Source organism: Bacteroidota bacterium, assembly GCA_036522515.1.
In the GTDB taxonomy this organism is placed as follows: Bacteria; Bacteroidota; Ignavibacteria; order UBA10030; family SZUA-254; genus VBOC01.
Map to the genome: position 1 here is coordinate 346,029 of DATDFQ010000056.1, position 53,701 is coordinate 399,729.

The 53,701-nt window shown below is 59.7% G+C and carries 50 protein-coding genes (1 of these 50 running past the window's edge); 25 read left to right on the top strand and 25 right to left on the bottom strand.

Going from position 1 to position 53,701, the window contains the following annotated elements:
* On the top strand, positions 1-680 hold the final stretch of the coding sequence (locus VI215_12055) for a PAS domain S-box protein (protein HEY6193046.1). 3,214 nt of this gene lie to the left of the window's left edge; 680 of the gene's 3,894 nt are visible here — the last part of the coding sequence; its start codon lies off the left edge, out of view; the stop codon is at positions 678-680.
* 11 nt (positions 681-691) lie between these two features.
* Here the strand turns inward: VI215_12055 and VI215_12060 are convergent, their stop codons facing one another.
* The 12 genes from VI215_12060 to VI215_12115 form a co-directional block, all read right to left on the bottom strand.
* The gene (locus tag VI215_12060; protein HEY6193047.1) at positions 692-1,336 is read right to left on the bottom strand and encodes a RecX family transcriptional regulator; all 645 of its coding nucleotides are present in this window, start codon (positions 1,334-1,336) and stop codon (positions 692-694) included.
* Positions 1,337-1,360: 24 nt separating this feature from the next.
* Positions 1,361-2,452, bottom strand: a complete 1,092-nt coding sequence (gene recA / locus VI215_12065) for a recombinase RecA (GenBank protein ID HEY6193048.1) — start codon at positions 2,450-2,452, stop codon at positions 1,361-1,363.
* A gap of 53 nt (positions 2,453-2,505) precedes the next feature.
* Positions 2,506-2,913, bottom strand: coding sequence for a response regulator (locus VI215_12070; protein HEY6193049.1), 408 nt, complete (start codon positions 2,911-2,913; stop codon positions 2,506-2,508).
* 19 nt (positions 2,914-2,932) lie between these two features.
* Positions 2,933-3,499 carry an RNA 2',3'-cyclic phosphodiesterase gene (gene thpR, locus VI215_12075; GenBank protein ID HEY6193050.1) on the bottom strand — a complete coding sequence of 189 codons (567 nt, stop codon included), beginning with the start codon at positions 3,497-3,499 and terminating at the stop codon, positions 2,933-2,935.
* Between the two features lie 5 nt (positions 3,500-3,504).
* Entirely contained in the window at positions 3,505-4,746 is a 1,242-nt protein-coding gene (locus tag VI215_12080; protein ID HEY6193051.1) for a competence/damage-inducible protein A, read from the bottom strand.
* Positions 4,743-5,240, bottom strand: a complete 498-nt coding sequence (locus VI215_12085) for a phosphatidylglycerophosphatase A (GenBank protein ID HEY6193052.1) — start codon at positions 5,238-5,240, stop codon at positions 4,743-4,745. The genes VI215_12080 and VI215_12085 overlap by 4 nt, the downstream gene beginning before the upstream one ends.
* Positions 5,209-5,820: a CDP-alcohol phosphatidyltransferase family protein gene (locus VI215_12090; protein HEY6193053.1), complete on the bottom strand. Its 612-nt coding sequence runs from the start codon at positions 5,818-5,820 to the stop codon at positions 5,209-5,211. The genes VI215_12085 and VI215_12090 overlap by 32 nt, the downstream gene beginning before the upstream one ends.
* A gap of 22 nt (positions 5,821-5,842) precedes the next feature.
* On the bottom strand, positions 5,843-6,034 hold the full coding sequence (gene rpmB, locus VI215_12095) for a 50S ribosomal protein L28 (protein HEY6193054.1): 192 nt from the start codon (positions 6,032-6,034) through the stop codon (positions 5,843-5,845).
* A gap of 163 nt (positions 6,035-6,197) precedes the next feature.
* On the bottom strand, positions 6,198-7,367 hold the full coding sequence (locus VI215_12100; protein ID HEY6193055.1) for an ABC transporter permease: 1,170 nt from the start codon (positions 7,365-7,367) through the stop codon (positions 6,198-6,200).
* 5 nt (positions 7,368-7,372) lie between these two features.
* Positions 7,373-8,533 (bottom strand): FtsX-like permease family protein, encoded by a 1,161-nt coding sequence (locus VI215_12105; protein ID HEY6193056.1) that lies wholly within the window; start codon positions 8,531-8,533, stop codon positions 7,373-7,375.
* A complete protein-coding gene (locus tag VI215_12110; protein HEY6193057.1) occupies positions 8,533-9,201 on the bottom strand; it encodes an ABC transporter ATP-binding protein in 669 nt (222 codons plus the stop codon). Before VI215_12110 ends, VI215_12105 begins: the two co-directional genes overlap by 1 nt.
* A gap of 40 nt (positions 9,202-9,241) precedes the next feature.
* The gene (locus VI215_12115; protein ID HEY6193058.1) at positions 9,242-10,420 is read right to left on the bottom strand and encodes an efflux RND transporter periplasmic adaptor subunit; all 1,179 of its coding nucleotides are present in this window, start codon (positions 10,418-10,420) and stop codon (positions 9,242-9,244) included.
* A 132-nt stretch (positions 10,421-10,552) separates the two neighbouring features.
* Here VI215_12115 and tsaD point away from each other — a divergent pair, with 132 nt between their 5' ends.
* The 4 genes from tsaD (at position 10,553) to VI215_12135 (ending at position 16,318) form a co-directional block, all read left to right on the top strand.
* Positions 10,553-11,590 (top strand): tRNA (adenosine(37)-N6)-threonylcarbamoyltransferase complex transferase subunit TsaD, encoded by a 1,038-nt coding sequence (gene tsaD, locus VI215_12120; protein HEY6193059.1) that lies wholly within the window; start codon positions 10,553-10,555, stop codon positions 11,588-11,590.
* A gap of 19 nt (positions 11,591-11,609) precedes the next feature.
* On the top strand, positions 11,610-13,583 hold the full coding sequence (locus VI215_12125; GenBank protein ID HEY6193060.1) for a tetratricopeptide repeat protein: 1,974 nt from the start codon (positions 11,610-11,612) through the stop codon (positions 13,581-13,583).
* Positions 13,580-14,596: an endolytic transglycosylase MltG gene (mltG, locus tag VI215_12130; GenBank protein ID HEY6193061.1), complete on the top strand. Its 1,017-nt coding sequence runs from the start codon at positions 13,580-13,582 to the stop codon at positions 14,594-14,596. The genes VI215_12125 and mltG overlap by 4 nt, the downstream gene beginning before the upstream one ends.
* Before the next feature lie 69 nt (positions 14,597-14,665).
* Complete coding sequence (locus tag VI215_12135; protein HEY6193062.1) at positions 14,666-16,318, top strand: Ig-like domain-containing protein; 1,653 nt, start codon at positions 14,666-14,668, stop codon at positions 16,316-16,318.
* Positions 16,319-16,475: 157 nt separating this feature from the next.
* Here the strand turns inward: VI215_12135 and VI215_12140 are convergent, their stop codons facing one another.
* Genes VI215_12140 through deoC form a run of 3 tightly spaced genes read right to left on the bottom strand, consistent with a single transcriptional unit; the run spans position 16,476 to position 18,258 of the window.
* Positions 16,476-17,063 (bottom strand): SPOR domain-containing protein, encoded by a 588-nt coding sequence (locus VI215_12140; protein HEY6193063.1) that lies wholly within the window; start codon positions 17,061-17,063, stop codon positions 16,476-16,478.
* A complete protein-coding gene (locus tag VI215_12145) occupies positions 17,032-17,508 on the bottom strand; it encodes an SPOR domain-containing protein (protein HEY6193064.1) in 477 nt (158 codons plus the stop codon). The genes VI215_12140 and VI215_12145 overlap by 32 nt, the downstream gene beginning before the upstream one ends.
* Before the next feature lie 24 nt (positions 17,509-17,532).
* A complete protein-coding gene (gene deoC / locus VI215_12150) occupies positions 17,533-18,258 on the bottom strand; it encodes a deoxyribose-phosphate aldolase (GenBank protein HEY6193065.1) in 726 nt (241 codons plus the stop codon).
* 426 nt (positions 18,259-18,684) lie between these two features.
* Between deoC and porQ the strand changes: the two genes are divergently transcribed.
* Entirely contained in the window at positions 18,685-19,629 is a 945-nt protein-coding gene (porQ, locus tag VI215_12155; GenBank protein HEY6193066.1) for a type IX secretion system protein PorQ, read from the top strand.
* Between the two features lie 10 nt (positions 19,630-19,639).
* Here porQ and VI215_12160 read toward each other — a convergent pair whose 3' ends face one another.
* From VI215_12160 to amrA, 9 genes are all read right to left on the bottom strand, one after another.
* A complete protein-coding gene (locus VI215_12160; protein ID HEY6193067.1) occupies positions 19,640-20,779 on the bottom strand; it encodes a hypothetical protein in 1,140 nt (379 codons plus the stop codon).
* A 65-nt stretch (positions 20,780-20,844) separates the two neighbouring features.
* Positions 20,845-21,516 carry an OmpA family protein gene (locus tag VI215_12165; GenBank protein HEY6193068.1) on the bottom strand — a complete coding sequence of 224 codons (672 nt, stop codon included), beginning with the start codon at positions 21,514-21,516 and terminating at the stop codon, positions 20,845-20,847.
* Between the two features lie 46 nt (positions 21,517-21,562).
* Positions 21,563-23,035, bottom strand: a complete 1,473-nt coding sequence (locus tag VI215_12170) for a glycine--tRNA ligase (protein ID HEY6193069.1) — start codon at positions 23,033-23,035, stop codon at positions 21,563-21,565.
* Between the two features lie 55 nt (positions 23,036-23,090).
* The gene (locus VI215_12175) at positions 23,091-23,654 is read right to left on the bottom strand and encodes a hypothetical protein (GenBank protein HEY6193070.1); all 564 of its coding nucleotides are present in this window, start codon (positions 23,652-23,654) and stop codon (positions 23,091-23,093) included.
* Positions 23,651-24,436: an enoyl-CoA hydratase-related protein gene (locus tag VI215_12180; protein ID HEY6193071.1), complete on the bottom strand. Its 786-nt coding sequence runs from the start codon at positions 24,434-24,436 to the stop codon at positions 23,651-23,653. The genes VI215_12175 and VI215_12180 overlap by 4 nt, the downstream gene beginning before the upstream one ends.
* Positions 24,437-24,465: 29 nt before the next feature.
* Complete coding sequence (locus VI215_12185) at positions 24,466-25,533, bottom strand: glucose-1-phosphate thymidylyltransferase (protein HEY6193072.1); 1,068 nt, start codon at positions 25,531-25,533, stop codon at positions 24,466-24,468.
* Complete coding sequence (locus VI215_12190) at positions 25,530-26,486, bottom strand: Rossmann-like and DUF2520 domain-containing protein (GenBank protein ID HEY6193073.1); 957 nt, start codon at positions 26,484-26,486, stop codon at positions 25,530-25,532. The genes VI215_12185 and VI215_12190 overlap by 4 nt, the downstream gene beginning before the upstream one ends.
* Before the next feature lie 6 nt (positions 26,487-26,492).
* Entirely contained in the window at positions 26,493-27,326 is an 834-nt protein-coding gene (amrB, locus tag VI215_12195) for an AmmeMemoRadiSam system protein B (protein HEY6193074.1), read from the bottom strand.
* Between the two features lie 27 nt (positions 27,327-27,353).
* The gene (gene amrA / locus VI215_12200; protein ID HEY6193075.1) at positions 27,354-27,941 is read right to left on the bottom strand and encodes an AmmeMemoRadiSam system protein A; all 588 of its coding nucleotides are present in this window, start codon (positions 27,939-27,941) and stop codon (positions 27,354-27,356) included.
* A 279-nt stretch (positions 27,942-28,220) separates the two neighbouring features.
* Here amrA and VI215_12205 point away from each other — a divergent pair, with 279 nt between their 5' ends.
* From VI215_12205 to VI215_12225, 5 genes are all read left to right on the top strand, one after another.
* Positions 28,221-30,404, top strand: a complete 2,184-nt coding sequence (locus tag VI215_12205; protein ID HEY6193076.1) for a bifunctional (p)ppGpp synthetase/guanosine-3',5'-bis(diphosphate) 3'-pyrophosphohydrolase — start codon at positions 28,221-28,223, stop codon at positions 30,402-30,404.
* A 13-nt stretch (positions 30,405-30,417) separates the two neighbouring features.
* Complete coding sequence (locus tag VI215_12210) at positions 30,418-30,765, top strand: HU family DNA-binding protein (protein HEY6193077.1); 348 nt, start codon at positions 30,418-30,420, stop codon at positions 30,763-30,765.
* A 12-nt stretch (positions 30,766-30,777) separates the two neighbouring features.
* Positions 30,778-31,197 (top strand): Holliday junction resolvase RuvX, encoded by a 420-nt coding sequence (ruvX, locus tag VI215_12215; GenBank protein ID HEY6193078.1) that lies wholly within the window; start codon positions 30,778-30,780, stop codon positions 31,195-31,197.
* Between the two features lie 12 nt (positions 31,198-31,209).
* Positions 31,210-31,875, top strand: a complete 666-nt coding sequence (locus VI215_12220; protein ID HEY6193079.1) for an ATP-binding protein — start codon at positions 31,210-31,212, stop codon at positions 31,873-31,875.
* A 582-nt stretch (positions 31,876-32,457) separates the two neighbouring features.
* A complete protein-coding gene (locus VI215_12225; protein HEY6193080.1) occupies positions 32,458-35,382 on the top strand; it encodes a PAS domain S-box protein in 2,925 nt (974 codons plus the stop codon).
* A 3-nt stretch (positions 35,383-35,385) separates the two neighbouring features.
* On the opposite strand, the gene VI215_12230 is transcribed toward VI215_12225, so the two are convergent.
* A complete protein-coding gene (locus tag VI215_12230; GenBank protein HEY6193081.1) occupies positions 35,386-35,922 on the bottom strand; it encodes an RNA methyltransferase in 537 nt (178 codons plus the stop codon).
* Positions 35,923-36,026: 104 nt separating this feature from the next.
* On the opposite strand from VI215_12230, the gene cmk reads away from it, so the two are divergent.
* The 14 genes from cmk to VI215_12300 form a co-directional block, all read left to right on the top strand.
* The gene (cmk, locus tag VI215_12235) at positions 36,027-36,707 is read left to right on the top strand and encodes a (d)CMP kinase (protein HEY6193082.1); all 681 of its coding nucleotides are present in this window, start codon (positions 36,027-36,029) and stop codon (positions 36,705-36,707) included.
* Positions 36,704-37,606 carry a 4-hydroxy-3-methylbut-2-enyl diphosphate reductase gene (locus VI215_12240; protein ID HEY6193083.1) on the top strand — a complete coding sequence of 301 codons (903 nt, stop codon included), beginning with the start codon at positions 36,704-36,706 and terminating at the stop codon, positions 37,604-37,606. The genes cmk and VI215_12240 overlap by 4 nt, the downstream gene beginning before the upstream one ends.
* Before the next feature lie 147 nt (positions 37,607-37,753).
* Complete coding sequence (gene rpsA / locus VI215_12245) at positions 37,754-39,610, top strand: 30S ribosomal protein S1 (protein HEY6193084.1); 1,857 nt, start codon at positions 37,754-37,756, stop codon at positions 39,608-39,610.
* 98 nt (positions 39,611-39,708) lie between these two features.
* Positions 39,709-41,034, top strand: a complete 1,326-nt coding sequence (gene mtaB, locus VI215_12250; protein HEY6193085.1) for a tRNA (N(6)-L-threonylcarbamoyladenosine(37)-C(2))-methylthiotransferase MtaB — start codon at positions 39,709-39,711, stop codon at positions 41,032-41,034.
* Positions 41,031-41,792: a hypothetical protein gene (locus tag VI215_12255; GenBank protein ID HEY6193086.1), complete on the top strand. Its 762-nt coding sequence runs from the start codon at positions 41,031-41,033 to the stop codon at positions 41,790-41,792. Before mtaB ends, VI215_12255 begins: the two co-directional genes overlap by 4 nt.
* Before the next feature lie 85 nt (positions 41,793-41,877).
* Positions 41,878-42,651, top strand: coding sequence for a tRNA pseudouridine(38-40) synthase TruA (gene truA / locus VI215_12260; GenBank protein HEY6193087.1), 774 nt, complete (start codon positions 41,878-41,880; stop codon positions 42,649-42,651).
* Positions 42,652-42,680: 29 nt separating this feature from the next.
* The gene (locus VI215_12265) at positions 42,681-44,003 is read left to right on the top strand and encodes a hemolysin family protein (protein ID HEY6193088.1); all 1,323 of its coding nucleotides are present in this window, start codon (positions 42,681-42,683) and stop codon (positions 44,001-44,003) included.
* A gap of 3 nt (positions 44,004-44,006) precedes the next feature.
* Positions 44,007-44,948 carry a glycosyltransferase family 2 protein gene (locus tag VI215_12270; protein ID HEY6193089.1) on the top strand — a complete coding sequence of 314 codons (942 nt, stop codon included), beginning with the start codon at positions 44,007-44,009 and terminating at the stop codon, positions 44,946-44,948.
* Positions 44,945-45,955 carry a glycosyltransferase gene (locus tag VI215_12275; GenBank protein ID HEY6193090.1) on the top strand — a complete coding sequence of 337 codons (1,011 nt, stop codon included), beginning with the start codon at positions 44,945-44,947 and terminating at the stop codon, positions 45,953-45,955. The genes VI215_12270 and VI215_12275 overlap by 4 nt, the downstream gene beginning before the upstream one ends.
* Positions 45,956-45,963: 8 nt before the next feature.
* Entirely contained in the window at positions 45,964-46,677 is a 714-nt protein-coding gene (locus VI215_12280) for a DUF2064 domain-containing protein (GenBank protein HEY6193091.1), read from the top strand.
* Positions 46,678-46,690: 13 nt separating this feature from the next.
* Positions 46,691-47,281 (top strand): nicotinate-nucleotide adenylyltransferase, encoded by a 591-nt coding sequence (gene nadD, locus VI215_12285; GenBank protein HEY6193092.1) that lies wholly within the window; start codon positions 46,691-46,693, stop codon positions 47,279-47,281.
* A 387-nt stretch (positions 47,282-47,668) separates the two neighbouring features.
* The gene (locus VI215_12290; protein ID HEY6193093.1) at positions 47,669-51,304 is read left to right on the top strand and encodes a S8 family serine peptidase; all 3,636 of its coding nucleotides are present in this window, start codon (positions 47,669-47,671) and stop codon (positions 51,302-51,304) included.
* A gap of 11 nt (positions 51,305-51,315) precedes the next feature.
* The gene (locus VI215_12295) at positions 51,316-51,918 is read left to right on the top strand and encodes a hypothetical protein (protein HEY6193094.1); all 603 of its coding nucleotides are present in this window, start codon (positions 51,316-51,318) and stop codon (positions 51,916-51,918) included.
* Positions 51,919-52,994: 1,076 nt separating this feature from the next.
* Positions 52,995-53,701, top strand: a 707-nt coding sequence (locus VI215_12300) for a hypothetical protein (protein ID HEY6193095.1), incomplete at its 3' end; no start/stop codon positions are given.

A 53,701-nucleotide genomic window follows, 5' to 3' on the forward strand; every position in this document is an offset into this window, starting at 1 on the left:
CCCTCAGCTTTTCCTCCCTCGCCTCGCACCAGTTGCGCACGCCGCTCACGATCCTGCGGAGCCAGCTGGAAAACGCCCTTCGACCGGACCTCTCCGCCGCATCGCTCCGGAAAACCCTGAGTTCAACATACGACGAAATCCTCCACCTGAGCCACGTCGTCGATGTCCTCCTCAGCCTGAGCAGAATGCAGGCGGGGACCGCCAGGCCTGCTGTTCAGGAAATCGATTTCTACCACCTGTTGAAGGAGTTCCACCGCGAATCCCTCCTCCTGGCCCGTGAAAAGAAAATCTCTGTCGTGTTCGAAAAAGGGCCCCGCGCTTCGATCCACGCGGACCCCGAGCAGATTCGCCAGGTCCTCCTCAATCTGCTCGATAACGCGATCAAATATACTCCCGTCAGGGGCCGGATCGGATTCATGTACACGGTCGGGGAGAGCGAACTTCTCTTTCAAATCGAGAATTCCGGCGATGGGATCGGCCCCGGAACCCTGCCGCATATCTTTGATCCGTTCAGGAGCGGGGAATCGGAGAAGAGCGCGGAGCAGGGGACGGGGCTCGGACTCGCTCTCGCGAAGTGGATTGTGGAAAGCCATCGGGGAACGATCGAGGCGCGAAGCATCCCCGGAGAGAAGACGACGTTCTCGATCCGGCTGCCGGTGGGGACGCCCTCGCGGGAGTGACGCGAAGCCGGCTAGGGCGCGTCTTCGCCGAACAGCCTGTTCATCACCGCCGTGATGGTCTGCCAGTCGAATCCCCTGCGGCCGAGGAACTGTGCCGCCCGGTTTCGTTGCCGGTCGGTCGGGCTTTGTTTCCGGGAAGAGCGGTACCGTTTGAGAAGTTTGGAAGCCGCCTCGAAGGCAACCGCCTCCTCCTCGTCCTGCGCCGCAGCGTCGAGTACCTCCCGTATCACCTGTTCGGGGACGCCCTTCCGCCGGAGCTCCAGCTGCAAGAGAATGCGGCCGAGCGCCCTTCGCATGCGCGCGTCGTGAACGAATGCCCGCGCGAAACGCCTGTCGTCAAGCATCCGGAGCTGGCGCAACTGTTCGATGACGGATTCGACGGTGGCGGGATGGAATTCATGTTCGAGGAGGTCGGTCCTGAGCTCGGCTTCGCTCCGGAGTCGCCCGCTGAGCAGCTTCAGCGCGCGGTTTCTGGCAAGACTTGATTCCTGCGAAGCCCGGATCCCGTCCAGCTCCTCCCCGGTGAGAGAATCACCCTTCCGGAGGCCGGACCGGAGCAACACCTCCTCGTTCAGGCCGAACGCGAATTCACCGTCGATAAACAGGTCCACCCGGCGGCGGTCCCGTTTCCGGCGCTCGATGTTCGTCACGATCATGAGCGGGCGATCGTCCCCCGGTGGTCAGACCTTTGCGGGCTTTTTCAGCGACGACTCCAGCTTCGGGGGGGGCGCTTCGGTTTTTACGTGCTTCGCCTGCCCGTCCTCTTCGATCAAGCCGAGCTTCCTCCGCATCACCTGGTCGATCTCTCTGGCAACCTTCTCGTTTTCCTGCAGATACCGCTTCACCGCGTCCCGCCCCTGGCCGATCCGTTCGGGTCCGTAAGCGAACCATGATCCGCTTTTGGTGATCACGTTCTGGTCGACCGCGATGTCAATGAGGTCTCCGAGCCTGGAGATCCCCTCGTTGTAGAGGATGTCGAATTGCGCCTCCCTGAACGGGGGGGCGACCTTGTTCTTCACCACTTTGACCTTCACCCGGTTGCCGACGACGTTCTGGCCGTCTTTGATCGCCTCGATGCGGCGGACGTCGAGGCGGAGCGAGGCATAAAACTTCAGGGCATTGCCGCCGGTCGTGGTTTCCGGATTTCCGAACATGATGCCGATCTTCTGGCGGAGCTGGTTCGTAAAGATCACGGTAGTTTTCGATTTGCTGATCGCCGCAGTGAGCTTCCGCAGGGCCTGCGACATCAGGCGAGCCTGGACGCCCATCGTGGGGTCGCCCATCTCTCCCTCGATTTCCGCGCGGGGAGTGAGCGCCGCGACCGAATCGACGACGACCACGTCGAGCGCTCCGCTGCGGACGAGGGTCTCCACGATTTCCAGCGCCTGCTCGCCGTATTCGGGCTGGGAGAGCATCAGGTTGTTCACGTCGACGCCGAGTTTCTTCGCGTAGCCGAGGTCCAGCGCGTGCTCGGTATCGATAAACGCCGCGATCCCGTGTTTCCTCTGCGCTTCGGCGATCACGTGGAGGCAGATCGTCGTTTTGCCGGACGCCTCGGGACCGAAAATCTCCACGACCCGGCCCCGCGGAATCCCGCCGATGCCGGTGGCGGCGTCGAGTGATATGGAACCGGTCGAAATGAATTCAATTTTTGCGATCGGCCCCTCGCCGAGCTTCATGATCGCGCCTTTGCCGTGCTGCTTCTCGATCTGTTCGATCGCGATCCGCAGCGCCTGCAGCCGGGACTCCCTGTTCGTTGTTTCTTCCACGATGAATACCTCCTTAGGGGTGAGTGGGTGATTGAGGCATCTGTTTGCGGCAGTCCTTACGGGGCGTGGTGCTTGAATCGTGTCAATAATTTCAGGACGATCGACTCGACCTGCTCGGTGTCGATCGGTTTTTCCACGTAATCGTCCGCGCCGATTTCCTTTGCGGTCCGCCGGGCGTCGTAGTCGTCGATCGAGGACATAAACACGTAGGGGACATCGCGGTAGCGGGGATCGCTCCGGATTTTTTCAAAAAGGTCGAATCCGTTCATCGTTGGCATTCGCACGTCGCTGAGGATGAGATCGGGTTTCTTTTTCCTGATTTTCCTCAACGCCGACTCGCCGCTGTCCGCGGTCACCACCTCGAACGGGGCGTTCTCAACCGCAGACTTGATCATGCTCAGCCACGGCGCCTCGTCGTCAATGAACAGAACGGTCTTGGTCTTGCCTCTGGATCGTTCGACCATACGTGTCAAGAGAATGCTGTTATGAGTGCAGGTGAAGTGACGTTAAGGCTGAGTACTCCCCTCCCTGAGGTCTCAACACGCTCTTCATAACCAGAATTTCGGAGATAGTTTCCTTCCGCGGTTCAAAGGTAAGCTTTTCCAGCTTGGGAGTCAAGTTGCGCAGGCCCCGCGGCCCGCGCACACGGCCAAGAGTGATGTGCGGGCGGAAGGGACGGTCCTCGATTGGAAACCCGAAGGAAGCCAGGGCCCTGTCGAGCGAGCTCTTGAGGCTTGCGAGCGATCCGTCGTCGTTCCGGCATCCGATCCAGATCACCTTCGGGTGGCGCCGGTCGGGGAAGGCGCCGATCCCCTCGTACGTGACCTCGAACGGACGGAATTCGCGGCAGGCAGAGCCCGTCGCCGCCAGGACGCCCGGGAGGATGGATTCATCGACCGCTCCCAGGAACTTGACAGTGGTGTGGGATTTTTCCGGCGATTCCCATCGGACGTCGGCATCCGCCTCCGCGAGCGCCTCCTGGAGGGCGATCATCGCATCCCGGACCGGGGAAGGCGTGTCGAAGGCGATGAACGTGCGGATCGATCCCATCCCGACTACCCGATACCGAGCAACCCTCTTCGGACACGGTCGAGCGCTTCCTGGGCCGCGCGTTCCTTGACGATGAGCCGCTCGGTGCCGAAGCGGAACTCGGCCGCGGACGTCGTGGCCGCGTCGGAATAGCCGATCCAGACGAGGCCGACCGGTTTTTCGGGGGAGCCTCCGTCCGGACCCGCGATCCCCGTGGTCGAAATCCCGATATCGGCGCCCGCGCGTGTCCGGACACCGCTTGCCATCGCTTCCGCCACTTCCCGGCTGACCGCGCCATGCTGTTCGATCAACCCGGGTGGGACGCCAAGGAGGTCGGTTTTTGAAACGTTGCTGTAAGCAACCACGACGCGGTCAAGATATCCGGACGCCCCCGGAACGTCGGTCAGCTTGTGGCCGATCAGGCCGCCCGTGCACGATTCGGCGACCGCGATTTTCAATCGACGCTCGCGGAGCATTTTTCCGACAACCTCTTCCAGGTCCTCCTCTCCGGTCCCGTAGACGTAGGAGCCGGCCTTCACGCGGATATGGGATTCTATCCTTCCGATCCTTTCTTCCGCGGCACGGCGGTCCGCGTCGACGACCGTGATCCGCATTCGAACACCCGAAGGGGAGGGAAGAAACGCGAGCCGGGCGCGGTCGAGGAAATCGCCGGTCGGGCCCAGCCGCGCCGCCAGCACCGTTTCTGAAATCCCGATCGTCTTGAGAGTCCGGTGGAGGATGAACGTTCCGCCCCCCTTCGATTTGAAATGGGGGACCACGAAATCGTCCATCATGAATTCCATTTCGTGGGGAACGCCGGGCAGAACGATGAAGAATTTGTTCTCCCGTTCAAAGAGCTCCCCCGGGGCTGTCCCGTGATTGTTCGGAATGACGACCGCGCCGCGCGGCACAAGGCTTTGCTCCTCGGAAGCCGCAGACCAGGCATAGTTGCGCTCCTTCAGAAAATTCTCGATCGACTTCCTGGCATCCGGATCGGAAACGAGATCGGTATGGAAGAAGCGGCAGACCGCTTTTTTCGTAACGTCGTCGTGCGTCGGCCCGAGCCCTCCGGTCACCACGACAACATCGAACGCGGGAAAGGCCTCCTCGAACGCCTTCACGATTTCCTCCTCCTCATCGGCCACGGTCAGCATCCGAACGACCTCTATCCCCGCGCCGTTGAGCTTTCGGGCGATGCTCGACGCGTTGGTGTTGACGACCTGCCCGATGAGCAGCTCGTCCCCGATTGTCAGGATGATGGACTTCATGAGAGCGCGGGAAGAAGGTAGAGCGCGAGCCTCGCCGCGACGTTCGCATAGAGGGCCGCGGCCACGTCGTCGAGCATGATTCCCCACCCGTGCTGGAGCGCCTCCAGGCGGCGGGCGGGCGGGGGCTTCACGATATCGAAGAGCCGGAAGAGGAGAAACGAGAGGCCCGCGATCCAGATCCCCTTGGGGAGAAAGAGGAGGGAGATCCACATGCCGACCACCTCGTCCACGACGACGACCGGCGGATCTTCCCCGAGTTCCTCCTCCATCCGGGCCGAAGCGAAGACGCCGATGAAGAACATCGCCACCGCGGCGGAGCACATCAGGACCGGTTGTTCGAACCCGGGGATCAGGTAGAAAGCGAGCCCGACGAGACTCCCCGCGGTTCCCGGCGCGACGGGAGAATACCCGGAGAAGAGCCCGGTGGCGATCATGCGGACGGGAAGGGAGGGCGGTGTCCTCTCAGGAACCTGCGGGACCGAAGTATCGGGCATAAAGTTCGCGCAGGAATTTTCGGTTGTCGAACAGGTAGACGATGCCCGTTCCGATGGCTGAGAACGCCACGACAAGCATCATGCCGAAGAGCACCTGCCTGTTCATGAGCGTTTCGATGAGCCCGTTGAAGTTCCGCCGGACGAATTCGACCTGGCTCGCGACATAGACAATGAGAATATAGTAAATGATGGCAAACTCCCCGAACGTCTTCGCCTGGGCGGTCTTCGAAGTGACGATCGGCTGATTCCGCCATTCTGCGTAGCTGCGCAGCGAGGTGATGATAAGGTCCCGGGCGATGATGACCCAGACCATCCAGGCGTCGACGAGCTTGAGCCATACGAAGGCAAAGAGCGCCGCTCCGGCGAGGATCTTGTCGGCGAGAGGGTCGAGAAATTTTCCCCAGCGTGTGACGTAGCCATACCGCCGTGCGACCCACCCGTCATACCAATCGGTGAGCGCGGCGATGATGTACGTTGCGAGGGCGAGTTCTTTGAGGAACGGCGAGTCGGAAAAAAGGAGGACAACGAAGAGGGGAGTGAGGACGATCCGGAGAATCGTGAGCGAATTCGGGATGGACATCAGCTCTTGATCGCGGGCAGAGCTACGCGGCTTTCTTCACCTTGCCTTGCTTGATACAGGTCGCGCACACGCGCATACGGTGGGTCCGGCCGTCGATCTGGGCGCGAACGCTGTGCAGATTTGGCAGCCAGCGGCGCCTCGTTTTGTTGTGGGCGTGGCTGACGTTGTTCCCGCTGATGGGTCTCTTTCCGCAGATCTCACATACTTTCGCCATAATTTCCTCAAAGTTTAAAGGTGTTCCGACCGGGGTAGATTCAATATAACTAAAAGTGCCTTCTCCTCCAAAACTATTTTCTGAAGGTCGCGCCTACCGATACCTCGACTGTTTCGTTCCGGTAGCCGCAGCCTTCAGGCTGCGGTCCTTGCGTTGGGTTCGGTCACGACGCCCTCAGGGCGTTCACGATGTTCAGCCGGGAGGCTCGCACCGCCGGGAAAAATCCGCCGATGATCCCCATGATAAGGGCAAACATGAGGGTGTACTTGATCACCGGGGGAGAAAGCGTGAACCCGAACGCGAGTTCCACGAACGTGCCGAAGTTGAGCGTCGAGATGACGAACAATTGGAGGAATGAGGCCGCGAAGAGGCCCACCGCGGCCCCCAGGAGGGAAATCACGACTCCCTCGGCGAGGAACGCCGTGAGAATGCTCCCGCGCCGGAATCCGATCGCCCGCATCGTGCCGATCTCGACCGTCCGGTTCGCGACCGCGGCGTACATCGTGATCACCGCGCCGATAACGGCGCCGAATCCGAACACGATGGTGATTCCGATCCCGAGCCACCGGATGAACGCCGACATGAACTCCGATTGCTTCGCATAGTAATCCTTTTCGCGGTCGACCTCAAGATAGTTCAACCGGGGGTCTCCCTCGATGGTTTTCTTCAAAGAAGTGAAGCCCTCCCGGTCCTTCAGACGAAATGTGATGGACGAGAAGACCGGCCTGCCGAAGGCGGGCAGCATGATTTCAACATCCCCCCAGATCTCGGAGCTGAATCCCGTTCCGTGCCCGTCGAACACTCCGACGATCGTCCACTGTCCGCCCCCGAACTTCAGCTTCTCTCCGACCGTACATCCCTTGAAGCGCTGGGCGATATTCGATCCCACGATGATCTCCGAGGTCCCGAAGGTGAACATGCGCCCCTCGGTCATGGTGACCTGCGGGCGAAGGGGCATCGATGCCGGGGTGATGCCCCGGACCGTCACGTTCCCCATGTCGCCGCCGGCGATTTTCATGAGGTTGATGATGACGAAGACCTCGTTCGTCGCGATCGGCTTCCCTCCGGCATCGAGCGCGACCTCGGGCTGGAGCTCCACGTTCCGTGCCGCATCCCTGTCGATCTGGCTCTGCAACTCCGACTGAGCCGCCCTCCTGATGACGATCACGTTGTCGTCCGAGCCGGTCGCGATCAGAGTCTTCTCGAGCCCGTACGCGAGCATCAGCACGGCCGCAAAGACGAACGTCACGAGCGTGATGCCTCCGATCGTCAGGATCGTGGTGAGCCGCCGCGTCCAGAGGCTCCTGAGTATGTAGGTGAACGGCACTTTCATTGGCGTCAGGCGATTTGCCGCAGGCCGTCGACAATTTTCATGCGCGACGTGCGGCGGATGGGAAACGCCGCGGCAACGGTCCCCGCGGCGACCGCCGAGAGAAAGGCGAAGAGAACCGTGCCCGGCTCGACGATGAACACCGGGAACATCCCGGTGGGTGCGACCTGCTGGATCAACGAACAGAGGGGAAACGTGACCGCGAGCCCGACTCCTCCTCCCACCAGGGAAATCAGGAGGGATTCCCCCGCGATCAGCTGGGTGAGATTCCTCGAGGAAAACCCGAGCGTCCTCATGACGGCATATTCGCGGATCCGTTCACGGGCCGTCATCGCCATCGTATTCGAGAGGACGAGGAGGATGATGCCGATAATCACGAACGAGACCACGTTGATCGCGCTCAAAATCGCCCCCGACATTGAAACGAAGCTTTGTTGAAATTCCTTTTCGGTTTGCGTCTTGGTCTCCGCGGGAGAATTGGCGAAGAGGTTGTCCACGGCGAGCGCGATCTTCGCCCGGTCGTTCGGATTCTCGATCTGAAGGATGTACCATCCGACGTGACCGTCCCGTCCGGGTTCGTTCACCTTGAGCTGCTCGTCGAGGTAATGCCAGTTGAAGAGCATCTGCGTCTCATCGGCGGTCCGGTCCCTTCCGCGGTAGATCCCCACCACCTGCATCTGCCACTTGCCGGGATAAATGTCGCCTTCGATATTCATGACGTCTCCCGGCTTCAGCTTATACTGGTTCGCGATCTTGATCCCGACGACGCAGCCGTTGCGCTGGCGCTTGAGCGCCTCCTTGACCGAATCCGACACCAGGAACTCCGGGGTGACGTCCCAGAAGGTCTCCGGATCGATCGCGAGGCGGGGGAAAAACTGATACTGGTCGATATAGATGCCCGAGAACCAGTTCGCAAACGAAACTTTTTTCACTCCCGCGACCTTCGTTATCTGATCGCGGTAGGAAAGGGGGAGCGGAAAAATGAACGAGACGGAGTGGACGGTCACCATGCGGTTCGCCTGCGACGATTCGACGCCCGAATTCCACGAGGTGATGACCGTTCTCAAAGTCCCGAAGGCCAGGACGGCGATTGCGATGCCGGCAACCGTCAGCGAAGTGCGGAGCTTGTGCCGCAGCGTGTTCCTGAGGATCAGCTTGAGGAGGTACATTACGACAATTCTCCCTTGTCGAGATGCCTGACTTTGTGCGCCCGTTCCGCGGCTCGCGGGTCGTGCGTCACCATCACGATCGTTTTCTTGAATTCGGCGTTCAGGCGTTCGAGGAGCTTCAGGATTTCGTCCGCGGAGCCCTTGTCGAGGTCGCCGGTCGGTTCGTCCGCCACCAGAAGGGTCGGGTCGGTCACGATCGCGCGCGCGATGGCCACCCGCTGCTCCTGGCCGCCCGAGAGTTGCTTCGGGTAATGGTCCATCCGCTCTTCCAGGCCGACCACCTTCAACGCGAACCCGACATGTTCCTTCCGCTCCTTCTTCGAAAGGTTTGAAAGGAGGAGCGGGAGCTCCACATTCTCGAAGGCGGTGAGAACCGGCAGGAGGTTATAGAATTGAAAAATGAACCCGACGTGCCGCGCCCGCCATCCGGCGAGTGCGGTTTCCTTCAGGTTCGTGATGTCGGTGCCGGAAACGCTGATGGATCCCTTCGAGGGTTTGTCGATCCCGGCGATCAGGTTCAGGAGCGTCGTCTTGCCGGAACCCGATGGTCCCATCAGTCCGAGGAATTCCCCCTCGGGAATTTCGAAGGAAATATCGCTGAGAACAGGGACCTCATACGAGTCACGCCAGTACGATTTTGACACATTTTGAACGGAGACGATGGCCATGTGAGCTCAGATTAACGTTTGATGATGAATAATGGAACTGCTATTCTTTGACCTTCACCTTGCTTCCTGACTGAAGGTCGGGCGGCGGTTTCAGGACGACCCTGTCGCCGGGGGAGAGCCCCTTTCCCACTTCGACCATCCGGCCGAACGGATCTCCGAGTTCCACCGGCTCCGCGGTCACTGCGTCGTCCCTGACAAGGAACACAATTTTCTTTCCGTCCCTCACCGCGATCGCATCGGCGTCGACAGCAAGCCTCGGTTTCGAAGAGAGGGAGTCGCCGGTCCCTTTTGCGAGAAAATGGACCTTGGCCCCCATCTCCGGAAGGACCCGTTTATCGCGCTCAAGGAAGCGGATCTTCGTGAGCACGGTCGCTTTCGCCCGGTCGGCGGTCGGAACGATTTTGTCCACCATCCCCCGGTACCGCTTGTCGGGGTAGGCGTCGAGGGCGATTTCACACGGCTGCTCCTGCGCGATCCGCTCGATGTTGGACTCGGAGACGTCCGCCTCGACTTCCAGCGAAGACATGTCGGCGAGCGTCACGACCGCCACCTTGGAGCTGGCGCCTGCCGCGAACGGGGCGACCACTTCGCCGACGTCGGCATTCTTCGTGAGGATCGTTCCGTCGAACGGCGCGCGGATCATCGTATTCTCGAATTGCACCTGCGCCCACTTCAGGGCGGCGTCTTTCGATTGGATGGTCGCCACGACCCTGTCGTAGCGCGCCAGCGCCCCGTCGTATTCGGCCTGCGAGATCAGTCCGCGGGCCAGCAGCGCCTTGGCGCGGTCGAGCGAACGGGAGGCGTCCGCGCGGTCGGCCCGGGCCAGTTCCAGGTCCGCCTTTGCCTGGGCCAGTGCGGCCTCGACGTCGGCGCTTTCGATCCTGGCGATAATGTCCCCCTTTTTGACACGGTCTCCTTCATGATATCCGAGAAAGACGATGCGGCCGGTGGCCTTTGAGGCGATCGAGGCCTTCTGTTGTGCCACGACGTAGCCGCTGGCGGTGAGGATCTCATTCGACTGGGAGGGCGAAACGAAGGCGACCGTCGTCACGTCCACGAGGACGGCGCCGCCCACCGAGCTGCGGATGAAAATGAATGCGACGAGTCCGAGGAAGAGCGCCCCGGCAAGATAGAGGATAAGCCCGCTCCTGGACCGCGGGGGTTCCCCGGTTTCGCGCCGGATTTTAAGTTTTGAGAGGTCTTCCTGTGCCGTTTGCAAAACTCTGTACGAGAAAGTGAAGAGTGGAATGAATTGGGGCGGTGGCGGAAAGATAGAAAAATCGGAAATGGTTTGCAAGTGGAGCTCTCCCGCTTGAATATCAGGCTAAGTTTTTGCTTATTTTAGCGAACAATGTATATCCTGGGGATTGAGACATCATGTGACGAGACATCTGCGGCCGTCCTGCAGGACGGTGTGGTGCGATCGAACGTGATCTCCTCGCAACTTATCCACAGCCAGTATGGCGGAGTCGTCCCGGAGCTTGCATCGAGGGCCCACCAACGGCTGATCGTCCCCGTCGTGGACGATGCCCTCAGGATCGCCGGAATCCGGAAGAATCAGCTCGATGCCGTGGCAGTCACCTACGGCCCCGGCCTGATGGGGGCGCTCCTGGTGGGCCTCAGCTTCGCCAAGGCTCTTGCCTACGGTCTCCGGATCCCGCTCATTGGCGTGAATCACATGGAGGCGCATATCTATTCGAATTTCATCGGCGATCCCAAGCCGGAATTTCCCTTTCTCTGTCTGATTGTCTCCGGAGGACACACGCAGCTTGTCCTCATCCGGCAGCCGCTCGAACATGAACTGCTCGGGGAAACGCTCGATGACGCCGCGGGAGAGGCGTATGACAAGGTGGCGAAAATGCTGGGGCTCGGGTTCCCCGGGGGCCCGGCAGTCGATAAGCTCGCCCGGGAGGGGGATCCCCATTTTGTCGAGTTTCCGCGCTCCCTCCTGGGGGACGACAGCCTGGATTTCAGTTTCAGCGGGGTGAAAACCGCGATGCTCTACTGGCTACGGGATAACGGACATCTTCACCCGGGAAACCATGCGCCTGGAAGCGTCAAGCCTCCCGCCCCGGTGGCAGACCGGATACCTGACCTCTGCGCGAGTTTTCAATCCTCCATCATGGACGTGCTCGTCGAAAAGCTCCGGCGGGCGGTGGTCAGTACCGGCGTGGGGAACGTCGGCATCGCAGGCGGAGTCTCCGCGAATTCAGAGCTCAGGCGGCGGGCTGAAGCCCTGGCGCGAGAGAGAGGGTTCCGGCTCTTCATCCCCCGGCTGGAATATTGCACGGACAATGGCGCGATGATCGCAATGGCGGGAACTCTCCGGTTCATGAAAGGCATCACAGCCGGTTTGGAGCTGAACGCCGTCCCGAACCTGTCCCTCTGATGGGGCGCAGGGGACTCCTGTGATCGATCGCGTGAGCGCGAGTCCTTCAGGCGATCGTCTCGTGGCGCGCGCGTTGCCTGTGATACTTGCCGGAGGGGGAGCCATGTGCGTCTATGCGGCATGGAACGCCTTCCGGGTGAACGGGGCGTTCGGTTTCCCTCTCGACGATCCCTGGATTCACCTGCAGTTCGCAAGGAACCTGCACGATTATGGGGTGTTCTCATACTATAAGAATGAGATGGCGACCTCGGGATCGACTTCCCCGCTTTATACCGCGCTGCTCGCGCTTGGCTTTTTCATCATCCCGAACGAATTCGCCCTGAGTTACACATTCGGGATCGTTTTCCTGCTCCTCTCCGCCTTTGTTCTCTTTAAACTCGCGCGGCTCCTTCTCGGGAGCCAGCTCGCGGCCGTCGGAGCGGCGCTCCTCCTCCTCTTCGAGCCCCGGTTGGAATGGGTTGCCCTTTCAGGAATGGAAACGACGCTCTTCGTACTGGCGATCCTTTCTGCCTGGTACTTCTACGCTACCCGGAACAGGCTCGCCCTCGGCCTTTGCGCCGGACTGGCGATATGGGTCCGCCCGGATGCGGTCATTTTCCTGGCGGCGCTCTCCATTGATGTCCTCTACCGGCGATCCCTCTCCCGACCCGCGGCGTCCGGCAGGAAAACGGCGCCGGTTGCGCCACAAGGATCGGCCTGGCTCCTCCGGCCAGTCCTGATCGCGGCTCTCCTCGCGTGCGCCTACATCGCGTTCAATCTCTGGCTGTCCGGGTCGATCTTTCCGAACACCTATGCGGCGAAGTTGAAGAAGTACTCGGGGGGCACCGAACATTTTCTGGCCGAGGTATGGACATTCATAACCGCCGGGCACCTCGTCCTGTTTTCGCTCTTCATGGCCATCGGGACTCTCTCGGTCGTCCGGTCCGTTGCCGGGCGAAAGGAGGAGGGTCTTCTCCTCGCTCTCCTCTGGCCCGCAGGGATGATTCTTGCCTACTGGAAGAACCTGCCCTACCTCTACCAGGAGGGAAGGTACGTGATGCCGATTCTCCCCTTCATCATACTCCTGGGCCTCAGGGGAGTGTCAACATCACTCCTGGTGGCCGGGAAGGCTGTCAGGAGCCTCACACGGCGGAGAGTCATGTCCCTCGCCACGGCGGGGCTCATCGCTCTTTTCTGGATACAGTTTGCCTCGGCGTCATGGGAGATGAAGGAGAGGTACGCGGACTCGTGCAGATACATCGGCGAACGGCAGGTGCGAACCGCGATGTGGATCCGCGAGCATCTCCCCGAAACCGCATGTGTCGCGACCCACGATATCGGGGCCATAGGGTTCTATTCCGGCCGGAGGGTGGTCGATATGGTCGGCCTCGTCTCCCCCGAAATGATCGACAATATCGGAAGCCTCGACAAACTGATGCGCTTCCTGATCCGCAGGAAGGTCACGCACCTTGCGGTGCTGCGGAACTGGTTTGAGGTGGTCAACGAAAACCCGCTGTTCCAAACGGATGAACTCTCTCCGGAAATTATGGAGGTGTTTCCATTCGATCCCGCCCGCACACACTTCACCCCCGGAGTCGTGGGCGAGATGACCGGGAGCGCTGAATATTACCTCTCGAAAGGCGACCCGCGCAGCGCGCGGTCCATCCTCGAGCAATCGCTGAGAAGCGATCCCCGTTCTTCGAGGACGCATTATCTGCTGGGCCGGGCGTATCTCGAGCTGGGCGACCCGGAGAAAGCCGACTGGGAGATCAGGGAAGCCCTCCGGTTGCATCCCCGGTTTTGGGATGCGCGCTCCGCGAGCGCGGAGATCTCGGTGAAGCGAAACCGGCCGGAGCAAGCGGTCGCGATCCTCGAAGAATTACTCCGTGAGAACCCCCGCTATGCCGCGGGTTACAGGATGCTCGCCGGAGTGTACGGTTCGGTGCTCGGCGATACACTCAAGTCGAGGCAATACCTCGATCAGTACGACAGTATGATGAAGGGGGCGAAGTGACCAAGTGGATTCTCCGCGCCCTGGTTCTTCTCCTGGTCGGCGGGATCGTTCTCATCTATGAAATCCTCTGGGGGCCGAACTCGTTCGGGAGCGACCGGTTTGTCATCGTCTCCAAGGGGGAGAGCTTTGTTCAGATCCTCGACTCGTTCGACCGCGAAGGCATCATCCGGAGCAGGCTTCTCTTCGACGCGGCGGGCCGGTTGCTCGGCCTCACGACAAAAATGCAGATCGGAAAGTACCGGTTCAGGAGCGGGATGTCGAACACCGAGATGCTGGAGGATCTGCGTTTCGGAAAAACCATCGAACCGATCACGGTCACCATTCCCGAAGGGTTGAAATCGTCCCGCCAGGCCCGGATTTTTGCGCGGAGTCTGGGGATCGATTCCCTCCGGTTCATGACGCTTGTCTATGATTCGACGTTCGCCCACTCGCTCGGGGTTCTCTCGCCCTCCCTGGAAGGCTACCTGATGCCCGATACCTACAAGCTCTACTGGCAGATGGACGAAGAAGAGATCATCAAGGACGAAGTCGCCCAGTTCTGGAGGTTCATGAACGACACGCTCCTGGCGCACGCCGATTCGAGCGGGAGGTCGCTCAATGACATCCTCGCCATGGCCTCGATCGTCGACGCCGAAACGAAAATCGATTCCGAGCGGGCAGTCGTCGCCGGGGTCTACTATAACCGCCTTGAAAAGAAGATGAGGCTCGAGGCGGATCCGACCATCCAGTTCATTCTGGAAGACGGGCCGCGCCGCCTGAAGTTCAGCGACCTGTACCGCGAATCGGCCTACAACACGTACCGGCATACCGGCCTCACCCCCGGACCGATCAATAATCCGGGAAGGGCCTCGATCCGCGCGGCGCTCTACCCCGTCAGGCACAAGTTTTTATTTTTCGTCGCCAACGGGATGGGGGGGCACACGTTCACCCGGAGCTACAACCAGCACCGCCGGGCCGCCCAGCGCTTCCGGAAGTTCCGCGAAGAGCAGCAGGTCCTGAAAGAGGAGGATTAGAAGACGCCCGTCCGAACCGTTCCGTCGCCCGCCCAGGCGCTGCTGCATGCTCTTCTCTGCGGCATCATCCTGACGACCTCATTCTTTTGCGCCGGCCAGGTCGCACCCTCGGGCGGCCCGCCCGATACCACCCCCCCGGTGATTGTAAGCTCCTACCCGTCGCACGGAGCGCTCGGTTACCGGGACAACCGGCTGAACCTTGTGTTCAACAAGTATGTGGATCACTCGAGCGTGGAAGGATCGCTTTTCATTTCGCCGTCGGTCGGCGAACTGAACATCGCGTGGAGCGGGACGGAAGTGGAAATCCGGTTCTCGGATTCCCTGCGGCCGAACACCACCTATATCCTCACGGTCGGCACCGACGCGGTCGACACCAGAAAGAACAGGATGGCGAGCGCGTTCGCTCTTCCCTTTTCGACCGGCGAACATCTCGACTCCGCGAGCGTGTCGGGGAAAGTGTTCGACACGGCTCCGGGCGGTATCATGATCTTCGCCTACATCCTGGGGGGCCAACGGGGCGATACGCTCAACCCCACCCATACGAAGCCGGATTATGAGACCCAGACGGGGAAGGACGGGTCGTTTGTTCTGACGAACCTAGCCCTGGGGAGCTATCGGGTGATCGCGGTCCGCGACGAATACAGGAATCTCCTCTACGACCGCCAGACGGACGAGTTCGGGATGGCGACCTCGGATCTTCTGCTCGACAGCGCGAGGATGAAGATCGCGGGGATCCAATTCCGGATGACGAAGGAAGACACCACCCGCCCCTTTCTCTCAAGCGCGAGACCGCTCGACCGCTCGCACCTGCTTCTCCGCTTCAGCGAGGCGATGGACACCACAGGCGTCCGTGGGAGCTCGATTTCCATTCTCGATACCGCAACACACGAGAGTCTTCCGGTCCGGGATTTTTCGTTCGTGGACGGCTCGCTCCTTGCCGCCCAGGCTGTCACTGCGGACCAGGAGAGCAGCAAAACCTACCGTGCGGCATTATCGGGGATGAAGGACTTGCATGGAAACCCCCTGAATTCCCTTGCGGGAACGGGAGTCTTCACGGGTTCGCCTCTCGCCGACACGTCGAAGCCGGCGATAAAGCTGAGAGAGATTGAGGAGGGGGGAAGGAACGTTCCGGTGGAGGACAGCGTCGAAATCTTCTTCAGCGAGGCGATTCATCCCGCGGGCTTCGAGCACGCGTTCCAGTTGAGGGATACGTCAAACAAGCCTGTCGCCGGAAGCTTCAGGTGGTGGAGTTCGGCGCAGGTATCGTTCATCCCTGCGCGCGCTCTCAGCCTGTCAACGAGCTACCTCGTGAAAGTCGCGCTCGATTCGGTGAAGGATTTTTCAGGAAACCGGGCGGCGGATACCGTCTGGACGAGAAGGTTTCAGACTCTCGAGGAAAAAGCGGTGGGGAGCATCAAAGGGAAGGTGGTGGACGATTCCGCCGGAGCCGCGGGAACGATTTACATTGTCGCCTCCAATATCGCCTCCAGGGATGTGAAACCGATGAACGAAGCCCTCTCTTCTCCGGGCGCGTTCGTCTTTGAGCGGGTTCTCGAGGGGAAGTACACGATCGCGGGCTTCAGGGATTCGAACGGCGACGGAGGGTATTCGTTCGGGATGCCGTTTCCCTATCGTCCCTCGGAACGGTTCGACGTCTTTCCCGACACTCTGAAGGTAAGGGCACGATGGCCGCTGGAGGGGGTCGTCCTCCGCTTCCGCTAGCCCGCCGGTGATACCTCACTTTGGCGGCTTCCCTCCCCAGCTCGTCATGCTGACATGCTTTAGGTCAGCATCTTCCAACTCTTTTTGAATGATCCCGACCTGAAACATGTCGGGATGACGGCAAAAGATGAAAAAGCCACGCTCCGAACCCGCCGGGTTACTGGCGGTGATGTTCGATCTGTTTCTCCGGCTCAATGTTCAACTCGGGCGGCTTCGGAGGGAGATTCTTCAGGATGTTGTCCGGAACGATCCATGCCTGGTTGAAGCCGAGACCTCCCAGCCGTTTCAGCAGCCGGGCTGCGGAGGCCCGGTCCTCGTAATTGCCCACCCGCACCTTGTAGTAGGGAGAATCGAAGACAAGATAGGTCCATTCGTCCGGAAAACGGCTTTCCACGCTGTCCCTCACCTGAACCGCTTCGTCGATATCCTGCGTCAGCAACACCTGCACCCTGAATCCGGGGATTGTCTCCGGCACCGCGGTTGTGATAACGTTTGCGGCTTCGACAGCCGAGCGCTGCGTGATCTCCGCCTGTTTTACCACTTTGATATCGGCATCGTAGTCGGCGGGGTTGAACGACTTTTCGAACCGCTGGAGAAACCCGGCGTCGGACGGGATGCGCTCGGTCTTCGGTTCAACGGCCCTGGTGCCGGAACAATTCCAGAGCGAAATTGTTCCGAGGAGGAGAATTCCCGTCAGGACGATGAACGGGCGGTCACTTCTGGGGAATGTCTGTGGTCCACGCATCCTTGTAATCGCCGGGGTATTTTTGGAGCATCTCGTCGCGGAACTTCCGCGCGTCGTCTTTCGTCGCAAAACTCCCGACAAGCACCTTGTACAGGTAGCTCGTCCGGTCGTAATAGGTGTTGACGCTCACCGAGAACCGCTCCCGCGCGAGCGCGGCGACGCGATCGGCGTTATCCTGTTTCTGATAGGCCCCGACCTGAACCGCGAAGCCGGACGCCTGGCCGGAGGGGGAGGATGGTTCGTAGGCGGGCCTGCTCGTATTGTCGACTTTTACGTCGAACGTATCGCTCTTGGCGGGGCCGCCGGCCGGATTCTGACCGGAGGGGCTTTGAACCGTCGAAGAGCCGCCCTTCTCAGCCGAGCTTTCCTTCGATCCGGAGCATCCCCCGGCGAGGAGCAGTGCGACGAGAGCCCAGAGAACGAGCGATGGCTTGAACACATTCATGGTAACCTCGGATTGTGATGAACGTTAATATGATTGAGCCGCTTTCACCGCGGGAGCCTCTTTGCTCTCGCCGTTCCCGCCCACGATCTTCACGCTCGCGCTTGCGCCGATGCGGTCGGCTCCGCTTGCGACGAGTGCGAGGGCCTCTTCCCGGGTCCGCACTCCTCCGGAGGCTTTCACTCCCATCGCGGATCCGACGACATGCCGCATAAGCGCGATATCGCCGACGGTGGCTCCCCCTTTCGCGAAACCCGTCGAAGTCTTCACAAAATCCGCCCCCGCACGCTTCGCCAGAATACACGCCTTTATTTTCTCTTCGTCCGTAAGGAGGGAGGTCTCAAGAATCACCTTGGTAAGAGCCCGGTAGCGCCGGGCGGTGGTGACGACCCCGAAGATGTCATTTTCCACGTAATCGTATTCGCCGGATTTGAGCATCCCGACATTCACCACCATGTCGAGCTCTGTCGCCCCGTCGCGGAGCGCCTGTTCCCCCTCGAATGCCTTTCCCGCGGAGGTGATGGCGCCGAGGGGAAACCCGATCACCGTGCAGACCTTCACGGGCGTATCCCGGAGCAGCTTTGCGCAGAGTGAGACATAGCAGGGGTTGATGCAGACGCTTGCAAAATTGTATTTCTTCGCCTCCCGGCAGAGCACGGTGACCTGCTCTTTTGTGGCTTCGGGTTTGAGAAGGGTGTGGTCGATCATCCGGGCCAGTTCCGTTTCGATCCCGCCGGCGGCCTCGATCCCCATGCCTGCGCTGACACGAGCGGCCCCGGTGTGGACGATGGTCTTGACGCCTTCCCTGTTGTGGATGACGCAGAGGCCGTCGCTGCAGATACCGTCCTTACAGCACGATTTCCCGCCGGAGCTTTCGTGAAGGATCGATTCGACGAGCCGTTCAACCTCGCCTGGCAGCATCATTCCCTTCGGACAAATTGAGAAAATCCCACTATTCAGCTTCAATATACAACTTTATGAAAAAGAAACAAGCCCGCGTATTTTGTCATCCTGAGCGAAGCGAAGGATCTCGCAGGTCGGAAAGACGAGATCCTTCGGTCGCTACGCTCCCTCAGGATGACACGTTGGGTGAAATCGAGACACGACTGGTGCTTCTTGTATCTCTCGGGGCATTTTCTTAGATTCCCTTCGGTTTGACACCCATAACCTGAACCTTCCATGCGAATCTGCACCCGGACTCTATTTTTTCTCCCGGCGCTCGTCTTGTTGTGCGGCCCGGAGGTTCGCGCACAGGATAATAGCGCGTACAACTTTCTCCAGCTCGATGTCGGCGCGCGCGCCGCGGCGCTAGGCGGCGGTCCGGTGGTGATGGTCGATGATCCGAACGCCATCTTTTACAACCCCGCCGCGCTCGGGACGCTGACCCAGCGCAGAGTCTCCTTCGGTTTTTTCAAGCACCTTCTCGATATTAATGCGGGGCACGCCAGCTTCGGGACGGAAATTCCCAACCTGGGGTTTGTGGGCGCGGGGATCGTCTATATCAATTACGGCGAGTTTAACCGCACCGGCGAAGAGGGGGAGGATTTAGGGACATTCCATGCGGGCGAGCTCGCGGTGACCGCGGGCTATGCAGGGGCATTGCGGCCGGGGCTCGAGTATGGAGTGAACGCAAAATTCATCTACTCGTCGATCGCAGAGGCGCACTCTTCCGCCGCGGCTGTCGATCTGGGGTTGCAGTATGTGGCGATCCCCGACAGAATCACGCTCGGGATAAGCCTGCTCAACCTGGGGACCCAGCTCAATCCTTACGTCAACACACGGGAAGATCTCCCGCTCAACCTGCGCGTCGGGGCCGAGATCTACCCGGAACACCTCCCGGCGGCTCTCCTACTGAGCCTGGACCGGCTCAACGAGAAACAGGACTCCTTCGGTGAGAGGTTCAGGGCCTTCTCGGTGGGGCTCGACCTGCTTCCCGGGCCGAACGTCCACCTCCGGATCGGGTACAATAACGGACAGAGGCAGGATTTGAAAGTCCTTTCGAGTTCGGGGCTGGCGGGGTTTTCGATCGGAGGGGGGATCAACACGGACATGTACAGCGTCGATTATGCCTACTCGTCGCTCGGCCAGATCGGCGCCGTGCACCGGATCAGCATAACGTTCTGACCGGCGCGGCTCAGAATTTCTTGTAGGGGGTTTTCAGGTACCGCCCGGCCTGCTCGTGGGCGCCCTGGTAGTCGTCGAGCGCAAGCACCTTCCGGTACTGCTTCACCGCAAGATCCCGCTTCATCTGCAGGTCGTAAATCATCCCGATTTTCAGATTCACTCCCACCATGAAACCGGTCGGATCCTTATCGAGGAGCCGTGAAAGCTCGTCGCACCGGTAGAAGTGCTCGAGGGAGGCGGGATAGTTTGCCGTGTTCATCTCCTGCACGCCCAGATAATAGCGCGCCTCCCGTTCGAGGAGCCGGTCGTATCCGCGGTTCTTGTGCTCGACTCTCTCCAGGATCTCCCTGAAGGCAGTTGCACACGCTTCCCAGTTTCCGAGCGAGGCATAGCAGCGCCCGACATACTTGTGAAAGATCGGGTTGTTCGGGAACCGCGCGTGGAGTCTTAACGAAAGGGGGAGGGCCTGGTCCGGTTTTTTCTCGTAATTCTGCAAGACCTGCAGGAGAAAATAGGTCGCTTCAATGCTCGCGTACGTCCCGTTGGAGGCCGTCCTCGCGAGCTCTTTCAGGCCTTTCTTCTTGTTGCCTTCCGGAAAAAAAATCATGAAGGGTTTCACGAAAGGGTAAAGGTCGGGGATGATAGCGGCATAATAATGGTACAGACCCATGCCGAGGAGGACGTCGTTGTTCTCCGGCGCCAGTTTGTACGCCTCCTCCACGATGGGAAGGGCCGCGCGGCCGTCGCTCGCCGCCTTGAGCCAATCCTCCCGGTTGCCGTGCAACCTTCCCCGAAATCCGAGCGCTCCCCCTTTGAAAAAGAGCGCCGCTGTGTCGTGTTCGTTCTTATCGAGCCGCTTGTCGCACAGATCGATCACCCGGTCCAGTTCGGAAAGGAAGCGGTCGTCGTAGGCCGTGTTCTCAATGTCCGTGACGATTCTCCACCAGTCGACCATCGCGAGGAAAAAATAACCCGCCGGATGATCAGGCATCCGGCGGGCGATGTATTGAAACTCGGTCTTTGCGCTGTCGAACGAGAGATTGTAGACCTCCTCGATCCCCCGGTGAATGCGCGCTTCGGTTGCGGAATCGCCGATCCATTGGGCCGGCGAGGCGACGACAGAGAGCGCCGCAAGGAGCCCGATGCACATGCCCCTCGGTACTTTAAGGGACGGCCGGACGGATCCCGCTCTCAGAAGCTCCGGACTACGCGAAATCACTCGAGCTGGTTGTTCGCCGCGGCTTCCTTCAGCTTGTCGTTGGCGAAGATCGCCACTTCGACCCGCCGGTTCTGCTGCCGCCCTTCGGCGGTCGTATTCGAGGCGACCGGTGCGGTTTCACCGAAGCCCCTCGTCGTAATCCGGGACCCGGCGACGGAAAGGCCCTTCAGGTAGTCGGCGACCGACTGGGCCCGGCGCTCGGACAGGCGCTGATTGTAATCGGCTGTACCGGTCGAGTCGGTGTGGCCGTCGACCAGGATGTTCGTGTCGGGGTACTTGTTCAGGATCTTCGCGAGACTGGAGATGTTCGATTCTGCGGTGGGTTGAAGATCGGATGCGTTCGTCTTGAAGAGAATCCCGGAATCGAACGTGATCTTGATTCCCTCGCCGACCCGCTCAATCTTTGCGTTCTTGATGTCATTTCTCATCTCCTCGGCCTGCTTGTCCATATAATGACCGATCAGCACGCCTGCGGTGCCTCCGACCGCGGCCCCGATGATGACCCCGGCGGCAGTATTCCCCGCCGCGTGTCCGATGATCCCGCCGATAATTCCCCCGGCAGCAGCTCCTATTCCACCCCCCTTGACGGTGTTGCTCGCCCCGCAGCCCATCATGAGAAGGGAAGCGCAGATCACCAGAACGGTGAAGAGTTTGATGGGAGTTGTCATGGCGTCTCTCCTCTGAAATGATGTAAGTGTTGAGTTTGGATGGTTGCTATGCAGCTGAAATCCTTGAGGTAAGATATGAAACCACCCTGTCACTCGCAATTCGCTCCTGGGCCATCGAGTCGCGTTCCCGCACCGTGACAGTCTGATCCTCCAGCGTTTGCGAATCGACGGTGATGCAGAACGGTGTCCCGATTTCGTCCTGCCGCCGGTAGCGGCGCCCGACCGCGCCGCTCGCATCGTAAGAAACCCGGAGAGCGCTTCTCAACTCCTGTTCGATCTTCTTCGCTATTTCGGGCATTCCGTCCCGGTTCACGAGCGGAAAGACCGCGGCTTTGATCGGGGCGAGTCTCGGGTGGAGCTTCAGTACCACGCGGGTCTCCGCCGTCCCTTCGGCCGTGGGCGCTTCCTCCTCGGCATAGGCGTTCACGAGAAACGCCATACACGACCGGCTCGCTCCGGCCGATGTTTCGATGATATACGGCGTGAATTTCTCCTTCGATTCCTCTTCGAAATACTTGAGGCTTTTCCCGGAAAACTGCTCGTGCCGGGAAAGATCGAAATCGGTGCGGTTGTGCACCCCTTCGATTTCGCCCCAGCCGAACGGGAAGGAATATTCAACGTCGTAGGCATCCTTGGCGTAATGGGCGAGCTTCCCGGGCTCGTGGCGGTGCCAGCGGAGCTTGCCGGACTCCATCCCGAGCCGGTTGAACCAGCTCATCCGCTGTTCGCGCCAGTATTCGAACCATTCGACGTCGGTTCCCGGTTTCACAAAGAACTGCATCTCCATCTGCTCGAACTCCCGCGTCCGGAAGAGGAAGTTCTTCGTGTTGATCTCGTTCCTGAACGCCTTGCCGATCTGGGCGATGCCGAACGGGATCTTCTGGCGGGAGGAGGACTGAACGTTGAGAAAGTTCACGAAGATCCCCTGGGCCGTCTCGGGGCGTAGGTAGACGACGGCGCCCGAATCCTCGACCGGCCCGACGAATGTCTTGAACATCAGGTTGAATGTCCGGGCCTCCGTGAAGGTCCCCTTGTTTCCGCAATTGGGACAATTCAGGACCGGGAGGAATTTTTGGGGTTCAAGCTCCGCGCGCCTGCGGAATTCTTCCGTCATCAGAGTCTCGTCCGCGGGGAGCGCGGCCCCCGGCTCGACGGCGCGGAGAAGTTCCTTCTGCTTTTTGACCGACAGCTCCTCGAAGAGGATGTCGACGCGATAGCGGGATTTGCACTGCCGGCAATCGACCATCGGATCGGTGAAATTCTCCACGTGGCCGGAGGCCTCCCACACTTTCGGGTGCATGAGAATCGCCGCGTCGATCCCCTCGACGTTTTCCCGGTATGTCATTTCCTTCCACCACTCGGCCTTGATATTGTTCAGGAGCTCGACGCCCAACGGGCCGTAATCCCATGCGCCGTTCAAGCCGCCGTAGATCTCGCTCGACTGGAAGACGAAGCCCCTCCGTTTGCAGAGCGAGACCAGTTTATCCATCGATACCGTGCCGGGTTTCTCTTTTGCCATTGAACGTACTCTCTCTTTCGTTGATGATGGTGCGGAAAATTCGTGTGGTCCGGATTCAGACTTTCTTAGGGGGCCGGTCCCGGGCATCCCGTCTCAGATTGGGGGTCGGGCGGAGGATGATCGTCTGAACGATCGCTCCCCCCACCTCGATGTGAATTGTAACATGATTCTCCCGGAGGTTCTCCGAAGCGATTGCCCTGCCGTTAAACCTGGCCGCCATTGCGTTGAAGGCGCCGTTCAGCACGACCGTGGCAAGGTCTTTGGGGATCAGGACCCGCCGCTCGATCCTCGAAAACCTGGAATTCGGCACCGCGATTTCCTTCCTGCGCGTCCACGATTCGTCGATGCCGAAATGGACGAGGACCGAATCGACCTCGTGGTCGATTTCCGCGAGCACGGCGGGCGAAGCCTCCGGGACCGGCTCGGACCTCTGCTCGCCGGGATGCCCGGTAGTGTCCGCCAACCCCGAACTTGCCGACACCGGTCCGGCTTCGCCATGGCGGGGCGGGGTCAGGCTGGTGCGGTTGAGAAAGAACAAGCCGGCCGCCGCGACTCCCATGAGAAGCGAGATCACCAGGCGCACGACGATCGGGTGATCGACCAGAGGGCCCCGGCTCATCGGCCGGCGAACGAAGGTTTGCGCTTTTCGATGAACGCTTTGGTCCCTTCCGAGAAGTCTGCCGTGCCGCAGCATTCTCCGAACATCGATGCCTCCACCTTCAGACCCTCGCTCAAAGGCATTTCCATGCTGATGTTGATCGCCTTCAGGCTCATGCGCACCGCGATCTGGCCCTTCGAGAGAATCGTCCGGGCGAGCGATTCGGCCTCCGCGAGCAAACGGGAGCGGGGGACGACGAGGTGTACCAGTCCGATCCTGAGCGCTTCCTGGGCATCGATCGGGCTCCCCGTGAGGATCATGGCCGTCGCCCGGCCCGGCCCGATCAATCTCGGCAGCCGCTGGGTTCCGCCATAACCCGGAATAGTCCCCAGGTTCACTTCCGGCTGGCCGAAACTCGCGTTCTCCGATGCGATCCGCAAATGGCAGGCAAGCGCGAGCTCGCAGCCCCCGCCCAGCGCGTAGCCGTTGACCGCGGCGATCACCGGCCTGCCGAGGTGCTGGATCCGGTCGAAGAGCGCCTGGCCGGAGAGCGAGAATTCCTTGCCGGACTCGGGAGTAAGGGAGGAAAGTTCCCCGATGTCCGTCCCCGCGGCGAAGGCCTTCTCCCCCGAGCCCGTCAGAATTGCGGCGTCCACCTCGTGCCCGGACCGGATCTGTCCGAACACCTCGCCCAGCTCCTTCTTGCAGAGCGCGTTGAGGGCGTTCAGTTTATCGGGACGGTTGAGGGTGATGAACGCGATCCGTTCCCTCGTCTCGAACAGCAGCGTTTGATAGTTTGTCATCGATCCTTCTCCTTAACACGCTTCCGGCGCTACCATGCGACCTCGACCCTGCTCTGGTCGCCGATCATGAAGCGGTGGACGTGCGGTTTTCCGACGGCGTCCACGATCTCCACGTCGTTGCCGAGGATGCTTCCCTCAATCCGGATGCGGACGTCGAGCACCTTGCAATCTCTCAGGACGATGCTGTACTCCACTTCCGAATTCCGGATCTGGGTCCCGTCGCCGATCGAGGTGAAGGGTCCGATATAGCTGTTCTCGATCACGCAGTTCCTTCCGATGATGGCCGGCCCGCGCACCACGCTGTTGAGGATTTTCGACCCTTCCCCGAGCTGCACTTTCCCCGCCACCGTCGAAGTCTTGTCGATGTGCCCCTCGAGTTGGGGACGGAGATTGTCGAGCACGAGCCGGTTCGCTTCCAGCAGGTCCGAGGGCTTGCCGGTGTCCTTCCACCAGCCGGTGATCTCGCTGAATCCGACCTTATAGCCCTTGTCGATCAGGTACTGGTGCGCATCGGAGATCTCCAGCTCGCCGCGCTTGCTCGGTTTGATCTTTCTCGCCGCCTCGAAAATATGGTGGTCGTAGATGTAAATGCCCGCGACCGCAAACTGGCTTCTCGGTTTGGAGGGTTTTTCCTCGATGCGGACGATCCGCCCTTTCTTGATCTCCGGCACGCCGAAGCGCTCCGGATCGCGAACCCGGGCAAGCGTCAGGAAGCAATTGCAGCCGCTCCGCTCGAACTCCTCGATGAATCTCTTCACCCCGCCGACCACCATATTGTCGCCGAGGTAGAAAATGAAGTTGTCCTTCCCGACGAACCTCTGAGCGATCTTCACGACATGCGCGAGGCCGAGGGGCGCGGTTTGGGGAATATACGTAATCCGGGCGTTCCACCGCTTCCCGTTCCCGATCGCCTTCTGCACCTCATCGTTGTCGGCGTTGCAGACGATGCCGATCTGCTTGATTCCCGCATCGACCGCGGCCTCGATCGCGTAGTGCAGAATCGGCTTGTTGGCGATGGGAATCAGGTGCTTGTTTTGGGTGTGGGTCAGAGGCCTGAGGCGCGTGCCGCGGCCGCCGCTTGCGATGAGTGCTTTCAATTCTTCACCTTCGCTCGATTATTGAGTGGATGGTTCTTTAGTATTTGCCTGAATTGTCCGATCAACCGTTCAAAATTCTCCTGGCTGAGCTTCTGTTGTTCTTTTCCGACCCGCGCAACCTCGATTCCTCCGGAGATATAGGCCGGGAGAAACTTCGGGGCGTAGGCCAGGAGCGCTTTGAGATGGAGGTCCACCGTCTCGAAATCGCCTCTTACGATCGGCCCGGTAAGCGAGTCGGCGGCGGGCGGGTGCACCGCGTTCTCAAGCGTCGCCGTGATCAGGGGCCCGAACATTTCCTCCCAGGTCGCCGCCACGCCGAGTCGCAGGGTCAACTGCTCGATTGAATGGAGGTGCACCATCAGATAATTCGACGCAAACACGCATATCACGTGGTAGAGGGGCCTCAGTTCTTTCCGGATAATCAGGGCTCTCCCGCCCAGGTCCCCGATCAAACGCTCCGCCCGCCCGACCGCCTCCCGCTCGCCGTCGATCCCGTAGAAGATTCCCTGAATCTTCGCCCGGCTCCTCCCGGGCCCGCGCTGCCTCCCCGGTGGCCTCATGGAGGGAAACGTCTGGATCGGGTGCATCGACGCCACCAGCGATCCGCGCCGGCGGAGCGGTTCCAGCACGTCTGCAGAATGCACTCCGGAACAGTGGACGACGAACAGCTTTTTGAAGTTGATCGCCTTCAGTTTCGAGACGCTGAGCGCCACCTCCGCGATCGCCCCGTCCGGGACGGTGAGGAGAAGGCATTCGGTCTTCGGGGAAAGGTCGCCGATCTCCGTCGAAGCCCTGCCGCATTGCAACGCCTTCGCGAGCGCGATCGCCGGAGCGCCGCTGCGGCTGATGACGGAGACGAACGGATAACCCCTGTCGTGCAAGGCCCGCCCGAGCGAGGAGCCCACCGCTCCGGCGCCGACGATGGAAACCCTGGGAGGACGCGGTGCCGGCACGGGAGGTCAGTTCGTATTGAGAAGAACGGCGGAAAGGTATCCCACGACGCTCGAGCGGTCGCCGGTCACGTCCCCGGAATTACAGTGGGAGAGGATTCCGGCGCGATTCGCGCCGAGACGCCGGGCCGCAGCCATCACCGCGACCATCGGACCGCCCCCGCAGGCTTCGGTGCGCCTTGTCTCCAGGTCGGTCATGATTTTCTCCTCGTCGAATCCGGCGACGTCCGCGACGATAATGCCGTCGAGCGATTCCGCAACTTCATAGCGATGGTAGTGGGAAAGATCGGTGCTTGCAATGAGCAATACCCGGGTGCCCGCGAACACCTGGGCGAGCCTTCCCGCAAGGTGGAAGCAATACTCTCTCCGTTGTTCGCCCATCACGATCGGCAGTATGTTCACCTCGCCGAGGACCTCCTGGATGAAGGGGAGATGCACCTCGATCGCATGTTCGTTCCGGTGGCCCATCCGGGACGCCTCGATGAGCGGATCACCGGAAACGAGGAGCTCGCGGAAGCGATCGTCGACCGGCAGATCACCGAGCGGAGTGCGGTATCCGCTTCCTTCATAGACGGAAATGCCGTCAAAGTATTCCCGGTGGCTCGGGGAGACAATGACCACGCATTCAAACGATTTTCCGCCGAGCAGTTTGTATCCCAGGGATGCCGCGTCGCCGGAGTACTCGTATCCGGCATGCGGCAGGATCAATCCGAGGATGACTCCCTCTTCGGGCCGTGCGTCCGCGCGGGCCAGGCGCGCGCCGATTTCCGCGCGGAGGGCCTCCGGATCCGCCGGATAGAACATACCGGCCACGGCCGGTTCGCGTATGAGCGGCGGGGTCACCGGCAGAGGTTCAATGCGCGCCGTGATTCACCGTTTCCCACGGGCCTCCGATTCCTCTTCGAAGATCTCCGCCGTGAAGAGGTAGGTTTCCGCGCCTGGACGTTCCCAGATCCGGGGAGGCAGGCCGGCCTTTTTGGCGGTCTGGGAGAGAAAAGTCTCACGGTCCCACCCGTGTTCCAACGGCACCTGCGGCAAGAGGAGGCCGCGATTTCCCCCATATCCGATCAGCAGACCGTGTGTTCCCACTTCGATGTCGGTAATCTGTTCCATCTTGATTAATGGCGAGAGGACGGAAATTTCAATCGCGAGAGCGTCTAATTCATCCGGCCCGACGGGTGGAAATCGCTGGTCGTCGAGCGCGGCTTTCACCGCAGCCTCCTGGACGGTATGCGCCAGCGGCTTGAGGGGATCGACGTACCCGATGCACCCGCGCAATTCCCCGCTGATCCGCAAGGTCACGAACGCCCCCTGCGGACGGAGCAGAGCGGGCTCGCAGGGTCCGATCGACGCCGGGGGTTTTCCCCTGACGGCCGACTCGATTGAATCGCGCGCCAACTCCAGCAGAAAGGCTTTTTCCGAGACTGATAGCACGATCTCCCCGGTCCGGTCGTCCATGGATCTGCGAAAACTTACGCAAATTCTGAGTGAGATTCAATCATCCGGCGGTGTCTCGCATTCCCCGTATATGTCATCCTGAGGGAGCGTAGCGACCGAAGGATCTCGTCTAGTTGACCGGCGAGATCCTTCGCTCCGCTCAGGATGACAAAATGCGGCGCTACCACCCCCCGTTCAGTTGACATTCATTCCTGATGACAGTATATTCGTAGTAGACCAAGTTGAGCAATTAAACGAACTTAGACCACCAGATCCCGCTTCCGCTGATGGCGGCGCCCCATGCGCGACGGCATTTACAAAAAGAAACTGGAAGATCTCCTTCTTGTCTGCCGAAAGAATCTTCGGACCGTCAATGAAGACCTGATCCGCAGAGCTTTCGAGTTCAGCCTCGAAGCCCACAAGAACGACATTAGAGCGTCCGGCGATCCCTTTTTCAACCATCCCTACGAGGTGGCGATGGTTGTCGCCAAAGAAATCCCCCTGGACGACGTTTCGGTCGCTGCAGCCCTCCTCCACGATGTCGCCGAAGACACCGAGTACGAAATAAAGGATATCCGGCAGGAATTCGGAAGCGCCATAGCGGACATCGTCGACGGCGCGACCAAGATTTCGGATATCTTTCGCAGCCACGAGGTGACGCAGGCGGAAAGCTACCGCAAGATGCTTCTCTCCATGGTGAACGACATCCGGGTGATGCTGCTCAAATTTGCCGACCGGCTTCACAACATGCGGACCCTCGAGTACCTGCCTGCGGAGAGGCAGGTGCGCCTCGCGAAGGAGACGCTCGACATTTATGCGCCGTTCGCCCACCGCTTCGGGCTGGCGAAGATCAAGTGGGAGCTCGAGGACCTCGCCTTCAAGTACCTTCATCCCGGGGAATATGAGAACATCGCGCGCCAGCTCAAGGCGCGGCGAAAGGAACGGGAATCGTACATCCGCAAGTTCGTCCTGCCGCTCGAGAAGCGCCTGAACGAGGAGGGGATGAAGTTTGAAATCGAAGGGCGGCCCAAACATTTGTACAGCATCTACAACAAGATGGTCGCTCGGGCCAAGCCGCTCGATGAGATCTACGATCTGTTTGCGGTCCGGATCATCCTCGAGACCGAGAACGAGAACGAATGCTTCACGGCCTACGGCATCCTCTCCTCGATCTACCTGCCGATTCCCGAACGGTTCAAGAATTACATTTCCGTGCCGAAGAAAAACGGCTACCGGTCCATTCACTCGACCGTCGTCGGCCCGGAGGGTAAAATGGTGGAGATGCAGATCAGGACGCGGGCGATGCATGAGATCGCCGAGCAGGGGGTCGCGGCCCACTGGAGGTATAAGGAGAACGTTTCGACCCTCGACGAGGAGCTGGAAAACTGGATTTCGTGGGTGCGCGAGATTTTCGAGCACGCCGATGAGGAGGCGCCCGCCAAGCAGCTGATGGAGAGCTTCAAGCTGAATCTTTACCAGGATGAGATCTACCTCTTCACCCCGAAGGGAGAGCTGAAAATCCTTCCGAAAGGCGCCACCCCCGTCGATTTCGCGTTCGCGGTCCACACCAACGTGGGATTCCATTCCCTCAGCGCGAAAGTCAACGGACGCATCGTTCCCCTCGACTCCCAGCTCCGCAGCGGGGACCAGGTGGAAATCATCACGTCCAAGAACCAGACCCCGAAAGCCGACTGGGAGCAGTTCGTCGTCACCCACAAGGCGAAAGCCCAGGTCCGCAAATGGGTCAAGGAGGAGGAGCGCAAGGAGATCACCGAGGGACGCGAGCAATGGGAGAAGCGCGCGAAGAGGTTCAAGCTACACATCAGCGACGACGATCTGATCAGGCATGTGCACGAGTTCAAGGTGGACGACCTGAGGGATTTCTACCTGAAAATCCAGCGGGAGGAAATCGATCCCGAGGCGGTCCTTCACGAGATCGAGCTGAAGCTCAAGCACTCCCAGCCGGAACTTCCCCGGGAGGATAAGAGCGCCGGCCTCTTCAACCGGTTCCTGGACACCGCGCGCAGCATCACCGGCGGGATCACGCTCTTCGGAAGCAACGACAACTTCATGCACAGTTACGCAAAGTGCTGCAATCCCATCCCCGGCGACGAAATCATCGGATTCGTCACGCAGGGAGAGGGGGTCAAGATACACGTGAAGACATGCAAGAACCTGATTTCGATGATGGCGTCCGATCCGCGCCGCATCGTGGAGGTGGGCTGGCCCGGAACGAACGGGGTCGAATACCCGGCCGCCATCCGGATCTCGGGCGAGGACCGGACCGGCATGCTGAACGACATCACGCACGCGATCTCGACCTATCAGAACACGAACATTCGCGGCGTGAAAATCGATACGAAGGACAGTATCTTCGAGGGAACGATCATTATCGGCGTAAAACACACAGACCATCTCGGCAGGGTCATCGAGAAACTGCGCAAAATCAAAGGCGTCTATCGGGCGGATCGCCTGATGGAGTAGCAAGGAGGGATGAATGAAGAGCAACGGTCACCGCCCGAAAACCTACACGAAGAAAGACCTTGTCAGGAAGGTCGCGCTCGCCGGCTCCGAGAATATGAACGTTTCCGCGAAGTGGATCGAGCGCGTGTTCGTGGCGGTCCGGGAGATCATGATGAGCGCCGATCCCGATCTGCGGATTGAAATCAGGGATTTCGGCGTGTTCGAGGTCAAAGCCACGCGATCCAAACCCAAAGCGCGCAACCCAAAATCCGGAGAAATTATCTACGTCCCCTCGCGAAGGAAGACGCACTTCAAGCCGGGAAAGCGGCTGAAGGGCTTTCTTTCGCAGCCGCTCGGGGCTCACCGTCCCTCTGAGAACTGATTCACAGACGACATGGCCGCGCGCATCCTGGGCATCGACTATGGCAGCAGACGCATCGGGATCGCGGTCAGCGACCCCCTGAATATCATCGCCCGGGGAGTGACCGTCATACCGAACTCCCCCTCAAAAATTTCAGAGATCAAGCGCATCGCCCTCGAGTTCGGCGTGGAGAAGATCGTGGTGGGAGTCCCGATCAACCTGAAAGGGAGGAGCGACTCGATGGCGGAGGAAGTCGAAGAATTCATCCGGCTCCTGGCGTCGGAACTGAAGGTGGAGATCGTGAGGCAGGACGAGAGGTTTACGTCGCGGATTGCACGCCAGACACTATTGGATATGAACGTGGGTAAGATGAAGCGCAGGGTGAAGGGAAGGATCGACGAGATGGCCTCGGCCCTGATCCTTCAGGGATATCTTGACGGTCAGGGAGGATAAAGCGGACGGACCATGAACTTTCACGACGTCAACCGGCTGATCGAGGAGGGAGAGGGCTTTGGGATCGAATTCAAACGCCGCATCTCCTCCGCGGAGAAAATAGCCAGAACGATCATCTCGTTCGCCAACACGAAGGGAGGAACCATCCTCTTCGGCGTCGACGACGACGGGTCGATCGTCGGGGTCGAAAGCGAAAAATCGGAGATCGAGTTGATCGAGATCGCCGGGAACGAGTACTGCGACCCGGTCATTCGTCCCGGCATCACGATCGTCCCCTTCGACGGACGCGATGTCATCGTGTGCCGGATCGATGAGAGCCGCACCAAACCCCACTATTTCCTGGGCGAGCACGACCGGTCGAACGGGGAGGCAACCCGCGTATATATCCGGGTGAACGACAAGACCGTCATGGCAAGCCGTGAAGTGGTAAAAATCCTCGAAGATGAGAATCCCGACGCACCCCCCCGGAAGATCGCCATCGGCGAGAATGAACGCCGCCTGTTCCGGCATCTCGAGAAGAACGAGAGGATCACCGTGAGAGAGTTCGGCAGGGAGGTGAATATCAGCGACCGCCGGGCCTCGCGGATCCTTGTCGGTCTGGTCCGGGTCGGTGTGATCCGGATACACACGCACGAAAAAGAAGAGTTTTTCACCCTCGCCTCCGAAATAAAGCACTGACTCCTCGCAAATTCGGTAGGCGCAGCCTTCAGGCTGCGTAACCCCCCCCAAAAAAAAGCCCGCAAGCTAAAGCTTGCGGCTACCGATCCCCGACAGATGCCGTCGCAAATTCGGTAGCCACGGCCTTTAGGCCGTGGGCATTTCATGCTCCCGATTCCCCTCCAAAAGCCCGCAAGCTAAAGCTTGCGGCTACCGATCCCCGACAGATGCCGTCTCAAATTCGGTAGCCACGGCCTTTAGGCCGTGGGCATTTCATGCTCCCGATTTCCTATCAAAAGCCCGCAAGCTAAAGCTTGCGGCTACCGATTCCGATAGCCAGTTACCAAAACCCCGTAGATTCGGTAGCCACGGCCTTTAGGCCGTGGGGATTTCATGCTCCCGATTCCCCATCAAAAGCCCGCAAGCTAAAGCTTGCGGCTACCGAACCCGATAGTTTTGTGCTCCCACATCTCATGCTCCCAAATGCCTGCCCTTGAGAGGACGCCCCATATGTGCTGAAAGTGACGCCGGACAAGTGGGGCTTGAAGAGGTGCGCGATCTTCCCTAGATTCAACACCGGGATAACAATGAATTTGAGTCATTTTGTCTAAAATAGCCAAAGACGCGCTGCGTCTGCCACATGCCGGGAAACCTGTTTCCCGAGCGGATCTCTTCCGTGACGAGCGGCTCCTTCGACTGATCCTCGAGAATGTCGACGACCTCGTCACTGTCACCGACTCAAAGGGGAAGCGCCTCTATAATAGCCCTTCGTACAAGAGAATCCTCGAGGATGCGCCCGGGACTCCCGGGAACGACCTGTTCCAGGAGGTTCATCCGGACGACAGGGAGCGCGTTCGGGATGCTTTTCAGGAGACGGCGCGGACCGGCGAGTGTACCCGCATGGAGTACCGGTTTCTTACGGCCGACGGGCGGGTCCGCCACATCGAGTCCCAGGGATATGTCATCCGTGACGAAAAGGGGAAGGTAGTCCAGATCGTTCTGATCTCGCACGACGTCACCGCACGAACGGAGGCAACGCGCGATACGACCGACCGGAAGCGTGCGGAGCAGTTGCAATCCGCGGTCTACAGAATCGCGCAGGCGGCGGACAGTTCCCCGACCCTCGATGAACTGTTCAAGGGCGTCCACCGGATCATTCACGAGGTAATGCCCGCGAATAATTTTTACATCGCTCTCTACGATGAGCGCTCGGACCTGATCAGTTTTCCGTATTTCGTCGACGAGGTCGACACACCGTCTCCTCCGAAGCACCCTGAAAAAGGCCTGACAGAGTACGTCCTCCGGACGGGCAGGCCTCTGTTGTGCGATTCCGCCGGTATGGAAGAGTTGGAAAAACGCGGCGAGGCCATTCTCATCGGCGTGCCCTCGCCCATCTGGCTCGGCGTCCCCCTGACCGTGGAAAAGAAAACCATCGGGGTGATGACCGTGCAGCACTACTCGGATCCCAACGCCTACGGAGAACAGGACCAGCATATTCTCGAATTCGTTTCTTCGCAGGTGGCAAAAGCGATCGAACGGAAGCTGGGGGAAGAAGCGCTCCGTGTCAGCGAAGAACGGTACCGCCAGTTTGTCGAACAGAGCTCCGAGGGGATCTGGAGATTTGAGCTGGACCATCCCATCTCCATCCTGCTTCCCGAACAGGAGCAGATCCGGGCGTTCTATGCGCATGCCTACATCGCGGAGTGCAACGACGCCATGGCGCACATGTACGGCGTCTCCGGAGCGAAGGAGCTCATGGGCGCGAAGCTCGGCGACGTGCTCAAGCCGGAGAACCGGATGAGCGACCAGCTTCTTCGCGACTTCATCCTCACCGGATACAGGTTGACGGATGCGGAGTCTTCAGAAAACGACATCCTCGGAACCCGCAAGCACTACCTGAACAACCTGGTCGGCATGATCGACAACGACCACCTGAAGCGGATCTGGGGAACCCGCAGGGATGTCACGCAGCATAAGCGCGCCGAAGAAATGCTCCGGGTCTCGGAAGAGAAATACAGGACCCTGTTCGAAGAGTCGAAGGACGGCATCTTCCGCAGCACGCCCGAAGGAAGGATCATCGACGTGAACCCGGCAGGCATCGAACTGTTCGGGTACCAGTCCAGGGAGGAGCTGCTGGGGATCGATCTCTCACGCGACCTCTATGCGAACTCGGAGGACCGTGAGATCTTCAAGAATACTCTTGCGCGGCAGGGGTACGTGACAGACTTCGAGTTTGAGATTAAATTGAAAAACGGCGGAAAACGGATGGTGCTCGAGAATGCCTCGGCCGTCCGCGATGCGGAAGGGACGGTCATCGCCTACCGCTCCTTCATCAGGGACATCACGGAACGCAAGAGGCTCGAAGACCAGTTCCGGCAGGCGCAAAAGATGGAAGGAATCGGGACCCTCGCAGGCGGAATCGCCCATGATTTCAACAATATCCTCGGGATCATCCTCGGCTACACGGCGATGATGCAGAAGGGCACCCCCGACCTCGAGAAACTCCGGCAGGGGTTCGGAACGATCGAAGTCGCCGTGGAGCGGGGCGCCGCCCTGGTTCGCCAGCTCCTCACGTTTGCGCGCAAGGCAGATCCTTCGTTCGAGTCGGTCAACGTGAACGACACCCTCCAGGAGCTCGCCCGGATGCTGACGCAGACATTCCCGAAGACGATTTCCATTTCGTTGCAGCTTGACGAGCGGATTCCCTCGGTTCTTGCGGACGCGTCGCAGCTCCACCAGGCGCTCCTGAACCTGAGTCTGAATTCACGGGACGCCCTGATGGACGGCGTGGGGGCCCCCGGCGGGGGAGCGCTGACGCTTCGCACGAGGGTGGTGCCGGGCTCCGAGATTCGGAAGAAGTTCTCCGGAGCGGGCGCCGACGAATATGTCTGCGTCCAGGTGGAAGACAACGGATTGGGGATGGATGAGGCGACCCGGAACCGGATCTTCGAGCCGTTCTTCACGACGAAAGAACTGGGGAAGGGGACCGGCCTCGGACTCGCGGTGGTGTACGGCGTGGTCAACAGCCATCACGGATTCGTCGATGTGGCGAGCGCGCCCGGAGTCGGGACCACGCTCGGGCTCTATCTTCCGGTCCAGTCGCGCACGATCGTCTCGGCCTCGCCCGCTTCGACCGAGCGGTCCGAGCCGAAAGGAGGGGATGAAACGGTTCTCCTGGTCGAGGACGAGGAAATGCTGCGCGAGCTCCTGACGAGCCTGTTCGAAGAGCACGGGTACAGGGTTCTTGCCGCGAAAGACGGCGCCGAGGGGGTGGAGATCTACCGAACCAACAAGGACACGATTGCGATCGTCCTCTCCGACATGGGCCTGCCGAAGCTGGGAGGCTGGGAAATGTTTCAGGAGATGATGGCGATGAATCCGCGCGTCAAAGCGATCCTCGCGAGCGGCTATTTTGATCCCAACCTGAAAATGACCATGATGAAGGCGGGAGCGAAGGACTTTATCCAGAAGCCCTACGTCTCTGAGATGGTTCTCGGGAGAGTCCGCGAAGTTCTGGACGCCTGCTAGGCGTCATTCGCTTTTCCAAATCCTCACGAGTTCGAAGACCGTTATTCCGAGCGCGACAGCCGCGTTGAGCGACTGTTTCATGCCGTACATCGGAATATCGACCGCAAAGTCCGCTTCCCGGAGGATCTCGCCGGAGACTCCGGTGATTTCGTTTCCCACCACGAGGCAGAGCGGAAAACTCTCCTTTGAAATCGAATAGTAAGGCGTACTCGACCCGGTTTGCTCAAGAACGCAGATCCTGACACCCCCGGACTTGAGCGCGGCGATCGCCTCGAGCGGATCCCTGACGTACGTCCACGGGACGGTGGCGGTCGCTCCGAGGGCCGTTTTCTCGATTTCCTTTCTCGGGGGGTGCGGAGTGTAGCCGCTCAGGATGAGCCTGGAAACCCGGGCGCCGTCTGCGCTCCTGAAGATCGACCCGACATTATAGAGGCTCCTGATGTTATCCAGCAGGATCGTAACGGGGAAGCGTTCTTCCCGGCCGAGCTGCTCCGGGGAGAGTCGTCTGCGCCCGATTTCCTCATGGGTCAATTTTCTCATAAATCGTTCAAATATAAGCAATTCCCGCAAAAGTTCGGTATTGATTGAATGGGGATAATTTTGTATATTAATTCGCTCAACGATTCACCCAAAGCGACCGGAATTTGAAGAAACTAGTCATTGCAATCGACGGCCCGGCCGCATCCGGCAAGAGTACGACTGCGCGGCTGACGGCGGGGCGATTGGACTATCTCTTCATCGATACCGGGGCGATGTACCGCGCGATTACCCTCAGGGCGCTCGAAGAGAATCTCGATCCGGACAACGAAGAGCAGATCGGGACGCTCGCCGAGCAGACTCAAATCTGTTTCGAACAATCGAAGGGTGAATTCAGGGTCAAGGTGAACGGCCGTGACGTCACTCCCTCGATCCGGAGCCAGGCGGTGACCAAGGCGGTGAGCCGGATCAGCGCGATCAAAAAGGTCCGGGACGTGATGGTGGAGCAGCAGCGGCGGCTTGCGAAGGAAGGCGGCGTCGTGATTGAGGGCCGTGACATCGGCACCGTGGTGGTACCCGACGCCGATCTGAAGATTTTCCTGGTCGCAAAGGTGGATGAGCGTACCGCGCGGCGGCGGAAGGAATTGCAGGACCGGGGGATCGATGTTCCTCTGGAGCTGCTCATGAAGGAAATCGAGGAACGCGACCGGAAGGATTCGAGCCGCACGATCAGCCCTCTCCGGAAGGCCGACGACGCGATCGTCCTTGACACGTCAAAACTGACGGTGGAAGAACAAGTCCAGTATGTTATTGAACAGGCGGACAGGTTGCTGAAGACACGAACATGAAAGTGAGCATCGACAAGAGCGCGGGGTTTTGCTGGGGTGTGATCCGGACGATCGACATCGCGGAGACGGAGCTCCAGACGGCGCCGCCCGGGGAATCGCTCTATGTGCTCGGCGAGATCATCCATAATCCGATGGAGATCGAGCGCCTCGAGCGCAGGGGCTTGAAGACGATCACCCATGCCGACCTTCCCTCCGTGAAAAACGGGAAAGTCCTGATCCGCGCTCACGGCGAGCCGCCCTCGACATTCGCGGCCGCGAAAGAGCTGGGCGTGACTCTCGTCGACGCGACCTGCCCGGTGGTCTGGAAGGTGCAGGAACGGATCAAGAAATTTTACGATCAGGGGTACCAGGTGGTGATCTACGGAAAAGCGGATCACGCCGAGGTGATCGGACTCGTCGGGCAGACGAACGGGGAAGCGGTGGTCATCAAATCCCTGGAGGAGATCAACAAGATCGACCTCAACAGGAAGACCGTGCTCTTCTCCCAGACGACGATGGATAAAGCCACGTTCGCGAAATTGAAGGACGAATTCCAGAAGCGGATAAAGGACCTGATCATCGACACGTTCGACCAGGAAGCCACCGAATTCCACGCGAAGGATACGATTTGCGGCCAGGTCTTCGGGCGGGACAAGAAACTGCGCGAGTTTGCTGCGGGCAACGACGTGATGATCTTCGTCGCGGGCCGGATCAGCTCGAACGGGAAAGTCCTGTTCCATATCTGTCAGGAGGCGAACCCGCGGACATACTTCGTCGAAATCGAATCCGAGTTGCAGCCCGAATGGTTTGAAGGCGTGGAGACGGTCGGCATCAGCGGCGCCACCTCGACCCCCCAGTGGCTGATGGAGCGCGTCAAGCAGCACATTGAAGCGATGGCTCCGCAGCACGCGGTCGCATAAGTTTGTTTTTAAAGTCATCCTAATCAACAATCAGCACCAACAAGCACCACTTTTCGTCCGAACGGCGCGTGTTCGATGACTTGCACAGCCGCCCGGCATGAAGAGCATACGGCCGACAACCAGTCCGGCCGCTCGTTAGGAGAATGAATGGCGGAAGACCTCAAGGAAAAAACGTTCCAACAATCAACAGCATCATACCCCCGCGGCGCCGTGGCGCAGCCCCCCTCACCGTTCCGTTCCGCAGGCAAGAAAGCCAATTTTTCCGAAATCGAAGAGCGCGAGTATTCCCCCGAGGAATTTAAGCAGCTCGCCCTGCTCTACGACAAGACCTTCAGCAGCATCCATGAAGGCGAGATCGTCAGGGGAAAAATTGTCGCCATCACGGACAACGGTGTCGCGATCGACATCGGGTTCAAATCGGAAGGCCTCGTAGCGCTCGCCGAATTCCCGAACATCGACGAGTTGAAACCGGGGGATGAAGTGGAAGTATTCCTTGAGAGCGTTGAGAACAAGGACGGGCAGCTCGTCCTCTCGCGCAAGCGGGCCGATTTTATGCGCACCTGGGAACGGATTACGAAGTCCTACGAGACCGGCGAAGTGCTCGTGGGGAAGATCACCCGGCGCATCAAGGGGGGCCTGGTCGTCGACCTGATGGGTCTCGACGCGTTCCTCCCGGGATCTCAGATCGACGTCAAGCCGGTGCGGGACTTCGACCAGTTCCTCGGCAAGACGATGGAATTCCGCGTGGCAAAAATCAACCACCCGAACGAGAACGTCGTCGTAAGCCACAAGGTGTTGATTGAAGCCGAAATGCAGGAGCAGCGCAGCGCGATCCTGAACAGCCTCGAGAAAGGACAAATCCTCGAGGGGACCGCCAAGGCTATAACGGATTTCGGAGTGTTCGTGGATCTCGGCGGGGTCGACGGCCTCGTCCACATCACGGATCTCTCGTGGGGCCGCGTCAACCACCCGTCCGAGGTGGTCAAGCTCGACCAGACGATCACGGTGGTGGTGCTCGACTTCGACGAACCCAAGAAGCGCATCTCCCTCGGCCTGAAACAGCTCCAACCCCATCCCTGGGAGAATATCGAAACGAAGTATCCCGTCGGGACCAAGGTCACGGGAAAGGTCGTCTCGCTCGCGGACTACGGCGCGTTCATCGAGATCGAGAAGGGCATCGAAGGCCTGATCCACATCTCGGAAATGAGCTGGACCCAGCACATCAAACATCCTTCGCAGGTCGTCTCCATGGGACAGATGGTGGATGCCGTCATCCTCAGCCTCGACAAGGATAACAAGAAAATTTCCCTCGGGATGAAGCAGCTCGAGCCCGATCCCTGGATGAACCTGATGGAAAAATATCCTGTCGGCTCCAGGCATACCGGGATCGTGCGCAACCTCACGAACTTCGGCGTCTTTGTCGAGCTTGAGGACGGCGTGGACGGCCTCGTGCACATCTCCGACCTCTCCTGGACGAAAAAGATACGGCATCCGGGAGAAATCGTGAAGAAAGGGGACCGGCTCGATGTCGTGATCCTCGGCGTCGACGTCTCGCAGCGCCGGATTTCGCTCGGGCACAAGCAGGTGCGCGACAACCCCTGGGACTCCTTCTCCGAATCGTACAGGTCCGGGACGGAAACCTCCGGGAAGATCGTCAGAATCATAGAGAAAGGGGTGATCGTCGAGCTCCCGTCGGGGGTGGACGGATTCGTCCCCGTCTCGCACCTCGCGATGAGCCCCGTGAAGAATATCGCGGACATGTTCCATGTCGGCGACGAGATCGCGCTGAAGGTGATCGAGTTCGACAAGGAGAGCAAGCGAATCGTCCTTTCCGCGGTGGAATACCTGAAGGGAAAGGAACAGAAAGTCATCGACGACTACGCCTCGAAGCATAAACTTCCTCCGATGACGCTGAAAGATGTCGCGACGATCTCGGGGAAACCGGCCGAGACTCCTCCCGATGCGCCGGCCGACCAGCCGCCCACATCGGACCTGATGGTGTAAGGCGGGTTCCGGCAGACGCAAGGCTGAATTCTGAAGTTCGGAGATCACTCCCGGCGGCAAAGAGTTGCCTTTTCAGGCAACTCTTTGTACTTTTCGCAATGAAGAAAGTCGCCCTCCATACCCTCGGCTGTAAACTGAATTACGCGGAAACGGCGACCATCGGACGCCAGTTTACGGACCGGGGCTTCGAGGTCGTCGATTCCGACCAACCCGCCGACGTCTATCTTCTCAACACCTGCAGCGTGACGGAACGCGCGGACCGCGAGTGCCGGCAGATCATCCGCCGCGCCCTCCGCACGTCGCCAGAAGCGTTCATCATCGTCTCAGGCTGTTACGCCCAGCTCCGCCCGGAAGAGATCGCAGCCATTGACGGGGTCGATCTTGTCCTCGGCACGAACGAAAAGTTCAGCGTCTTCGATCACGCGGACCGGTTTGTAAAACAGCCGACACCCCACGTCTACGTTTCCTGCATCGACGACGCCGTCGATTGCGCGCCCGCGTTTTCGGCCGACACCGGATCGCGGACACGAGCCTTCCTCAAGATTCAGGACGGATGCGATTTCAATTGCTCCTTTTGCACGATCCCGATGGCCCGGGGCGCGAGCCGGAGCCGTCCCGAAGAGGACGTCGTTCTGGACGCCGCCCGGATTGCTTCGCAGGGGTGCAGCGAGATTGTCCTGACCGGTGTGAACGTCGGCGATTACGGCCTGAAGCAGGGTGCCGGACTTCTCCGGTTGCTGAGAAAGCTCGAAGAAGTCGACGGGATTGAACGGATTCGAATCAGTTCGATTGAACCAAATTTGCTGACCCGCGAGCTGGTGGACGCCGTCCTCGGCTCGGGAAAATGCTGCAACCATTTTCATATCCCGCTCCAGAGCGGGAGCGACATGGTCCTGAAACGGATGCGGCGGAGGTACACCAGGGAACAGTACCTCGCCGTTGTGGAGTATATCAGGGGGCGCGATCAGGACGCGGGGATCGGAGCCGACGTGATCGTCGGCTTTCCGGGTGAAACCGAGGAGTCGTTCCGCGAGACCTCGTCCTTCCTCGCCGACGCGCCTGTTTCGTACCTTCACGTGTTCACCTTTTCAGAGAGGCCCGGCACGCCGGCCTCGGAGTTCGAGGGGACGGTCGAACCGCGCGTGAGAGCCGAGCGAAGCGAAGCCCTCCGTCTGCTCGGGCAAAGGAAGCGGCACGCCTTTCATTCCTCCTTCATCGGGAGGCGCATGCCCGTGCTGTTCGAGGGGCGTCACCGGAGGCGGAGCGCCTCGGGCCTGACCACCAATTACATCCGGGTGGAGGCTCCTTCTCCCGGCCCGCTCGCAAACGAGGTCCGCGACGTGAGAATTCTCCGCGCAGCCCACGATCAATGCGCCGCCGAACTGTTTTCCAACGATACCCAAATCGGAATCCAACTCCCATGAAGTCAATTCTCGCCCTTCTTCTCCTCAGCTGCAGCGCCGCTCCGGCCCAACTGACTCCCGCCCCGGATCCCTCGGCCGGAGCATCGCATTCTCTTCCCATCAACCGGATGGGGGGTCTTTCGGTTCTTTCCGCGCCGCGGACCGAGCTGTTCCCGCAATCGGGTCCGGGCGAAACCAAGAGCACGGGCCTGGCGGTCGTCTATTCGCTCCTGTTGCCGGGGATGGGAGAACTCTACGCCGGGGAGTACGGCTCGGGCAAGTACTTCACGATCATCGAGGGCGCCCTGGTCGTCGGGTTGGTCTCATTCGACCGGTATGCCAACTGGCTGAAGGATGATTCGCGCCAGTTCGCCGCGGCCCATGCCCATACGAGCGTCGAGGGGAAGGACGATCAGTTTTTTTCGGACATCGGGGATTACCAGACCGTGTACGATTTCAACGAGGCGGCGCTGCGCGACCGTCAGCCCCAGAAGGTCTACGACGCCCGGTCCGGCTTTTACTGGAGCTGGGATAGCCCGGTGATCCGTGAGCAATACCGGGCGATCCGCGTCAACAGCGACGATCGATTCAATGACACGCGATTCATCGTCGCCGCCATGGCGGTCAATCATCTCGTCAGCGCGATCAACGCCGCCAGACTGGCAATCCGTCACAACAGGAGTCTGGAAGAGGGGCAGCTTATCGATATCCACGCCGACGTGATCGGAGGCCTCGCGCATCCCGGCGGTATCAGGATCACCCTTTCCGGGAGTTTTTGAAGAAGCCGGTTGAGGAGAGGCGCTCTGCGCCGCCCTCAGGGTCAATCGAGCCGCCGCCCGGCGCCGGGCCTCGTGGAGGTCCTCCATGAGAAACGTGAAACTCCTCATCGAGTATGAGGGGACAGACTACGCAGGATGGCAGCGGCAGGAGAACGCCAGGACGGTGCAGGGCGAGATCGAGGAGACACTCCGGCGGATCACCCGGCAACCGGTGAGTCTGATCGGGGCGGGGAGGACAGACGCGGGCGTCCATGCCCGGGGGCAGGTGGCCAACTTTCAGAGCGAGACCGGCCTGCCGTGCGCCGAACTCGAACACGCGCTGAACGCCCTGCTCCCGGAAGATATCGTGATTCGCCGGGTCTCAGAGGCGCCGCTCGATTTTCATGCCCGCTACAGCGCAAGGGAGCGATCCTATTCCTATACGATCCTCCGTGTACCCTCTGCGATGCAGAGAAGATATTCATGGTTCGTCGGGTACCCTCTCGAGGTCGGCCTCATGCAGAAGGCGGCGGCCCTTTTGCCCGAGACCCATGAGTTCGGATCGTTCTGCAAGGGACAATCGGAGGTCGACCATTACCGGTGTACCGTCCTGAGCGCAGGCTGGAAGGAGGAGGGACAATCGCTTGTTTTTTTGATCCGGGCGAACAGATATCTTCACGGAATGGTCCGCTCGCTCGTGGGAACGATGGTCGATGTGGGCCGCGGGTACACGACACTTGAGGAATTTTGCGCGATCCTTTCGGCGAACGACCGGCGCGAGGGGGGACCGAACGCGCCCGCGAGGGGCCTGACACTCGAGTCAGTGCTGTATGAAGAAACGATGGACAACGATCACAACCGGCAGGAATCCGCCCAGTGAACCGCTTCTCGACCCGATAAGGCCCTCACATGCTCTCACAGGTGATCGGAGACATCGTCTTCATCCTGGCGCTGATCCTGGCGAACGGCTTTTTCGTGGCGGCGGAGTTTGCGATCGTCAAGGTTCGCGCCTCGCAGATGGAGTACCGGGTAAAATCGGGCCATCAGCGCGCGATCCTGGCAAAACACATCGTCGAGCACCTCGATTCCTATCTTTCCGCCACCCAACTCGGGATCACGCTCACGAGCCTTGTGCTGGGATGGCTGGGAGAGCCGCTCCTGGCGGATTTGCTCAAGGGGCCTTTTGAGCTTCTGGGAGTCCTGAGCAATCAGACCATCCACGTCGTATCGTTCGTCATCAGTTTCGCGATCCTCGCCTTTCTGACCATCATCCTCGGGGAGCTGGGTCCGAAGTATGTGGCGATCCAGCATCCCGAAGGGACCGCGCTCGTCGTTTCCCTGCCGCTGCAACTCTTCTACCGCGTGTTCGAGCCGTTTATCTGGGTTCTGAACCGCACCTCGATGTTCCTTCTGGGGTACGTCGGCATCACGCCCTCCCACGTCAACCGGATGGTTCATTCGCCGGAAGAGCTGGAGGTGATCTTCGCAGAGGGGGCCAAGAGCGGTTATTTCAACAAGACCGAACAGGAGTTGATCTCGAGCATCTTTGAGTTTTCGACCACCACCGCCCGGGAGATCATGGTTCCCCGCATGGAGGTCATCGCGATCAACTATAATGTGTCGCGCGAAGGGCTCATCCGCATTGTGACGGAAGAGGGGTATTCCCGGATGCCGGTGTACAGGGATTCGATCGACAATATCGTCGGGGTCATTTATTCGAAAGACCTGATCAGCCTTCTCGAGCATCGGGACCTGATCGTACTCCAGGACATCATCCGGCCCCCTTATTTTGTTCCCGATGCGATCAAAATCAGCCAGCTCATGCGCAACATGCAGGAGCGCAAGACCCACATCGCAATCGTCGTCGACGAATTCGGCGGCACTCAGGGCGTCATCACCATGGAAGATATCCTCGAGGAAATTGTGGGGGAGATCCACGATGAGTATGACGAGGTCCTGAAGGACATCGAAACGTCGGCGGACGGGACAGCCCTGGTGAACGCCCGGATGACGATCGAGGTGTTCAATAAGAAATTCGGATCCGATATTCCGGAGGATTCCGAGTACGAAACGCTCAACGGTTTTCTCTCCAAGCTCACCGGGCGGTTGCCCGAATCGCAGGAGGAGATCCGGTTCCAGAACCTGCACTTCACCGTGATGAAACGGGGACAGAGACGGATCCGCCAGGTGAAAGTGAAGAAAATCGCCGAGGCCGCGACCGGACAATCGTGAGCCATGCCCGACCCGCAGGCGCTCTCCATCATCATTGTCACCTACGATGCGGCGTTGTTTCTGCCGGATTGTCTCGACTCGATTTCCCGCCGCCCCCCTCCGTTCGCGTTCGAAATTATCGTCGTCGATAACGCGTCGACGGATGACTCCGTCGCCCGGGCCCGTCTCCATGCTCCCGGCGCCGTCGTCGTCGAGAACGCCTCAAATACCGGTTATGCGGCGGCGAATAACGCCGGATATCGACGCGCAACGGGCGAATTCATCCTGCTGCTGAATCCCGACACCATCCTTCATGACGGCGCCCTCGAATCCATGGTCGGATTCCTCCGCGCGAACCCCGACGCCGGTGCGATCGGCCCGCGGATCCTGAACCCTGACGGGAGCTTGCAGCGCACGGGAGTCTCGGCGCCGTCTCTCTGGAACCAGCTTGCAGAGACGTTCTTCCTCGACAGGGCGTTCCCGCGCTCGCGGATCTTCGGACGCCACCGCCGCCTCTACGAAGACCCCGGCTCGCGCCATGATGTCGACTGCCTGCAGGGTTCCTGCCTTCTGGTACGCCGGGACGCGGTCGGGCCCTTTCTGTTGGATGAGGCCTACTTCCTCTATTTCGAAGAGACCGACCTCTGCGCGCGGCTGAGAGAGGAAGGGTGGAGGGTCGTCTACGTGCCCGACGCGACTGTCGTCCACATCGGCGGCAGCGGTTCGGCCCATTACGACGGCGTGCGCGTCGTGAGCTATCACCGGAGCTACCTGGTCTATCTCGGCAAACACTTCGGAAGCTCGAGGCAATTCCTGTTTCGCCTGCTCCTTATTGTTCGCGCCTTCATACGCATCGTGCTCCTCGGGGCCGGGGGACTCGCCGGCCGCGCAAACAGGAGTGAGTCGCTCGACCGGTGCGGGGGGTATATCAGAACGATCCCGCTTCTCGCAGGGCTGACCCGATGACCGGCGCGCCCTTCCTCTCGGTCGTGATTCCGACATTTAACCGAACAGAGTCGCTGATCGGATGTCTTGGCCGTCTGGCGGCTCAATCGTATCCCCGCAGCCGATTCGAGGTTGTCGTGGTGGACGACGGATCGACAGACGGCACGCAAGACGCGGTCGTGCGCTTTGCAGCCGAGTCGGGCTTGCCCGTCTCGTGCCTCCGGCAGGCACACTCGGGGCCCGCTGCGGCGCGGAATGCGGGGGCACGGAATACAAGAGGGGAAATTCTCGCCTTCACGGAGGATGACGTGGAACCGGACCGCCAGTGGCTCGAGCTCGCTGCGAACTATTTCCAGGGCCCTGCGACGGACGCACTCGAGGGGGATACCCGCCCGGCGGGTTCAGGGACGCTCCGGTCGTTCGAGAGGCCGGGGACGCGCGGTTACCTCCCCTGCAATTTGTTTGTCCGCCGGAATCTCTTCTTCGAAGTCGGGGGGTTTGATCCGGAGTACTGCGATCTCACGCTCGGTTTGTATTTTCGCGAGGACGCGGATTTCGGCTGCCGCCTGCTCGATCGGGGAAAGGAGACCCGGTTCGGACCGGACGTCGTCGTCACTCATCCGGAGCAGTTTACGACTGCAGGAGCGGTCCTCCGCCACGTCCGAAGGTACCTCTTCGATCCGCTTTTATACAAGAAGCATCCCGCTTTTTACCGGTCGTCCGTCGAAGTGAAGCATCTCGGTCCGATCGCGATTCACAGGCCCTTCCACTATCTCTGCTGGTTTTATGTTGCGGCTTTTATCGCTATATTGTTTGAAATTTCTATCCGTCACTATAGCACGTTGCCGTTCTTGCTCGTCATCATGCTCCTTCTCCACATGGGAATCAGGTTCCGGTACGAGCACAAGGCCATCCCGGCGTTGTGGAACATTCCGCGCTCCTTCGCCTTCGCGGTTCTCCCGTTCTACTACTTCGCATGGTTCATCCGGGGCTGCAGGAGGTTCAGGAGCTGGGGAGCTCTCGTGTAGGCGCCATGATGCGAAAACAGAATGCGATCCTGCTCTTCTCGAAACCCCCGCGGATTTCCCGCACCAATCTGGATGAACCGTATGCGAAACTTCCGTGGGACGACCTGGATGCGCTCTTTACCGGATTGCTGGGAGATCTCCTTGAACAGGCCTGCCGCCTGAAGGATGTCGACGTCCTCCTCTTCCGGAAAAAATCCGAATTGTCGGACGATTTTCTCCTCCCGTTCCAGAACCGCGTCAAGCGATTCGATGAGGCGCACGGCTCGTTCACCGAGAACGTTCAGCACGCGGTCGACCAGGCGTTCGCAGCGCACTATCACCGCATTGTGGTCCTCATCGACAACCATCCGCTCATCGACGCGCCGTTTCTCGCACGGATCGTTCAGCAGCTTGCCTACGAAGACGACTGCGTGGTGGTCGCTCCCTCGCTCGAGGGGACATGTTTCCTCGTCGGGATGAAGGCGAATCACGGGTCGATCTTCGACAGGACCGATCACGACCCGCTCGCGAAGCCGTATTTGCTTCTCAAGAGACTCTGCCGGCTCGAGGCGATGCTTTTTCTCACCGAACCGACCTATTCGCTCGACTCGGGCTCCGGTCTTGCCCGGCTGAAGAGCCAGCTCGACGCGGCGGACGGCTCTTCTCCCGACTTTCCGCGGCGGACCTACGAGATGTTCAGGACCTTCGATAAGAAATACCCGCCGAAGAAAGCGACCCGATGAGCGGGCCCGCGCGGTGAAGATCGGAATTTTCGGGGGAACGTTTAATCCCCCTCACGTCGGACATCTGATCGTCATCGAGAGCGTGCAGGACCAGGAGCGTTTCGACACGGTGCTGTTTGTGCCTTCGGCGAGCCCCCCGAACAAGCAGGCGGGAGTTCAGGACGGGACACTTGCCCCGGCGGCAGACCGGCTCAAGATGGTGCAGCTTGCCACCCATGGAAACCCGAAGTTTGAGGTGAGCGATCTCGAGGTCCGGAGGGCGGGACCTTCATTCACGATCGATACCGTGGACGCCCTCGCGGCGCTCTATCCGGACGCCTCGCTCTCGCTCATCATCGGCTCGGACAACCTCCTCGAATTCCATACCTGGAAGTCACCGAAGGAGATCACCGCGAAGGCCGGACTGGTGGTCATGAGCCGGCCCGGCTTCGATCTTCGCCAGGCGTCTCCCGAATTTTCCCGTCTCGCAAAAGTCATGAACGTTCCCCAGGTCGGGATCTCCGGAACCGATATTCGCCGGCGGGTGAAACTGGGACGCTCCATCCGCTACCTCGTCCCGAAGAGTGTGGAGGACTTCATCCGCCACGCGAACCTCTACCGGTGAATTCGGCCGCCTGATTGTTTTTCCCTCGTTCCCACGCTCTGCGTGGGAACGCGAGTCGGCAGAAGGCGCTCAGACCGGTCCGCATTTGGTAGCCGCAACCTTTAGGTTGCGGGCTTTGCCTTGGTAGGGGCGACCTTCAGGTTTGTCCTCGTTCCCACGCTCTGCGTGGGAACGCGATCCGCGGCGCTCTGCGCCGCAACTAATCCGGGCCTCAGAGGCGGGATCGACGCTCTACCGATTCGGCATTGGTAGGCGCGACCTTCAGGTCGCGCGCTTTGTCTTGCGTAGCCGCAACCTTCAGGTCGCGGGCTTTGCTCCAAACCGAATAATTATTATCTTTCACCTGAGCCTATGCCCAATCCATCGTTTGTTTCCAGAATATACCGGATGCTGTCCTACTGCGTCTGCGTATTCCTCCTTCTCTCCCTGCTTTCGCCCCTTGAGGCGGACGCTGCTGCAAAACACGCTTTGCGCCAGAAACATCTCCCCCTCGACCGTCTCGGGTCCGTCTCGATGAAGACGCCCGAAAACAGCCTCTACCTGCCCGGCCGTGTGATTGTCAAACTCGCACCCTCGGCGGGCGCGGCAAAAGGTGCGCGCTCCTTCGGGATCTCGGAGCTCGACGCGTATGCGGGCAAGTATTCCGTCGTGAGTATCTCACAGGTGTTCCCCGACGCGCCCGGATTCCGGAAGGGGAATGTCGATCTGACCAGGTTCTATGTCCTTAAATACTCTTCCCCCGTCGACGCGTTTGTGGCGGCCGCGGAGCTCTCGGCCCTCGCAGATGTCGATTATGCGGAGCCGTGGTTCATTTACAGGACAAACGATGTTCAGGCGTTTACTCCGAACGACTCGCTCTATGCCTTACAGTGGGCGCTGACCCGGATCAGGGCAGACAGCGCCTGGGGGGTCAGCCAGGGAGATACCTCGGTGGTGATCGGCATCGTTGACACGGGAGTAGAATGGGACCATCCCGATCTGGCGGGAAATATCTGGTACAATCCGGGTGAGACGGGATTGGACGGCCTGGGGAATGACAAGCGTTTCAATGGGATCGACGACGACGGGGACGGAAAAATCGACGATTGGCGCGGCTGGGATTTCGGCGGAGCCGACTTTAACAACCCTGTCGAAGACAACGATCCCTCACCGACCGGCGACAATATCGCGCACGGCACCCATGTCTCGGGGCTCGCGTCGGGCGTCACCAATAACCACACCGGGATAGCGGGTGTCGGCTTTCGCTGCCGCATCCTGCCGGTCAAGGCCTCCGCAGACAACGACACTCGCGCCAGCGGTTTCGCCTATATCATCGCGGGATTTCAGGGTATCATGTACGCCGCCCGGATGGGGGCCAACGTGATCAGCCTCAGCTGGGGAGGCCCCGGTGCTTCCCAGTTCGAACAGGATGTGGTGAATTTTGCCACCGAACAGGGGTCTCTGATCGTGGCGGCGGCCGGCAACGGCGGCTCGTCCGAACCGAGCTACCCTGCCGGTTATGAACACGTACTCTCCGTGGCCGCGACAAACGGAAGTGATGTGAAAGAATCCTACTCGAATTACGGTTCCACGATCGATGTCTGCGCACCGGGCGGTGATTTTAACGGGGTGAACACCACGATCCTCAGCACCTACTTCCCGTCCACCTACGCCGGTCTTGCCGGCACGTCTCAGGCCACGCCGCAGGTCAGCGGTGTGGCGGCGCTCGTGAAGGCGAATTTTCCCGCGTACAATCCGCTGCAGGTCGGAGAACAGGTGAGGGTGACCTGCGACGATATCACATCCCTGAATCCGGGCTTCGTCAACGGCCTGGGGAAGGGGCGCGTGAATGCCTATCGCGCGCTCACGGTCTCCTCTCCCGCGCTTCGAATGACGTCGATGGCGCTGCTCGATTCCGCGGGCGGGAACAACAACGGCGTTGCCGAACCGAATGAAACGGTTTCGATCGTCACTTCGATCACAAACTATCTTCAGCCGACAAGCGCAGGCGCCGTGATCACTCTGAGCACGACCGACGCCAATGTCCAGATCCTCAATGCCCAGTACGCCGTGGGAAGCGTCGCGATGATGGACACGGTGACGAACGCAGGCGCGCCGTTCCTCCTGCATGTGGCCGCGACCGTCCCGCAGACGCACCCGGTAACCCTGAAGCTGACGATGGCCGACGGGAGTTATACTGACTTTCAGTTCTTCCAGGTGGTGCTCAATCCGTCGTACGCCACGCACGACATCAACAACGTCGTCACCACACTTTCCAACCGGGGGAACATAGGGTTCAATGATTTTGACGCCAACACGCAGGGAGTGGGGTTTGTGTACGGCGCCGATAACCAGCTCTTTGAAGGAGGGCTCCTGATCGGGGTCTCCCCGACGAAGCTGGTCGATGTCGTCAGGAATCAGGGAGGATTGGAAGACCGCGACTTCGCGGCTCCCGGGGCGTACTCGTTCAAGACACCCGGAGTGGTATCGGATCAGGATGGCGGGACCGTCTTCGCGGATTCCGTCGCGCCGCTCTCGAACCGGGTCGGCGTCCGTGTGAAGATGTCCTCGTACGCGTACAACACCGATCCGGACAAGGATTACGTCATCGTGCGCTACGATATCAGGAATACTTCGGGCAATACTCTCTCCAATCTTTACGCGGGACTCTTTTTTGACTGGGACGTGCACGACCCGGGCGACCTCGACGGTTCGTTCTACGCCCACAACCGGACATCGTACGACGCGCTCCGGAGCCTGGGATATGCCTGGTATGATACCACAGGGCCGACGGTATACTGCGGCGCTCAGGCCCTGGACGGGGCCGGCGGGTACATCGGGTTGGTACGGGATTCGGTGACGGGGACGCGCGCGGAGAAGTGGTCATGGTTGAGCGGGGGTGTGCGATTGACGAACCAGGTGAACGACATCCATTTTGTGATCTCTTCCGGCCCGTACACGATCGGGAGCGGCGGTGTCCAGACGGTTGGATTCGCGCTTCTCGGGGGTGTCGGTCTGCCCGCGCTTCAGGCGCACGCAGACGCCGCGTTGCAGAAGTGGGTTTATATCAAGTCTCTGCAGGGGGCCAGGCCGAAGCTTGCCATCGCTGTCCACCAGAATCCGCTCCTCTCCCGGTTTGGCGATATTTACGTCACATCCGATGTACCGCTTTCCGGACCTCCCGGGCTGGTCGTGAGCGGCGGGACACCTCCTCCCGATACAGTACTCCTCACGCTCTCATCTCAGAACGTATACAAGGGCCCGTACCAATTCAGGGCGAGTGGAACATTCTCTATCACCGCATCCGCTGCGGGGATCGACGGGCTGGATACGGTCGCGACAAGGGCATTCAGCGTGCTTTTACTGAAGAGGGGGGTTGCGGGTTCAGTCGCCGATCCCGGCGGAAACGCACTCCTCGACATTCCCGCGGGCGCGCTTGACGAGGACACCTACTTTACCGTCATTCCCGACGAGGGGAAGAGCCAGGGGGCGGCCCTCATCGGAAGCGTGTATAATTTTGGGCCGGGGAGAAATTTTTCAACCCCTCTGAGTCTGACGCTCAAGTACCCGCGCACCGCGGTAAAACCCGGGAACGAGCGGTACCTCCACATCTATCGCGAAAGCGCAGGAGAGTGGACACCTTTGCCGGGCCGGATCGATCCCGGGAAGGCGACCGTCACGGCAACAGTGGGCTCGCTCGGGAGATTCGCGCTGGGATACGATGAACATGCGCCCCTGGAGGGAATTCCCTCGTCCTACATGCTTGCCCAGAACTATCCCAACCCGTTTAACCCTCAGACAACGATACGATTCGGGTTGCCTGAAGCGGGTGCTGTCCGGCTCCGGGTGTTCGACCCGGTCGGAAGAGAGGTGAACCGTCTCGTTGATGAAGAGCGGGAGGCGGGATTCTTCGAGATTGTCTGGGACGGCGCCGGCGCCGGCGGGCGGCCTGTCGCAAGCGGGATTTACTTCTATTCGCTCGAGGTGTTTCAGTCGGGAGTGTTGAAGTTCTCAAAGACCGAAAAAATGGCTATTATCAGATAAGGAGATCGACCGTGAAGAAAAGCATTCTCGTCATCTGCTTCGTGGCAGGACAACTCTTCTGGGCATGTTCAAGCGGGGGAGATAATCCACCGGAGAAAACTCCCGAGCAGCTTCTCGCCGATGGCTGGAAGGCCTACTCGAGCCGGCAATACCAACTCGCGCTTACGGATTTCAACTCCGCCGCCCAGGGAAACCCGGCTCTCGCGGATGCCTTTAACGGCGCCGGCTGGGCAAACGCAAAACTCAACTCACTCACCGCGTCGGTGGTCGACTTTATGGACGGGTTGGGGAAGTCGCCGGGGAATGTTCAGATGAAGGCGGGACTCTCGTTCGTGTTCAACGCGCAGAAGCTGTACGATTCTTCCATCACGAGAGCCGGAGAAGCGCTCGTTGCCGACGCGAACTGGGTCTTCCCGCGCGACACATCGGTCAATCAGTTCGACCTGCATCTCCTTCTGGCGGAAGATTATTTTGCTCGGACCCCTCCCGATTACAATGCGAGCCTCGCGCAGGTGGTAGGGTATTTAAACCCGTCGTTTAACGCCGTTGTCTCGACGATCGCAGGACAAACGGCTCTCGCCGCCGAAATAGAACGGCTCGGCACGATCTACTAAATGTCATCCTGAGGGAGCGAAGCGACCGAAGGATCTCCGGCATCAATAGCCGGATCCCTATCCACTTCGCTACCCACATCGGTAGCCGCAAGCTTTAGCTTGCGGTATCCGCAGCCGTCAGGCTGCGGATGAGCGGGCTCGCCGCACGAAGGCCGCGGCTACCCAGATTTAATCCCGATGTCAGGCAACATTTCTGCCGCCTCACATGCTCCGTTTATCTGGATGCTGCCTGCATGATGATGGCTCCTATCAGGAAACCTATCCAGAACGTAAACCCGAGGATGACCCAGACGCTCAAGCGCATTTTGATAGTTGAGCGGAGCGTTCGTTTGGAAGGGTCTTGATCGACCCTCAGTTCTTGAGTGTTCATGAAGAGAAGGAGATGAGGTTAGTGATCGATGATCACCTCCAATCTAACTATACGGATTCAAGTCGCGTGTGTTCCTCATCAGACGAATCCGGCCTCCATTTCATGATTTACCCGCTTTGATGTGACAGAAGTCACCGAAGTACCCTCTCGGGAATTGCAACTCCCCTGGTTTATAGGTATATATTGGCAGCGGATGGCAGTCGTCTCCGCACGTGGGGCCGGGATTTTTTGAGGGTGAGGCATGGAAATCGTACAAATATTCTACTGGTTTGCGGGTGCTGTGGCTGCTCTATTGCTGCTGGCGCTCCTGTTCCGTCTTGGTTACAAGTTTCTGAACTGGCTGGCCGGTCTGAGCAAGAGAACCGTAGGAAGGCCATAGTCCGGAGCTCGTAACCGAGCCATTCGGACCCGGACCGATACTGGGATCAGCGCTCCTTGGCGCCCGGGGTACTCCTTTCTCTTCCCGGTCCCGCTCCTCCCGATTCTCGACGACACGATTTTCGTAGAGTAGATCGTCCGCAATCCATCTCTTCCCTTCTCTCTTCTTCCTGTTGCGCCTCGGCATGATTTACTCGTTTCTTCGACGCCTCTTTCCCCGATTAAATTTTTTTAATTGGCTGGAAAATCACCCGATTCTCTTGAAATATATGGACGCTAATATTTATATTGTGATGCCAATCGACGTTCATTTCTTAAGGGGGCTGTCATGAAACACGTAAACTTTTTCTCTGCGATTCTTTCGCTCTCGATTATTGTTTCAGGTCTCTTCCTGGGATCTATGATCTCGGGCTGCGCCAAAGATTCACCCTTGAGCCCGGTCCTCTCGACCAATCCAACAGTAAACCTGGCGGTGACATTTTCAAAGCCCGGAACAGGGGAATTTTCGAAATCCGCGAGCGACCTCTTCGTCGATTCGCTGCATATCGATAGCGCTGTGGTGGTGTTCTCGCGTATTCAATTCCTGCCGCACGAGGATACCGCGCGAATCGATACGGGTGACGATGAGGAGGAGGATTCAGACCACCACGAATCGGACGACGAGAATGACGGGCTCACCTTTAAGGGGCCATTCGCGGTTCATGTTCGGGATACAGTCAGCATCGACTTTGCCAGCCAGCAGGTACCTCCGGGAATATATGACGGAATAAGATTCAAAATTCATCGGTTGACACCCGGCGAACGTTTTGAAGATAGTGATGATCGTATCCACCACGACCATTCCTTCGGAGTCGACTCGACGTTTGTTGGTTCAAGCATCACGGTATGGGGCTCGATCTTCAAGAATGGCGAATGGACTCCGTTCACGTTCAAATTCGACGGAGAATTTGAATTCAAGATCAAGGGAAACTTCACCGTTCCGGCCTCGACCAGCACTATCAGAATGGCCTTGAATATCGATATGGGTACATGGTT

Excerpts from the sequence above, each read along its gene's own strand:
- VI215_12060 (HEY6193047.1), bottom strand. The coding sequence starts at position 1,336 with ATGATCGTGACGAACATCGAGCGCCGGAAACGGGACCGCCGCCGGGTG.
- VI215_12070 (HEY6193049.1), bottom strand. The coding sequence starts at position 2,913 with ATGGTCGAACGATCCAGAGGCAAGACCAAGACCGTTCTGTTCATTGAC.
- thpR (HEY6193050.1), bottom strand. The coding sequence starts at position 3,499 with ATGGGATCGATCCGCACGTTCATCGCCTTCGACACGCCTTCCCCGGTC.
- VI215_12080 (HEY6193051.1), bottom strand. The coding sequence starts at position 4,746 with ATGAAGTCCATCATCCTGACAATCGGGGACGAGCTGCTCATCGGGCAG.
- VI215_12085 (HEY6193052.1), bottom strand. The coding sequence starts at position 5,240 with ATGCCCGATACTTCGGTCCCGCAGGTTCCTGAGAGGACACCGCCCTCC.
- VI215_12090 (HEY6193053.1), bottom strand. The coding sequence starts at position 5,820 with ATGTCCATCCCGAATTCGCTCACGATTCTCCGGATCGTCCTCACTCCC.
- rpmB (HEY6193054.1), bottom strand. The coding sequence starts at position 6,034 with ATGGCGAAAGTATGTGAGATCTGCGGAAAGAGACCCATCAGCGGGAAC.
- VI215_12100 (HEY6193055.1), bottom strand. The coding sequence starts at position 7,367 with ATGAAAGTGCCGTTCACCTACATACTCAGGAGCCTCTGGACGCGGCGG.
- VI215_12105 (HEY6193056.1), bottom strand. The coding sequence starts at position 8,533 with ATGTACCTCCTCAAGCTGATCCTCAGGAACACGCTGCGGCACAAGCTC.
- VI215_12110 (HEY6193057.1), bottom strand. The coding sequence starts at position 9,201 with ATGGCCATCGTCTCCGTTCAAAATGTGTCAAAATCGTACTGGCGTGAC.
- tsaD (HEY6193059.1), top strand. The coding sequence starts at position 10,553 with ATGTATATCCTGGGGATTGAGACATCATGTGACGAGACATCTGCGGCC.
- VI215_12140 (HEY6193063.1), bottom strand. The coding sequence starts at position 17,063 with ATGCGTGGACCACAGACATTCCCCAGAAGTGACCGCCCGTTCATCGTC.
- VI215_12145 (HEY6193064.1), bottom strand. The coding sequence starts at position 17,508 with ATGAATGTGTTCAAGCCATCGCTCGTTCTCTGGGCTCTCGTCGCACTG.
- deoC (HEY6193065.1), bottom strand. The coding sequence starts at position 18,258 with ATGGGGATCGAGGCCGCCGGCGGGATCGAAACGGAACTGGCCCGGATG.
- porQ (HEY6193066.1), top strand. The coding sequence starts at position 18,685 with ATGCGAATCTGCACCCGGACTCTATTTTTTCTCCCGGCGCTCGTCTTG.
- VI215_12160 (HEY6193067.1), bottom strand. The coding sequence starts at position 20,779 with ATGTGCATCGGGCTCCTTGCGGCGCTCTCTGTCGTCGCCTCGCCGGCC.
- VI215_12165 (HEY6193068.1), bottom strand. The coding sequence starts at position 21,516 with ATGACAACTCCCATCAAACTCTTCACCGTTCTGGTGATCTGCGCTTCC.
- VI215_12170 (HEY6193069.1), bottom strand. The coding sequence starts at position 23,035 with ATGGCAAAAGAGAAACCCGGCACGGTATCGATGGATAAACTGGTCTCG.
- VI215_12175 (HEY6193070.1), bottom strand. The coding sequence starts at position 23,654 with ATGAGCCGGGGCCCTCTGGTCGATCACCCGATCGTCGTGCGCCTGGTG.
- VI215_12180 (HEY6193071.1), bottom strand. The coding sequence starts at position 24,436 with ATGACAAACTATCAAACGCTGCTGTTCGAGACGAGGGAACGGATCGCG.
- amrA (HEY6193075.1), bottom strand. The coding sequence starts at position 27,941 with ATGGACGACCGGACCGGGGAGATCGTGCTATCAGTCTCGGAAAAAGCC.
- VI215_12205 (HEY6193076.1), top strand. The coding sequence starts at position 28,221 with ATGCGCGACGGCATTTACAAAAAGAAACTGGAAGATCTCCTTCTTGTC.
- VI215_12210 (HEY6193077.1), top strand. The coding sequence starts at position 30,418 with ATGAAGAGCAACGGTCACCGCCCGAAAACCTACACGAAGAAAGACCTT.
- ruvX (HEY6193078.1), top strand. The coding sequence starts at position 30,778 with ATGGCCGCGCGCATCCTGGGCATCGACTATGGCAGCAGACGCATCGGG.
- VI215_12220 (HEY6193079.1), top strand. The coding sequence starts at position 31,210 with ATGAACTTTCACGACGTCAACCGGCTGATCGAGGAGGGAGAGGGCTTT.
- VI215_12230 (HEY6193081.1), bottom strand. The coding sequence starts at position 35,922 with ATGAGAAAATTGACCCATGAGGAAATCGGGCGCAGACGACTCTCCCCG.
- VI215_12240 (HEY6193083.1), top strand. The coding sequence starts at position 36,704 with ATGAAAGTGAGCATCGACAAGAGCGCGGGGTTTTGCTGGGGTGTGATC.
- rpsA (HEY6193084.1), top strand. The coding sequence starts at position 37,754 with ATGGCGGAAGACCTCAAGGAAAAAACGTTCCAACAATCAACAGCATCA.
- mtaB (HEY6193085.1), top strand. The coding sequence starts at position 39,709 with ATGAAGAAAGTCGCCCTCCATACCCTCGGCTGTAAACTGAATTACGCG.
- VI215_12255 (HEY6193086.1), top strand. The coding sequence starts at position 41,031 with ATGAAGTCAATTCTCGCCCTTCTTCTCCTCAGCTGCAGCGCCGCTCCG.
- truA (HEY6193087.1), top strand. The coding sequence starts at position 41,878 with ATGAGAAACGTGAAACTCCTCATCGAGTATGAGGGGACAGACTACGCA.
- VI215_12265 (HEY6193088.1), top strand. The coding sequence starts at position 42,681 with ATGCTCTCACAGGTGATCGGAGACATCGTCTTCATCCTGGCGCTGATC.
- VI215_12270 (HEY6193089.1), top strand. The coding sequence starts at position 44,007 with ATGCCCGACCCGCAGGCGCTCTCCATCATCATTGTCACCTACGATGCG.
- VI215_12275 (HEY6193090.1), top strand. The coding sequence starts at position 44,945 with ATGACCGGCGCGCCCTTCCTCTCGGTCGTGATTCCGACATTTAACCGA.
- VI215_12280 (HEY6193091.1), top strand. The coding sequence starts at position 45,964 with ATGCGAAAACAGAATGCGATCCTGCTCTTCTCGAAACCCCCGCGGATT.
- VI215_12290 (HEY6193093.1), top strand. The coding sequence starts at position 47,669 with ATGCTGTCCTACTGCGTCTGCGTATTCCTCCTTCTCTCCCTGCTTTCG.